This is a genomic window from Prevotella sp. P5-64, assembly GCF_002251285.1.
GTDB lineage: Bacteria > Bacteroidota > Bacteroidia > Bacteroidales > Bacteroidaceae > Prevotella.
In genome coordinates, this window is the sequence record NZ_NPJK01000005.1 from 1 (window position 1) to 56459 (window position 56459).

Consider the following 56459-nt stretch of genomic DNA (forward strand, 5'->3'; position numbering starts at 1 on the left):
CAACATCGAAGTTGTCTATAAGCACATCCGGAAGAATGGCGCGTAGTAGCTTGGTCTGTTCCATATGGCAAAGGTACGACTTTATTCCTAACATACGGTGTTACCAACCGGAAAAATCCGCAGACCCGATGTAGAGCGTACTTCTGAAAGCCCCAAGTGCATGATTAACAAAAAAAGAGGAGAACTTATCGTTCTCCTCTTCGTGACTCGCATGGGGCTCGAACCCATGACCCCAACATTAAAAGTGTTGTGCTCTACCAGCTGAGCTAGCGAGTCGCTCACAGCTATCATTTCTGAAAGCGAGTGCAAAGTTACTAATATTTATTTTACTGTGCAAATAATTTCCTTACTTTTTTACCCGTTTCGTATTGTGATGGGTAACAGGGAGTTTATGCCTATTCTTGTTCTGGTCATTTGGCTCGCTGTGGGTGGTAGCGGTGGTAGGGCGGTGTGCCTGACTGGAGCTGCCGGTGTTGTGGCATCGCTGGAGGGTGTCATGGCGGTAATGGCGGGGAGCCTATTGCTGCTGAGGCTGTTGACTCTCAGCCTGGCTGGCGGGCACGCCAGCCTTCTCCTTGGTCACATAGCGTTGCCAGTAGGCGATGATGAGGGTGGTGAGGGGCAGGGCGATAATCAGTCCGATGAAGCCCAGCAGCGCACCCCATACCGACAGCGACAGCAGCAGTATGGCTGGGTTGAGGCCCATGGCCTTGCCCATAATTTTGGGCGTCACTATCATGTCGGTAATCAGCTGTACCACAGCAAAGAGACCCACGGCCAGTCCGAAGATGAACCAGAAGTTCTGCCCCGTGTCGGCGGCTTTGAGCATGGCAAGGAATGCGGTGGGGATGAGGGCGAAGGTGTGGAGATAGGGTACCAGGTCCATGATGCCGATGAGGATGCCCAAGCCTATGGCCATGGGGAAGTCCATGATAGAGAAACCTATGCAGAACATCACGCCCATACACAGTGCCACGAGACCCTGCCCGCGGATATAGTTGTTGAGTTCGCGCTCCACGTCTTTGGCCAGCACGCTCCAGAAGGGGCGGTTCTTCTTCGGGAATATGCGTATCCAGTTGGTGGTGAGGTATTCGTAGTCGAGCAGGATGAAGAACATATAGAGCAGCGTAATCATCGAGGCGATGATGCTGATGATGACGTTGGCGGTCTGACCCACAAAGCTGAACAGCTTGGGCATGGCGCTCTTGACGGCATTGTTGAAGTCGTCGCTGCGGAAGAAGCGCTCCACCTCGGTATGGTTTTCCTCGACCCATGACGAGATATATGCCGTGAGGTCATTGGTGTGGGTGGTCTGTCTCACCCAGCGGGCGAGGATGTCGCCGAGCTTCTGAAACTGCTCAATCATAGGCGGGATGATAAGGTAGACCACTCCGCCGATGACCGCCAGCACCATGACCATGGTGATGACGATGGCGAGCGCACGTACCCTTACGCCCATCTTGTGCTGCACAAACTTGACGATGGGGTAGAGCAGATAGGCGAAGAGCCATGCCACACAGAAGGGCAGCAGCACTCCGCTGAGATAGTTGACCAGACAGAACACACCCAGGGTGAGTGCCACCAGTCCGGCGCGGCGTATAAACAGGTCAAAGGTTATCTCCTTGCTCATATTCTTGTCATTCTTCTTGGTTGTCTTGTCCTTCCTCCTTGACGGCTTGCTGATAGCAGGTGCGGCAGAGAGGCTCGTACTCCTGGGCCTCACCCAGCATTACCCGGCGGTCGTTCTTGACCAGTCGGTGACTCACGTAGGCCAGCGCGCCACACTTCACACAGATGGCATGCACCTTGGTCACCTCGTCGGCCACGGCACACAGCGCAGGGATTGGGCCGAAGGGTACTCCCTGGAAGTCCATGTCCAGTCCGGCGATGATGACGCGCACGCCGCGGTTGGCCAGCTGGTTGCACACATCGACCAGGCTCTCGTCGAGGAACTGGGCCTCGTCGATGCCCACCACGTCGATGTCTGACGACAGCAGCAGTATCGATGCCGAGGCGTCGATGGGCGTGCTGGGGATAGCGTTATGGTCATGGCTTACCACGTCTTCGTCTGAGTAGCGGGTGTCTATCGCCGGCTTGAAGATTTCCACCTTCTGCTTGGCAAACTTCGCGCGCTTCATTCTCCTTATCAGTTCTTCGGTCTTGCCCGAGAACATCGAACCGCAAATCACCTCGATTCTTCCGGGACGATGGGTTTCTCTGTATATATTCTCCATCATAATGCTACAAAATTACGAAGAGCTTTTTAGTGGAGCAAGAGAAACGCCGCTTTTTTGTCTCAATCACCACGTTTTAACGTTTTTTCCTTTTTCCTAATTATTTTTTTTGACCTAATGGTTATCGATACCGATATTTTTGTGTAAGTTTGCAACCATATATGGGTACATTATATATTATACCGACACCTGTGGGCAATATGGAGGATATGACGCTCCGCGCCATACGCATATTGAAAGAGGCCGATGTAGTGCTTGCCGAAGACACGCGCACATCGGGCAATCTGCTCCGCCACTTCGACATCAAGAACCATCTGCTGGCCCATCACAAGTTCAACGAGCACGGCACCACCGCCGGCATCGTCGAGCGGCTCAAGGCAGGCCAGACCGTGGCATTGGTGAGCGACGCCGGCACTCCCGGCATCAGCGACCCTGGATTCTATCTGGCGCGCGAGGCAGCCAACGCCGGTGTCGAGGTAGTGTGTCTGCCCGGCGCCACAGCCTGCATCCCCGCCATCGTAGCGTCAGGTCTGCCCTGCGACAGATTCTGTTTCGAAGGATTTCTGCCACAGAAGAAAGGACGGCAGACGATGCTCGAGTCGCTGCGCGAAGAGACACGCACGATGATATTCTACGAGTCGCCCTACCGAGTGCTCAAGACGCTCCAGCAGTTTGCCGAAGTCTTCGGCGAAGACCGCCAGGTGAGCGTGGCGCGCGAGATATCCAAGCTCCACGAGCAGCACGTGCGCGGTACTCTGGCCGAGGCCATCGCCCATTTCACCGAGAATTCGCCACGAGGAGAGTTTGTTATAGTAGTGGCTGGTAATAATAAGAAATCTAAAAAGGAAAAACTATGAAGCAATTGAAGTTATTCGCATGCCTGGCACTCCTGTTGCTTGGCGCTTGTACGGGCAAGAAGTCATCGCCTGACCTGGCAAATATGGAACAAAACGACTCGCTGCAGCGCATCATCGCCCAGCGCGACAGTGAAATCAATGACATGATGAGCACGCTCAATGAAATCCAGGAAGGGCTGAGCGCCATCAATCAGGCTGAAAACCGACTGAGCATAGCCCGCGAGGGCGAAGGCGCCAACAAGACGGCGCAGATTAAGGAGAACATCAAGTTTATAGCCAATACCATGGCCCGCAACCGTGAGCTCATGAAGCGCCTGCAGCAGCAGTTGCGCGAGAGCCGCTTCAACGGCGACGAGCTGCGCAAGACCATCAGCAACCTCACCCAGCAGCTCGACGACAAGGCGCAGGAGCTGCAGCGGCTCAAGGCCGAACTCGACGCCAAGGATATACACATCGCCGAGCTCGACGAGAAGATAGACAACCTCAACGACAATGTCGAGAACCTGCAGACCGATGCCCAGCAGAAGGCCCAGACCATCAGCAACCAGGATAAGCAGCTCAACACCGCATGGTTTGTCTTCGGCACCAAGAAGGAACTCAAGGAACAGCATATCATGGAGAATGGCAAGGTGCTGCAGTCTAACTTCAACAAGAACTACTTTGCCAAGATTGACATCCGCATCGACAAGGAAATCAAGTTCTACTCCAAGTCGGCACGCATCCTCACCATGCACCCCTCGGGCAGTTACACCCTCACTCCCGATGTCAACAAGCAGTATGTGCTGCGCATCACCAATCCACAACTCTTCTGGTCTACCAGCAAGTATCTGGTGGTGCTCGTCAAGTAACCCCATCCACCCACGCCCAGGCCCTCCCTCATCACGAGTGGAGGGCTTTTTTCGTCTACGAATATTTTCTGCAAGAATTATTGGAATCTTTGGAAATATCCGATTGTGCAGATAAAGCATGAGTATTTGCTGTCTAAAAGTATTGACTACATAAAACTACAAAACAATGATTGAAAAGATAATGGAACCCGTTGCCAAGGCAGGGGCTAAAGCCGCTGCTAAATGTGCAGAGGTGGTGTCTAAAGAATGTGTGAAAAAAGGTGCTGAAATTGCTGGTAAGATTATGGCTCTTATGATATCTTACCTCATTACAATATGGCTTACGTCAAGATATAAAGACAAAGTCCATAAAGAATTGTTAGACAAGCATGACGAAGAGACTGCCAATAGACTGACCGAACAATTCAACATAGAAGTAGAAAAGCTCAAAAAGGAAATAGTGGAGTTGAAGAAGGAGCTTAACATAACAAAAGAAGAGGCGGAGTCTCGTTTCAGAGAAGGGGTTATTGGTATTTGCAAGAAATTTGGCATATCGCCTGACAGCGTCCTTAAATAAGGCTGCCTGCAACTGAAGGATATATTGCCCTCCGAGCCCATCGGGGGGCTTTTGGTATACGCTCGCACGAGCATTGGCTGACGGGCAATGTCGCTTTTCCCTTGAGGATGATAGGGAGAGACTCTATAGTAGAGATGTCATCCTCGGCAGTGTCTCTTTCCCGCGCCAATGTCGTCGGAGATGCCATTGGTGGAGCGTCAGACATCACTGGCAACGCCGGGACCATCATTGTTGGTTCGTATCGGACGATACGCGCATCCGCATCGGACGGTACGTGCATCCGTATCGGACGGCACGTGCTTCCGTATCGGCCGATACGCGTCAGCAACAGTCATCTCCGCGCTGCTGAATGGCGTGAGCATGAGACTCTTTGGTGTCTCGTTGAGTGTGGGCGATATTGCGGTTCGCGTTGGCAGCGTTGTGGTTATCTACGCGTGTGGTTTCGCAAGGGGTCAACCCTGGTCAGAAATCTTCTGCAGGGCCTTTACTTGTTGGTCGTTCTTAGTAGGGTAGTGTCACGGGGCGTTCATCTCGTCGCGCGCCTTCTCCCACAGCTTTGCGAAAAGGAGGAACTGGTAGGCGTCGTCTCCCATATTCTTGCAGCAGGATGACTTGTGCGTTTTGAGTTCGTCAGCGGAGTAGGTGTAGACATAGTCCTCTATCTCGCGGTTGGAAATGGTCGTACGGGTCTGCGTCCGCCACAGTCTGATATCCTCCGTGCGGAAATACTCGTCGCTCACGGTGTTGCCGGCAGGGCTGAAGTAAAGTCAGACGTCAAACTGGTAATCCTGAATGGTTTAGGCGGTTGATATAAGGTTGACAAGATGATGGATGGAGGCATTGCCTTTGTCTTGGATTAAATCTTTGAGGCAATATGTTTGTAAGATTTAGGGAGAGGGAGATGTGGTCTCCTTCTCCCGTTTTATATTCTCATCAAATTTCAATAGTTCCACAATCTGTGACACAAATCAAAATAGAATTGTCCAACAACTTGTTGGGAGAGTGTTTCGCCCCAATTTGGGCAAAGTCAACTGCGTTTAAGGTGTAGCCTATGGAAATGTATTTACGCCACAGTCTTTTCCGTTCCGGGCTGTTTCTTGTAGCCGTATTCTATGAGAAGTTCATCGGTGAGGTAGATGTCGCTCATGGCCTGCATATCGGCGATGCCCTCATCCATAAGGATAAAGGTATTTGAGTTGTAGAACTTGTCAAGAGCCTCGTCAAGGGAAATTCCAGCTTCCTTGGCGAATGCCTTGACGATGCGTCCATATTTCATCTGGAGGATAGTCTTGTTTGTTTCCATAACATTATAGTATTATAGATTTGACATAATGCAGGTTTCTGTCAAGAAGTTCTTGGCTCGTAATGCATATTTGGTTGTTCGGTTTCTTGTAAATCAGCATGTCAAGAGCCTGCTCTTTGGTATATATACCCTGCATGTACAGGTCAACGGTGTTGTAAACCTTATCGTCGGCTATACCACCTTCGATTATGTCATACAGTGTATGGCCTTGAAGCCTCCGGCATGCAACAATGTAATCAATCCAGTCGCCGTCATACTTTTCAAAGACATGGGATGTAAAGCCTTCCAGGTTCTCGTCAAAATGATAAATGTTGAGAACGGCAGAATTATAGAGTCTTATGAATCTCTCGGCGTATTTGTCAGCCTGAGACCGTAAGCGAGTAAGGTAAAAGCCTTTTCCGAAGTCAAGGCTCTCACGGGAGTGAAGGATGTCGGGCTTATCGACAACTACCCGGGAGGAATGGTACAACGTAATCATGCGACAACCCCTTTCTCCTTCATCACGGATATGAGATCGTCGGTGATATACTGCTTCGAGAACGTGTGGAGCACGTCATAACATGGGATTATGTAATTGCTGATAATCCCCGATTCGCTCATCTTGCGATAAACATCGCGTGCGCTCATCTTCATCCTCTCCGCTACGCTTGAGACGCAGAATATTACAAAGTCCAATGTTTCTGAATTCATATCCAGTCTTTTGTGCAAAAATAAGGATATTCGTTGGGATTAGCAAGGGAAATCCTGAAAATCTTATTAATTTCCATCGTTTTCCCACATAAAGCAAAAGGAGTTACGATAGTCTTCGTAACTCCTTTTGCAGTAGCGGGGGTGGGACCCGAACCCACGACCTCCGGATTATGAATCCGACGCTCTAACCAGCTGAGCTATCCCGCCATTTGTGCGATTGCGGGTGCAAAGGTAGTGAAAATTTTCGTGCTTGCAAAATTTTCGGACACTTTTTGTCTCTTTTCCTATGTTTTTTTTGTTGCGACGCCTTCCGGCGCCTCCTCGGATGGACGCAAAAGCGGCGGCGGCAGTAATAAAAAGTGAAAAAATAAGGAGAATATGAATAATTTATGCTAACTTTGCACTCAAAATTATGTACACGCGTATATAGTCACCACGTACATTATGCTGCGAATAAAGAAATTAGATATATTCATCCTCAGGCAATTCAGCCTGCTCTTCTGCGGTACGTTCTGCATCAGCCTCTTTGTTCTGATGATGCAGTTTCTGTGGAAGTTTGTAGACGAACTGATAGGCAAGGGTCTGACTCTCGACATTATGGGTCAGCTGTTCTGGTATATGGGCCTGATGTTCGTACCCCAGGCGCTTCCGCTGGCACTGTTGCTTTCTTCGCTTATCACTTTTGGCAACTTGGGCGAGAGCAGTGAGCTCACGGCCATCAAGGCTGCGGGAATCTCGCTGATGCAGACCTTCAGGTCGCTCATCGTCTTTGCAGTGGTCACCACCGGCGTGAGCTTCATATTCCAGAACCAAATAGGCCCTATAGCCAACCAGAAGATGGCCCAGCTGTTTATCTCGGTAAAGCAGAAGAGCCCTGAACTGGAGATACCCGAAGGCATCTTCTATAGCGGCATCCCCAACTGCAACCTCTATGTGCAGAAGAAGGACATGAAGACCGGTAAGCTCTATGGCATCATGATTTACCGCATGACGGCCAGCTATGAAGACCATGCCATCATCCTGGCCGACTCGGGTATGCTGCAGTCAACGGCAGAGAAGAAACACCTGCTGCTCACGTTGTGGAGCGGTGAGTGGTTTGAGAATATGCAGACCCAGAGCTTCGGCGATGCCGCCTCGGTGCCTTACCGCCGCGAGACGTTTACCGCCAAGCGCATCGTGCTCGACTTTGACGGCGACTTCAGTCTGATGGATGCCTCCAGTCTGTCCAACAATGCCAAGGGCAAGAGTCTGGCCGAGCTTCAGCGCGGCAAGGACTCGCTCACGCTGCACTACGACAGTGTGGGCGCCGACTATATGGACTATGCCCGCATGACCTACTACCGCCAGGACAGCATCACACCCCACCAGCGGCTGGCTGTGGCAAAGATTATCAAGAGCCAGTCGGTGGACTTTGACTCCGTGTGTGCCAAACTCTCGCCCGACGCTCGCAAGAATATGGTGAACAGCGCTCTCTCTGATGTGCAGAGCGCCAAGGTGGACTTGGACTTCAAGAAACTGATAACCAATGACGGTGACCGACTGATACGCGAGCACAAGCTCGAGTCTATCAAGAAGTTTGCCCTCGCCCTGTCGTGTCTGATATTCTTCTTCATCGGTGCGCCGCTCGGCACCATCATCCGCAAGGGTGGTCTGGGTATCCCCATCATCGTGTCGGTGTTTGTGTATATCATCTACTACATCCTGGACAGCACGGGATATAAGATGGCACGTTCGGGAATATGGTCAATATGGTATGGCACGGCACTTGCGCCGGTGGTGCTCATCCCCACGGCGGCATTTGTCACCTACAAGGCTTCGCACGACTCAATGGTGTTCAACCTCGACCTGTGGCGCAGTCTGGCCATGCGCGTGCTGGGTCTGCGCCTGAAGCGCCATGTGCCCATGAAGGAGGTTATCGTAGACGAGCCCGACTATCGCGGCGATGCCGAGAAACTGGCGCAGATAAGCCGGGAGATACTGGAATACTCGCGTCGTCACCGTCTGCGCTCGGCGCCCAACGTGATAAAGGTGTTCTTCAAGTACTCGCCCGACCACGCCATAGAGAAAATCAATGCCCGACTGGAAGAGGTAATCGAAGACCTGTCCAACACGCGCGATGTGGTAATCATCAACGAGATGAACTTCTATCCCTACATCGCCACCAAGGCCCATACGCGCCCCTTCGAGCGCCGATGGCTCAACATTCTGGCTGCGCTGTGTCTGCCCCTGGGCCTGTTTCTGTACATTCGCATGTGGCAGTTCCGCATCCGTCTGTTCAATGATCTGCGCGACATCCAGCAGGCCAATGCCAACATCATATCGAGAATAGAGAAGATAGTATAATATATATAATAAGGTGTAATCACTCAGACAAGAACCAAGATTATGACTGATTTCAACATAGATAATATAGAGGCAGCCGTCAAGGACTTTGCCGAAGGTAAATTTGTGATTGTGGTCGACGATGAAGACCGCGAGAATGAAGGCGACCTGATTATCGCCGCCGAAAAGATAACACCCGAGAAGGTGAACTTCATGCTCAAGCATGCCCGCGGCGTGCTCTGTGCCCCCATCACCATCAGCCGTTGTGAAGAACTGGACCTGCCCCATCAGGTCTCTGACAATACCTCGATGCTTGGCACGCCGTTTACGGTAACGATAGACAAGCTGGAGGGCTGTAGCACAGGCGTGTCGGCACATGATCGAGCCGCCACCATACAGGCTCTGGCTGACCCCGCATCGACTCCGCAGACCTTTGGCCGTCCCGGCCATATCAATCCCCTCTACGCCCAGGACAACGGCGTGCTGCGCCGTAGTGGCCATACCGAAGCGGCCATCGATTTGTGCAAACTGGCAGGTCTCTATCCCGCCGGCGCACTCATGGAAATCATGAACGAAGACGGAACGATGGCTCGCATGCCCGAGTTGTGCAAGATGGCAGAAGAGTGGGGCATGCGCATCGTGTCTATCAAGGACCTTATCGCCTACAGACTCACCAAGGAGTCGATTATCGAGGTGGGCGACGAGGTGGAGATGCCTACCGAGTATGGCGACTTCAAACTCATCCCCTTCCGTCAGCAGAGTAACGGTCTGGAACACATGGCTCTCGTCAAGGGAGAGTGGCGTCCGGACGAGCCCATACTGGTGAGAGTGCACTCATCGTGCGCCACCGGCGATATCCTGGGCAGCAAGCGCTGCGACTGCGGCGAACAGCTGCACAAGGCCATGCAGATGATAGATCGTGAAGGTAAAGGCGTGCTCATCTACATGCAGCAGGAAGGTCGCGGTATCGGACTGATGAATAAGATAGCTGCCTACAAACTGCAGGAGGAGGGGTATGACACGGTGGATGCCAATGTGCATCTCGGTTTCAAGCCCGACGAGCGCGACTATGGTTGCGGCGCGCAGATGCTGCGTCATCTCAATGTCCACAAGATGCGTCTGCTCACCAACAATCCCGTGAAGCGTGTGGGTCTGGAGGCCTACGGACTCGAAATCGTGGAGAATGTGCCCATCGAGATTACCCCCAATATTTACAACGAGCGTTATCTCAAGACCAAGCGCGACCGCATGGGTCACACCCTGCATCTCAAATAATATAGGTTAAATCACCGTAGATGGGATAGGGTAGGCCGCGGCCGGGTTGTTTGCAATAATATAGAACAGCCTATATAAGAACGTTAAAAAGTATATTATGATTAATTTGTCAGATTGTATCAATCGCCTGGCTCCATCGGCTACGCTGGCGATGTCGCAGAAAAGTAGCGAGATGAAGGCCCAAGGCATTGATGTCATCAATCTCAGTGTCGGAGAACCAGACTTTAACACTCCCGACCACATCAAGGAAGCTGCCAAGAAGGCTATCGATGACAACTATTCGCGCTATTCGCCTGTGGCGGGCTATGCCTCGCTCAGGGAAGCCATTGTGCGAAAGCTCAAGCGCGAGAACGGACTTGACTACACGCCTGCCCAGATATCGGTGTCAAACGGCGCCAAGCAGGGTGTGTGCAATACGGTCATGGCGCTCGTCAACAAGGGAGACGAGGTCATCATCCCGGCTCCCTACTGGGTAAGTTATCCGCAGATGGTCAAGATGGCCGACGGCGAACCGGTCATCGTGAACACTGGATTTGAACAGGACTTCAAAATGACTGCCCAGCAACTCGAGCAGGCCATCACTCCCAAGACCCGCCTGCTCATACTCTGCTCGCCAAGCAATCCTACAGGAAGCGTCTATTCGCGTGAAGAACTGCGGGAATTGGCAGAAGTGATACTGCGCCACGACGGCGTCTATGTTCTGGCTGATGAAATCTACGAGCATATCAACTATACCGGACATCATGAGAGCATTGCTCAGTTTGAAGGCATGCAGGAGCGTTGCATCATCGTCAACGGCGTGTCCAAAGCCTATGCCATGACCGGCTGGCGTATCGGTTACATCGCTGCCCCCGAATGGATAGTCAAGGGATGCAACAAGTTGCAGGGCCAATACACCAGCGGCCCATGTTCGGTAAGCCAGAAAGCGGCTGAAGCTGCCTATGATTCGCCTCAGAGTTGCGTAGAGGAAATGCGGAAGGCGTTTGAGCGTCGTCGCAACCTTATCGTCGACCTGGCCAAAGATATCCCTGGCCTCGAGGTCAACTGTCCGCAAGGCGCTTTCTACCTCTTCCCCAAGTGCAGCAGCTTCTTCGGAAAGAGCGACGGCACGCGCGTCATCAACAGTTCTACCGACCTGGCCATGTATCTGCTCGAAGAAGCCCATGTAGCTACTGTCGGTGGCGATGCTTTCGGTGATTCCGATTGCTTCAGAATGAGTTACGCCACCAGCGATGAAAATATTCGCACGGCCATGGGACGCATTAAGGCTGCGCTTGGCAAACTCAAATGATATACGCCATCTAAAAAAGTCACAAATATCTTGTTAAAACTTCTTAATTAAGTGGCGGATATATATTAATTTGCTATCTTTGCTTGTCAAAAGATACAATCAGTTCAATTGTGCAAAACAAGGGAAAGAAAACAAGAAGAAATAGATTAACTTATAACATTTTATTAATAACCAAAAATTAATTGTAACATTATGGCAACTACAAAAAAAGCAGCCCCCAAGAAGGGCTTTCAGGGAGTTAGAGATGCAATTTGGATCATCGTTGTTTGTTTCGGTCTGGCCGTAGCTTTCTACGAGGGATTCCTCGGTAACGGAGCTAACTTCCATGGTGGAGACAACAGCGGTGAGCCCGCTAACCTGCTCGGTACAATCTACAAAGGTGGTATCGTAGTACCTGTAATCTTCACTTTGTTGTTCACCGTTATCGCACTCGGTGTTGAGCGTTTCTTCGCCCTCCGCTCTGCTTTCGGTAAGATGTCTCTCGCTAAGTTCACTGCTGAGGTTAAGGTAGCTATCAAGGCTGGCGATTTCGCTAAGGCTCACCAGCTCTGCGACAAGATGCAGGGTACTGTAGCTAACGTAGTTAACGCTTCTCTGAATACTTATGAGGAGATGGAGAAGACTACTGGCGTTAAGAAGAGCCAGAAGATCGCTAAGATTCAGCAGGCTCACGAGGAAGCAACTCAGCTTGAGATGCCTACTCTCCAGATGAACCTCCCCATCGTAGCAACTATCGTTACTCTCGGTACTCTTACCGCTCTGTTCGGTACCGTTGTTGGTATGATCCGTTCATTCGCCGCTCTGGCAGCAGGTGGTGGTGCTGACTCACAGGCACTTTCTACTGGTATTTCTGAGGCCTTGGTTAATACCGCATCAGGTATCTTGACATCTTGGTTCGCCGTTGTTATCTACAACTTCTTCACAAACAAGATTGATAAGCTGACTTACGCTCTTGATGAAGTTGGTTACACTATTGCTCAGACATACGAAGCCAACCACGGAGAAGAAGCTTAATTTTTGCTAACCCTTTAAAAATTTATCGCTATGGGTAAAGTAAAAATTGAGAAGAAAGATGTCTGGATCGACATGACTCCTATGTCCGATGTCATGGTGCTCCTGCTGACATTCTTCATGTTGACATCAACATTCGTGAAGAATGAGCCAGTAAAGGTGAACACCCCTGGATCGGTTTCGGAGATTAAAGTGCCCGAGAAGGACGTGCTGACCATCAGTGTAGCCAAGGATGGCAAGGTATTCATGAGCATCGAAAATGCCAACGACCTCGTTAGTGTTGTTGATGCCATGACCAGCCGATTTGGTGTGACTTTGAATGGAGCACAGCGTGAAGCTCTCAAGAAGCATTCAATGCTTGGTGTGAGCGTAGAAAAATTGCCCGCATATCTGAGTCTTCCCGAAGACCAGATGGCTGACGCCATACAGAAAGAAGGTATTCCTACCGACAGTATCGACAATGGCGATGGCAAGAAGGGTATGAGCGAGTTCCAGTTGTGGGTTGCTGAAGCTGTCTTAGTCAATGAGGATATGAAGATTGCCATCAAGGCAGACTCTGACACTCCTTACAAGACAGTGAAGACTGTAATGTCTGAGCTTCAGGATATGAACCAGAACCGCTATTATCTTATCACTTCTTTAAAGAAAGAGGAGGACTAAAGAATGGCAAAGCAGAAAGCAAGTAAACAAAAGAAAATGAATGTCCGCGTAGACTTTACGCCTATGGTGGATATGATGATGCTTCTTATCACGTTCTTTATGCTCTGTACGTCTTTGGCCAAACCTCAGACTATGGAATTGAGTATGCCAAGTAATGACAAGAACACGAAAGATGAAGACAAGTCTGTGACCAAGGCTTCTTACACCATTACAATATATGTAGGTGCCGATGACCAGATTTACTACATCGCTGGTTTGCCCAAATACGATGACCCTACCTGCCTGAAGAAGACAACTTGGGGTAAGGACGGTATTCGTAAGGTGCTCATTACCCACGTTACTGAAGATGGCACTCAGCCTGTACAGCAAGTGATGTTGGCCAAGGCTAAACTTGATGAAAAGAAGCTCAACGAGCCCAACTTCCCCGACACGCTCTACAACAGCGAGCTGTCTAAGATTAAGGCCGGTGACCTCGGTAATGGCCAGAAGATTTCGACCATGACCATCATCATCAAGGCTACTGACAAGGCCAGCTACAAGAACTTGATAGATGCTCTCGATGAAATGCAGTTGTGCAGCATCGGTAAGTATGTGATTGATAAAGTTAACCCAGACGACCAAAAGCTGCTTGATAAGGCAGGCGTTAAGTAGTCGTTATTGTTGAATTATTAAAATTAAGAAGACTATGTCAAAAATTGATTTGATTTCTTCAGACTGGGTTGATTTGGTATTTGAAGGGCGCAATAAGGCCTACGGTGCCTATAGACTCCGTAAGAGCACTACCAAGCGTAACATCCTCGCTATGGTTGCAGTTGTAATACTGTTGATTGTTGCCTTTATCATTCTCACAGTCAAGAATTTTGTAGACGAGCAGCGTGCCAAGGTCGCAATGACCCAGGTGGCTGAGCTTACTAACTATGACCAGCCCAAGAAGAAGGCTGAGGTTAAGCAGAAGAAAGTCGAGGTTGAACCCGAGCGTGTTGTAGAGCGCGTAAAGAGCTCTATCAAGTTTACCGCTCCTGTCATCAAGAAGGATGAAGAGGTGAAGCCCGATGAAGAGCTTAAGACTCAGGACGAATTGATGAGTACCAAGACCGCCATCGGTACCTTTGATGTAAAGGGTAACGATGATGCCAATGGTGAGATTCTCAAGGCCAAGGAAGTTATTGCCGAGCCCGAGCCACCTAAGCATGAGGAGGAAAACAAGGTATTCGATATCGTAGAGCAGCAGCCTTTGTTCCCCGGTGGTCCTGCGGCGCTTATGAAGTATCTCTCTGAGAATACTAAGTATCCCGTTGTAGCCCAGGAGAATGGTGTTCAGGGCCGTGTAACTGTACAGTTCGTGGTTGAGAAGGATGGTTCTATCTCAGACGTACACGTTTTGAGAGGTGTAGACCCATCACTCGACAAGGAAGCCGTACGCGTGGTTAAGTCAATGCCACGTTGGACTCCTGGTAAGCAGAATGGTATTACCGTTCGTGTGAACTACCGCGTTCCTGTATTGTTCAGATTGCAATAGTAAACGTTTGAATAATGAAGAAGACCGTATTCTACAGTATTGTAGGATTAACACTTTTCGCCTGCTTTTGTCTTTCTTGCTCCGGTAAGAAAAACAAAAGCGGACGAACAGATACATATTCGTCAGGGGTGGCCAGTTTCGCCTCTGACGAAAGTTTTAGCCCCATTATTGATGAGGAAGTTGAGCTCTTCCAATTCACTTACCCCCAGGCTACGCTCAAGCCTATCTACACCAACGAGTCAGACGCTATCACGATGTTGCTGCAAGGAAAGATTTGTCTTGCCGTGACAGCCCGCGATTATAGGGATATGGAGCGTCAGAGCTTGCGTGACAAGAGTTTCAATCCCCGTGCCATACCTATCGCTTACGATGGCTTGGCGCTTATTGTCAACAAGGCCAACAATGACACCTGTATATCTGTCAAGGATTTTGCTGCCATCATGTCGGGTAAGATTACCCAGTGGAAGCAACTCAATCCCAAGTCAGACAAAGGCGAGGTGCTCATAGTCTTTGACAATAAGAAATCCAGTACCGTCCACTTTGTGGAAGACAGTATCCTTGGCGGCAAGCCCATTACCAACCCCAATATGGCAGCCACCAACAACACCGCCGACGTCATCAAGTATGTTGAAGAGAATGTCAATGCCATTGGCATTATCGGCAGCAACTGGCTCAATGACAAGCGCGACACCACCAACCTCACATTCAAGAAGAATATCCGTACGATGTCGGTTTCCCGGCTTGACAAGGCTACGCCCGAGAACAGCTGGAAGCCCTATCAATACTATATTTATAATGGCAACTATCCCCTTTCGCGCACCATCTATGCGCTTCTCAACGACCCGTTGCGCGGTCTGCCGTGGGGCTTTGCCAACTTCATGCACTCCCCCAAGGGTCAGCTCATCATTTTCAAGTCCGGCCTGCTCCCTGTTCAGGGTAATATTACCATTCGTGATGTTAATATAACCAAATAGCCGTAACATTGAGAATTGGTAAAACGTCCTATAATTAAGTAACCCTAAAACTTAGAATTATGAAGTCGATTAAATATTTCTTTATCGGAGCTCTGCTGATGGGTTTCAGCGCTCCCGCAATGTCACAGGATATGAAGAGTGACATCGAGAACATTAGTAAACTGGTTAAGGAAAACAAGTCCAATCCTGCTGCTATCAAGGATGAGATTAAGGCTTTCCGCAAGAACTACAAGAAGAACGCTGAGGCACTGACAGCCCTCGGCCGCGCTTATCTTGATGTCAAGGATACCGCCAATGCCGTGGCTTTGGCCGAGAATGCCTTGAAGGTCAACAGCAAGTATGGTCCTGGCTACGTGCTCATGGGCGATATCGAAGTTGCCAAGGACAATGGTGGTAGCGCATCCGCTTGGTTTGAGCAGGCCACTATGATGGACCCCCAGAACATTGAGGGCTACCGTCGTTATGCCCAGGTCAACAGCAAGGCCAACCCCACTATGGCTGTGATGAAACTCGAGGAACTCCGCAAGGTTCGCCCCGACTATCCCGTTGACATCATTTCTGCCGAGATTTTCGACAAGGCTGGTCGCCTCGAGAAAGCTGTCGAGTATTATGACAAGGTTGACCGCAGCCAGATGGAAGACTATCAGCTGGCAGCCTATGCCACCGACTGCTTCCTGCTCGGCAAGTACGAGAAGAGTCTTGAGATAGCCCAGATGGGTGCTGGCAAATTCCCTTCCAACTCTGCCCTCAACCGTCTGTGCATGTTCAACAACACCGAGTTGAAGAAATTCCCCGAGGCAGTGGCTGCCGGCAAGGCTCTCTTCGCTTGCGAGGGTGCCAAGATTTCTGGCAACGACCACCTCTATTACGCTACTGCGCTTAAGGGTAACAAGGAGCTTGACAGCGCTATCGAGCAGTACATCAAGGCTGCAGAGGTGGCTCCCGAGGACAAGGACCTGCAGATTTCTGTTTACAGAGACCTCGCCGAGGTTTATGGCCAGAAGGGCGACATCGACAAGGCTGTTGAAAACTTCAACAAGTACATCGAAATCTCTTCCAAGCGCACCGCTTCTATGTATGGTCAGCTCGCTGCTCTCTACAAAAACCAGGCTGCCAAGGTAGAGGGAGCCGAAATGGAGAAGTATCTGCTCGAGGCCGACAAGGTATATGCTACCATCGCCGAGCAGTTCTCAACCTTTGCTGACTACGCTACTCTCCAGCGTGCTCACATCGGCTTCCAGCTCGACCCCGAGACCAAGACCGGTGCTGCCAAGCCCCACTACGAGAAGCTCGTAGAGATTATCAAGGGTCACGAGACCATGGATGACCACGACAAGGCCAACCTCCTCGAGGCTTACAGATACCTTGGCTACTATTACACTCTCGCCAAAGAGAACGACAAGGCAGCCGACTACTGGCACAAGGTGCTCGAGCTCGACCCGGAGAATGCTGCCGCCAAGGCCGCTCTCGGTATCAAGGAGTAAGACAACAATTCAACCATAATAGCAGAGCGGGAATAAGTTCACACTATTCCCGCTCTCTTTTTTTACCCGTTTCTTTATCCCCTTTATCCCATTCCTATCCCCAATGAGTGCAGAAGAACAGCAGAAGAAAGACCTCTTCTATATGTCAAAGGCCCTCGAGCAGGCCCGCATAGCCCTCGATGCCGACGAGATACCCATCGGAGCTGTCATCGTGTGTGGCGACCGCATCATCGCCCGCGCCTCCAACCTCACCGAAGCCCTCAACGATGTCACCGCCCATGCCGAGATGCAGGCCATCACCTCTGCCGCCAACCTTCTCGGTGGAAAATATCTCAAGGGCTGCACCCTCTATGTCACCGTCGAACCTTGCGTGATGTGCGCTGGAGCCCTCGGCTGGTCCCAGATAGACCGAGTCGTCTATGGCGCCCCCGATGCCAAGCGCGGCTATGCCCTCTATGCTCCCCATGCCTTCCATCCCAAGACCCGCGTCACTGCCGGAGTGATGGAAGATGAGTGTCGGCAGCTGATGCAAGATTTCTTTAAGTCCAAACGATGACCGCGCCCGCTTCGTCACAGTCGCACGGGCTGACGCCACTATTCATTTGGTTTCCTATGAGGCGTTACCTATTTCTTGTCTTCCTCGCCCTGTGCTGCGCAGCGTGCACCAGGCGCCGGTCTGCCTCCGAGCCTTCGCTCCCTGCCGACAAAAAGCCCTTTACCATCTACCTGCAGCCCTATGAAGATTTTCCTCAACGCGAGGCAGAGGCGCTGCGAGCCTCCATCACCCAGGCACTTGGCAGAGTCTATCGCGGCGACTGGTCGCATGTCGAGGTGCTGCCCAGCCGCCCCCAGCCGCCCCACGCCTATTACAAGCCACGCCAGCGCTATCTCGCCAGTGCCTTGCTTTGCGACCTCACCGTTGCCGGTCCCGACGCTTTTGTTATAGGACTCACCCACAAAGACATCTCCTTCAACATCCACAACACCAAGAACTACGGCATTATGGGCCTTACCACCCGTGGCCACTTCAAGACCATCGTGTCAGACTATCGTGCCAAGGGCGACAACTTCCTTGCCGTCATAGTCCACGAGTTTGGCCATGGCTACTACAAAGCCCCACACTGCACCGACTCCACTTGCATCATGTGCGATTACCAGGCGCATAAAGGCAAGCCTTTCGTCTACGGCCTGTGCCCCGCCCATCAGTACATGCATTAACCCCATCACCTTTATCCATTCCCCCCTTCTGCCCCTGGCGGTCGCTGCAGAAAGGGAGATTGCGTTTCCCCTCTCCGCCATTGCCTTTGTCCCCTCGTAGCAGCCCGTCGTCGGCTCGTAACGGAAGGAACGAGCCCTCGTACCTATTGCCACGTGCTTCCGTATCGTATGTCACGAGCCCACGTGTCAATTGATACGAGCTGCCAACATGCATCTCAGTGGCGACAGACGGCGTCTGCGTGGGGATGAAGGTTGGTATTGCCATTTTTGTCAGTGGTTGTCTGTGATATCTGTATGGGTTTTGTTGTCATAATGTTCCTGCCATAGTGGCCGATTGCCATTGACGCAAACACCCATATCTGTAAACGTAAATGATTGTGCCATTCGAGAACATTCGCGATGGTTGGATAGTGTCGCTGTACACCTTATACCTTGCTATCCAAGTGCTTGTTTCTTTTGTTTTTCATTAGATGTAATTTATATATAATCTGTGGAAATTCAATAAATAACCTTTCCGAAAGTTCTAACAACTTTTAACTTGTTATTCTTGGTTGGAAGCTCTGTCATGCCTTACCTTTGCATAGCAACTCGTAGATACATCATTATGATAATTACAGAAAATGAAAAAGAAAAGGTTGTCTTTTCTAACCTATTTGCCATAGATTATCCCAAGTTGTATGAAAAACTTGGCGAAATCTTATGTAAGTACCATAGTGGCTATGGGGCTCTCTGCCATACCCAAGACTATTGGGTCAGAGACTATATGCCTGTGCAAGTGGAAGAAGGACTCTTCGTCAAATTCATCTACACCCCAGACTACCTTCAGGCCGAGAAGAGGTATATTACCAATGTCGATGCCGTTATTGCCAAGAATCCTTTTGTCCGTGATTATACTTTCATCGACATCCCTCTCGTTGTAGACGGTGGCAATATGGTCTTCTGCAAAGGATTGGATAACAATGGGGAAGTGCATTATGTGGTAATGACAGAAAAGGTGCTTGTCGAGAACGCCAAGTTGGAGCGAAGCCAGATAGAATCGATAATCGTCAATGCTTTCCAAGAGCCGCGGCTGAATATAGTATGGCTGCCTTGGGATAAAGAAGACGTCTTCGGTCATACTGATGGCATTGTGAGGTATGTCGGTATCAATGGTGAAGGAAAACCCAAAGTACTGGTTAACCTCGAACTCTACGACGATGATATTGCAGATGCCATGTATATGGCTCTCTCCCGGCATTTTGAGGTCGTAGAGCTTCATCTGGACAGTTATGACGAGTTGAGCTGGGCTTATATCAATTCTCTGCAAACCAAAGATTTCATCATAATTCCCGGTATTGGGGATGCCATCACGGATGCTCAGGCTGTGGCCCAATACAACCAGCTTTACCCCAAGTATCGCGACCACATCCATCAGGTGCAGATGCGAGATTTCGTCCTCGCCAATGGAGGTGCGTTGAATTGCTGTACATGGACAGTCTGTGACCGTAGTAAAGTAGGTGCGCCCAGTGTGAGCGGTGGTGTTGAAAACGGAGAATCCCAACAACTTGAATGTATTAACCATTAGAATAAACGATAATATGAAAGAACTTAAACTAATGTTGGAGTCTGTGACTCGGCAGACCACCAAAGAGGAGATAGATGCCCGTTTCCCAATCATAGCGAGATACATTATGGACAACTATGGCATCAAGTCGGGCGATAGGCTGTATCTGCTGAATGAAATAGAGTTTTACTATTACAATCCTCTTTATGATGATTTGAGGGCGGGTAGTAGCAAGAGTCTTATCACTTATAAGCGTAATGCTGCTGCGGGCTGCTGGTTTTTCCATGATTATGGCGTAGACCTCACCTTCAACAGCAGTTCGGCAGAAGGGTTTGGGGGTGGCATCCTGATACGTTCTGTCGAGGATAGCATTACCCATGCTGCTACTGTGGGTCCCGTAAAGTGTGTCAACGAGATATGGGATGACGCAGTCGATGCTTTTAGCCCCACCGCTCCTAATCCGTTCGTTGTGAGGATAGGCGAGCGTGGCATCACTCTCAATGAGCCTGACACTCGGGTAACAGTCGATAAGGTTGACAGGTACAAGAGCCGTTGGAACTTTACGGTTTGTGGCAAAAAGACAAGTCGGTAAACCACCGGTTATATGGTTCAGTCTCACCGCGTATGCCAGTCTTGTCGTCATTTGAGATGTGAGCGCATTGGGGGTGGCTTCCCTGCCCACCCCCTGGCTGTGTTTCAATATCGAGGCTCGTGAGAAACCGCTGTCAGATACTCCGAAGAATGTATGTTGTCCTTTTCGGAATGTGGCATAACGCCAAACGAGCACGGCCTTTTGGGTCGTGCTCGTTTGGCTTATTGGTGGGGCGGTATGTGGGCTGCTGTCGGCTTGTCTTTGGCGGTGTGGCTATTGGGCCTTGTCGTCGTCTTCGTCCACATAGTCTACATATTCGCCTTCGTCGCTACCGAATATCTTCTGGTTTGACTGCTCCGGTGTGCGCTGGTCTATCACGCCGTCGCCTCTGCCGTTGTCGGTCTTGCGGTTGGTGCGCTGGGCGTTTCCGCCACGTAGCTGGTCTATGGCGCTTCTTACGCGCACCCACAGACCTACGCCCATCACGATGATGGCTATGATGCCTACGATGCCTACGATGAAGATGAAGGCTATGAGCTTGAAGAGTATCATTGCTGCTTGAGTTTGTCAGTGAAATTCTTGTACACCGAGACCAGTATGTACCACACGATGATGAGCGATATGCCAGCTACTCCACACACGAGCAGGATGGGAATGCAACAGAGGATGAAGATGTACTTCAGCTGGTTTTCGGCCCATCCCCAGTGCTTGAACTTGAGTGCAAACATGGGTATCTCGGCTATGAGCAGATAGCAGCTCAGCAGTATCAGCACCAGCAGCAGGGGGAGCGCCCAGGGCGAGCTCTCCAGCTGGTCGCGCCATCCGAGGATGAACGAGCCCCAGAAGAGGGCGTTGGCGGGGGTGGGTAGTCCGATGAAGCCCATGGACTGGCGCTCGTCGAGATTGAACTTGGCCAGACGCAGTGCTGAGAAGGCTGCCATGACAAAGGCTGCGAAGGGGATGTAATCGCTCACGGGCATGAGGATGGCGGGGTAGTGTACCATGGTGAGCTCGAAGCCCACGATGGCTGCGGGTGCCAGTCCGAAGGTGATGTCGTCGGCCAGCGAGTCAAGCTCCTTGCCTATGGGCGACGATACGTGGAGCAGTCGGGCGCTCATGCCGTCGAAGAAGTCGAAGGCTGCGCCTATGACAATCCACAGGAGTGCGATGTCTACATTGCCTGTGAAGGCATGGAATGTAGCAATACATCCTGCAATGAGATTGCAGGATGTCAGTGTGTTGGGGATAATTTTCTTGATGGTCTGTAACATGGTTGTATCAGTCCTTTAGTTTGGCTATCACTGTCTGGTCGCCCGTGGTGGTCTGTCCCATCTTGACACACACCTCGGTGCCTATGGGCAGATATACGTCTACGCGCGAACCGAACTTGATGAAGCCCAGATGTTCGTCGATGAAGCATTCCTCTCCGGGCTTGGCGTAGGTCACGATGCGGCGTGCCACGGCGCCGGCTATCTGTCGGCAGAGGATGTCGGTACCCTCGGGCGTGGTAATCATGATGTCGGCGTGCTCGTTCTCCTCGCTTGCCTTGGGCAGCCATGCCTTGTGGAAGTTGCCGTTGCGGTGGTTTACAAACTTCACCTTGCCGTCTACGGGGAACCAGTTGGCATGCACGTTGAAGAGGCTCATGAAGATTGATACCATGAGGCGGCGCTCATGGAAGTACTCGTTCTCCTCTACCTCTTCGATTACTACTATCTTGCCGTCGGCGGGCGCAACGACCAGCCGCTCGGTGTCTTCGCTGCCGAAGTAGCGTATAGGACATCTGAAGAAGTTGAGGATGATGGCATATATGGAGCCGAAAATGACAAGGAACGACCAGAAGGGAATCTTGGTCTCAAACGAACGGTGCAATATCAGCGCGACGGCGGCAATGAAAATGAAACCATAGATGATGGTGTCTGTGCCCTCGCGGTGGATACGTATCTTTTTTAGTTTTTTAATTCTATTGCCCATAAGGTTACTCTATATTCTATGCAAAGATACATTAATTAATGTGATGTCGCAAATATTGGCCGCGTTTTTTTTGTGGATGTCGGCAAATGTATGTAACTTTGAAACCCCAAACACAATTTTCGCCACCATTATGGAAGATTTTATACACCTGCACGTACACACCCACTACTCTATACTCGACGGTCAGTCCAAGATACCCCACCTGGTCGACAAGGCCATTGCCGACGGCATGCGCGGTATGGCGGTCACCGACCACGGCGTGATGTATGGCATCAAGGAACTGGCCGACTACTGCGCCGGAGTCAACAAGAAGCGCAAGGAGGAGGGGCTCGAGCCTTTCAAGCCCATCCTGGGTTGTGAGATGTATGTGGCGCGCCGCCGCAAGGAAGACAAGGTCAAGGAGATGGGCGACAACAGCGGTTACCACCTCATCGTGCTTGCCAAGAACTATAATGGTTACAAGAATCTCATCAAGCTCGTCTCCAATGCGTGGACAGATGGCTACTACTATCGTCCGCGTACCGACCGCGCCGATCTCGAGCGCTACCACGAAGACCTCATCGTCTGCTCGGCATGTATCGCCGGCGAGGTACCCTCCAAGATTCTGCATGGCGACATCGAGGGAGCCCGCGAGGCGTGTGAGTGGTATCATCGCGTGTTTGGCGACGACTATTATCTCGAGCTCCAGCGCCACGAGGTGACCGACCCCACCATCCTGGCCAACCGCGAAGCCTTCCCCCTGCAGCAGAAGGCCAACAAGGTGCTCATCGAGATGGCCCGCGAGTATGGCATCAAGCTCGTCTGCACCAACGACTGCCACTTTGAGGACAAGGAGACCGCCGAAGCCCACGACCATCTGCTCTGTATCTCTACGGGCAAGGACCTGGACGACCCCAACCGCATGCGCTACTCCAAGCAGGAGTGGTTTAAGACCCGCCAGGAGATGAACGACATCTTCAGCGATGTGCCCGAGGCGCTTGCCAACACCACCGAGATACTCGACAAGGTCGAGATATACAGCATCGACCACGGCCCCATCATGCCCTTCTTCCCCATCCCCGAAGACTTTGGCACCGAGGAAGAGTGGCGCCGCCGCTTCACCGAGGAGCAGCTCTTCCACGAGTTCACCTCCGACGAGAACGGTGAAAACCCGCTGCCTCCCGACGAGGCCCAGAAGGTGATAGACCGTCTGGGCGGCTACGACAAGATATACCGTATCAAGTTTGAGGCCGACTATCTGGCCCACCTCGCCTACGAGGGCGCCAAGGAGCTCTATGGCGACCCGCTGCCCGACAATGTGAAGGAGCATATCAACTTCGAGCTCCACGTCATGAAGACCATGGGTTTCCCCGGTTACTTCCTTATCGTGTCAGACTTCATCAATGCCGCCCGTCGCGACCTCGGCGTGTGGGTAGGTCCGGGCCGTGGCTCGGCTGCGGGTTCGGTTGTGGCCTACTGTCTGGGCATTACGCGCATAGATCCGCTCAAGTACGACCTGCTGTTCGAGCGTTTCCTCAACCCCGACCGTGTGAACCTCCCCGATATCGATACCGACTTCGACGACGACGGCCGAGGCAAGGTGCTGCGCTGGGTGATGGACAAGTACGGCCATGAGAACTGTGCCCACATCATTACCTATCAGGCTATGGCCACCAAGAACTCCATCAAGGATGTGGCGCGCGTGGAGCGTCTGCCCCTCGACAAGGCCAACGCCCTCTGCAAGGCCATCCCTGATCGTCTGCCCGACGGCATGAAGATGAATCTCACCAATGCCATCAAGGCCACGCCCGAACTGCGTGATGCCGAGGCGTCGTCCAATCCCCAGGAGCGCAACACCATCAAGTATGCCAAGATGCTCGAGGGCACCGTGCGCGGTGTGGGGCTCCATGCCTGCGGCTTCATCATCTGCCGCGACCCCATCAGCAACTGGGTACCCGTGTCTACTGCCGACGACCCCGACTTCCCTGAGTTCAAGACGGCTGTCACCCAGTACGACGGCCACGTCATCGAGTCTACCGGCCTTATCAAGATGGACTTCCTGGGACTGAAGACTCTCTCCGAGTTGAAAGAGGCGGTAAAGAACGTGAAGCTGACCAAGGGCATCGATGTCGACATCGACACCATACCCATCGACGACGAGCTCACCTACAAGCTCTACCAGGAGGGCCGCACCATCGGTACCTTCCAGTTTGAGTCGCCCGGCATGCAGAAGTATCTGCGTGAGCTCCATCCCACCGTGTTCGAGGACCTCATCGCCATGAACGCCCTCTATCGTCCGGGTCCTATGGACTACATTCCCGACTTCATCAAGCGCAAGCACGACCCCTCGCTGGTGACCTACGACATACCCTGCATGGAGAAATATCTCAAGGACACCTATGGCATCACCGTCTACCAGGAGCAGGTGATGCTCCTGTCGCGCCAGCTGGCCAGCTTCACCCGAGGCGAGAGCGACGCCCTGCGTAAGGCTATGGGTAAGAAGAAGAAAGCCATCGTAGACGCCATGAAACCCAAGTTTATCAAGCAGGGACAGGCCAACGGCCACGACCCCCAGGTGCTCGAGAAAATCTGGGGCGACTGGGAGAAGTTTGCTTCCTATGCCTTCAACAAGTCTCATGCCACCTGCTACTCCTGGGTGGCCTACCAGACCGCCTATATGAAGGCTCACTATCCGGCCGAGTTTATGGCTGCCATCATGACCCGCCGCAAGAGCGACATCAAGGAGATTACCAAGCTCATGGACGAATGTCGCACCTACGGCGTGCCCACCCTGGGCCCCGATGTCAATGAGAGTTACGAGAACTTCGGTGTAAACCACCATGGCGAGATACGCTTCGGACTGGCTGCCATCAAGGGTATGGGCGAGGCTGCCGCCACCGCCATCATCAACGAGCGCGAGGTCAACGGCCCCTTTGCCGATATCTATGACTTTGCCGAGCGCGTGGACTTCCGCAATGTCAACCGCAAAGCCTTTGAAAGCCTTGCCTACAGCGGAGGCTTCGACAGCTTCGGGCTCTATCGTGAGCAGTATTTTGCACCTTGTGGCAAGGAGGGCTCGTTCCTCGATGCCATCGTGCGTTATGGACAGCGCTTCCAGGCGTCCAAGGCCGAGGCTGCCACTTCGCTCTTCGGCGCCGACGATGTAGAGATAGCCCATCCACAACCATCCAAGCCAGAGCAGTGGAACACACTCGAACGACTCAACAAGGAGCGCGAACTGGTGGGCATCTATCTCTCAGCCCATCCGCTCGACGACTACGAGGTGGCGCTCAAGCACCTCTGCAATACCCAGTGTATCGACATCCGCGGTCGCGACACCGATATGGAGCCGCTGAGCAAACTGCAGGAGATAACCTTCGGCGGAATCATCACCGAGTCGACCGAGCGCTTCTCCAACTACAGTGGCAAGCCCTTCGGTATCATCCAGATAGAAGATTACAGCGGCACTGGCGAGTTGAGTATCTTTGATGCCGAATGGCCCAAGTGGAACGGCATGCTCAAGAAGGAATATCTCGTGCGCATCACCGCCAAGTGCGTGGAGCGCTACCGTGGTTCGGGCAAGTTCCAGCTCAATATCGTCAACGTAGAGTTCCTCGTCGATGTCAAGAACCGCGGCATCACCAGCATGACGATAGGCATAGACTGCGACAAGTTTGACGAGCAGCTTGAAGACAACCTCGCCACCAAGCTCAACGACAACCTCGGCCAGACCCCCCTGCTCATACGCTTCTACAACTGTATGGACCAGAGGGGCGAGATAGTGATGCGCTCGGCCAAGAGCGTCAATGTGACCAGGAAACTGCTCGACTTCCTCGACGAATATCACTTCAGCTATCAGTTCAATACCTGACGACTCCCTCCGCTGCGTGGCGGTGGTTGCAGATACGAGAAATGGTTCGACAGCAGCTCAATGCAAGCTCTATCGAACCATTTCTCGTATCTGTAGTAAGGGTGTTATCAGTTGTGAACCAGTGTGCCTATCTCTTCGCCGTCCATCACGCGCTTGAGGTTGCCCACCACATCCATGTTGAATACATAGATAGGCAGATTGTTCTCCTTGCACATCGTGGTGGCGGTGAGGTCCATCACGCGCAGGTTGCGGGTATAAATCTCGTCGAAGGTGATGTCGTGAAACTTGGTGGCAGTGGGGTCCTTCTCGGGGTCGGCGGTGTAGATGCCGTCTACGCGGGTGCCCTTGAGCATCACATCGGCCTCAATCTCTATGCCTCGCAGCGACGAGCCGGTGTCGGTGGTGAAGTAGGGGCTGCCCGTGCCGCCCGAGAAGATGCACACGCGGCCGTCTTCCATAGCCTCGATGGCCTTCCACTTGCTGTAGAACTCGCCGATGGGCTCCATGCGTATGGCGGTGAGCACCTTGGTCTTTACGCCCTCGGCCTCGAGAGCCGAACTCAGCGCCAGCGAGTTGATTACCGTGGCACACATGCCCATCTGGTCGCCCTTGACGCGGTCGAAGCCCTTCTGGCTGCCGCTCAGTCCGCGGAAGATGTTGCCACCGCCGATGACGATACCTATCTGCACACCCATCTCGTGTATCTCCTTGATTTGGCGGGCATAGTCACCCAGTCGCTCAGGGTCGATACCATAATTCTGATTGCCCATCAAGCTCTCGCCCGAGAGTTTGAGGAGGATTCTCTTAAATCTTGCCATAGTCTTATTTGTATTTTCAGATGATAAATTCCACTTCCTTGAACGCATAGCTGCGCTGTCGGCCCTCGCTGTCGCGCAGACTGAGCCTGCCGTCGTAGGCCACGCCCACCAACTCGGCGTCAAATTCGCCGTCGGCGTCGCGATAGCGGTAGAAACCCTTGCGGCGGTAGAGCGCCTCGTGATACTCGCGGCTTATGCCGGCATAGTCGCCCTCCAGCACCCGTCGGTAGTAGTCGCCAAAGGCTTGGAGGATGCGCTCGAGCAGATGGTCTATGCTCTCGTCGCTGCCCGTAATCTGGCTGAGTGACACGGGGTTGGGCACGTCGCTGGTGAAGCGTCGCTGGTTTACGTTGATGCCCGTGCCCAGTATCATGCGCTTCAGTCGGCCGCCGCTTACCGCCGTCTCGATGAGCGTTCCGCTGAGCTTGCGGTCGCGGTGGTAGATGTCGTTGGGCCACTTCAGCTCCATGCCGTCGGCATAGGCATCGAGCGCCCGCTTCAGGGCCAGCGCTTCGGCCATAGCCAGCACAAACTGGTGGCCTATCGCCACCTCCACGGGACGTATCTGTATCGAGAAGAGCAGGTTCTGTCCCTCAGCGTCCTCCCATCGGTTGCCTCCCTGTCCGCGTCCGGCGGTCTGGTGGCGTGCTGTGACCACCACCACATCCTCATCGCCCCGATAGGCGTGCAGATAGGTATTGGTCGAATCGACGGTGTCCAGTCTTATCACTCTCATATCACTCATCTACTCAGCAGCAATGGGTTGAAGGCATCCTCAGTGTGTATCACGTCGCAGTGGCGCGAGTCCATGCCCACCACGGTGATGATGTCAAACCTCACATCGGCGTCAATGCCCATCTGCTTGACATAGGCATTGGCGGCAATGGCGAGATTGCGCATCTTGGTCTCGTCGACGGCCAGGATAGGGTCTATCGTCAAGCCCTCCGAGCGCGTCTTCACCTCGACGATGACCAGCAGGTCCTGCGCCTCGGTAATGGCCACGATGTCCAGATCGCGCTTGCCCAGTCGCCAGTCGCGGTCCTTGATGATATATCCATGGTTCTCCAGGTAGCATGCCGCCACCTCTTCTCCCCATTTGCCTAAGTCGTTGTGTTCTGCCATAACTGTCTGCAAATGTAACACTTTTCCGCCACTCAGCCAACTAAAGGCAAGAGAAATAGGCTGCGCCCCACCAATATTGCCGCCATCGCCGCTCCCGGTTTACATCGCCGCCGCTTAAGGAGTAGCGGAGTTTCAAAGTCAGTGTAATTGCTAAATTCGAGTAGGGTGGTTATGCAAACTTCTCCTGGAAATGCGCTTTATTCAGCTAAATGTGTAAATTTTTGATAGATTTAGCTGAATATACGCCATGTTTTAGTATTTTTGCAACTGAAACATTGATACTTGAATATGTTTCCTGATACGAAAAGAAATATACTATAAGAGTTCATATCTCTCTACATGTTAAATTATTAATTGCTGATAACTATGAGATTGAAGCCAAAACTCCTCAATGCAATAATATTAGGATTGACAATGTTCCTTTCAATGCAAACAGCTTTTGCTGCTTGCAAACAGTCATTTGCCGCTCAACAAAAGAAGGTAGCGACCATTAGCAAAAAGAGAGTTGTCAAGAGCAAGAAGAGAACCTATCGCAAGGCTTCGGCGCGTAAATATTCGCATAGGGAACTGAACGCCATTATGCGGATACTTGAGCGGAAGTTCCTGTCGGAAGACAAGACCCCGGCCTTGCGAAATGTTGTTGGATTTGGAATGGGATCCAACTCCATTGATGTTGCGCTCCGTTGGAACACGAAGGAGAAGCAGCAGGAGTTTCGTAGGCTGATTTACAACTCGCCCGCCATCAGGTTTGAGGGCAAGTTGGACCCTATCATCGACAACAGGGAAGGCGTGAGCACCTACCAAGGCATCTTCCTCAAGGCGGAGAAGCCTTCCTATCCATTGGGCACCACGGAGATCAGATTCACGATTACCAACCATAGTGGCGAAGAATTTGTGTATGGCGATGCCTATAGCATCACGGCCCAAGGAGCGGATGGCAATTGGTTTGTTGTGCCCACCGATTGCTCGTTCACGGCCATCGGTCATGTTTTAAGCGATGGTCAAAGCGGCACCATCACGGCCCATCTTTTTCCCGATATTCTTCCAAACAATCCTGGCGTCTATCGCTTCTTCTATGAAGAAAACATAGATGGCAATAAGGTGCTGCTTATGGCAACCTTTGAGTTGAAGTAAATAAAAAAGAATTGTTGCTTATGAAAATACTCTTCAGTTTATTGGCATTACCTGTTGGCGGAATTAATTTAGTGCATACTTAATTCTGCCAATTGGCTTGTTGTTAATGAAGTTTACGTATTGCAGAATGGTAAGTGCACTAATTTTGCCAATGATTCTGGCAAACAATCCATTCGTTATTTTCGCGTAGTTCCTGATGACCAGGAACTGGTCTGTAAGTTGTGAGAATGTTGTCTCAATCCTCTTTCTTGCCTTTGCAAACGGAATGAATGTCGGTTTCCAATCCTTTTGGTTGAGCCGATATGGACACTCCAGTCTTATGTGTGCGGTTTCAAACAAGTCAAGCTGTACGTCAGCTCCAATATACCCTTTGTCACCATAGATGCTACAGTCGTGATAAGTATGTTTTACATCCTTCATATAATGGAGGTCAGCCACACTTGCCTTTGACAGATCATAGGAATGGATAACTCCACTTAACCCACAGAGAGCGTGTAACTTATAACCAAAATAATACGTGTTCTGCGAAGCACAGAAGCCGAAGTCGGGAGCTTGCGAGAAATTGCCGGCACGCCCCATCTTGCAACGTTTTCCTCTTGCAACCCTACAAACCTCTATCGGCTTGGAGTCAACAAAGAATTGTTCCTCTCCGCCATCCATTTCCATGGCAATCCTCTTGCGCAGTTCCTCACACAGGCCTGACGTTTTCTTCCTGCGGTCATTGAACTGTCTCCTTGATATGAGATTGGGAATACTGTCCTTGTGTTCTTGCAATTTATAGTCGAACAACCACTTCTCGCTATCAATGCTCTCGGTCTCTGCCGTCAGGGATAGCGCCACCACTTCCAAATCTGAAAACTTGGGAACAGGACCACGACGTGGAACATTACCAGATTCATTGACGAGATTTTCAGAGAATTGCTTGCATATCTCAAGTATTTTGACGAATTTTGTATAAAGGTTGTACATACGATGATTTGAACTTAATGTTTTGATCACCACTAAGTTACTAAAAATCAGCGACATGTACAACTTTTTACTCATATTTGTCAACTTAAATTAATTCCGCCAACTGGTAGAGATGGAAAATTCGTGCCTAATATGGTTACAGCTTATTGAGTTTACTCATGCTGTGGGCCTTTATTTTGTGTGCCAGGCTTATGAGGCTCTAAAAAGGATTTCATTCTCGTAAAACTTAAAAATATGATTAATAATTGGTAATGCGCTTTATTCAGCTAAATATGTGTTTTTTTGATAGATTTAGCAGAATATACACCATTTGGGGTTATTTTTGCGGCATACCCCAAGTCAATCAGCACGCCGCCAAGAGTATAAGTGCCAACAATTATCTTAATCTTCTTCTTGATAATCTGCTGATGGCATGCAATGTGCCAATATACCACAATAACGTGGAATGTTGCTGTTGTGAGAAGCAAATTGGGGGACAAGATAATCGTTAAATCTTCAAAGGTTAGTGTGAGGCTGCATATATAACATGGTAATTAAAGGACAATTTTCGATTCAGGGAAATGTATGGAATAGATTAATGGGATGTAAAAGAGAAAATATTGCAAGTCTAAAGGCAAATATCGCTAATTAATGGAGAGTGGTATCAGGTTTAATTACTAAATATTAATAGAAAACGGACAATTATTCGCTATTCTCGTTGCTTTTACATAACTTTGTGTTCAAGTTTAATCAAATAGATAATTACTTAACGAAGAATAAGGACAATGAAAGACCCCGATTGGCAGAAGTGCGTTTTATGTGCAGACAGTAAGAATGTAATAAAACGTATTCCTGATAATTCTATCGACTTCATTTTGACCGACCCTCCATATAATCTCGGTCAACATTCAACTGGCAATATACCATTGCCAGGCCGTTCGGCTATGAATAATGATGTTGCTGATTGGGATATGGTAGATTTCAATCCAGAAGAATGGGCTGATGAATTCATTCGTATATTAAAGCCTACAGGAAATTTGTTCATATTCACTTCATATAATCAACTTGGACGTTGGTACAATTGTCTTGATCAAAAGTTTGATACAACAAATTTCATGATTTGGCATAAAACCAACCCTGCTCCCAAAATTTTTAAGGTTGGCTTTCTGAATAGTTGTGAAATGATATTTGTATGCTGGAATAAAAAACACACATGGAATTTCCTATCGCAGAGAGAGATGCATAACTTCATAGAAAGTCCGATATGTATGCGTCCAGAACGCCTAAGCAACCCAAAACATCCAGCGCAAAAGCCTCTTGCCATATTAAAAAAAATGATAGAGGTGGCAACAAACGAGAATGATATAGTATTTGACCCGTTTATGGGAGTGGGATCAACAGGAGTAGCCGCAATAGAACTGAAAAGGCGTTTTATTGGAGTTGAATTAAATAATGAATATTTTGAAGCAGCAAAGAAACGAATAAATATGGCATTCAATAAGGGCAGTAAATTAAACACCACGGATTACTCTTTAGAAGAGGATTCATACATGGTACACGAACCATCAGTCGGGGTACATACTTCGCTTTTTATGCTTGATAGTTTTTTCAAAGCCAAAGCATCTACAACGCAATCTGTGTTTATAGATAGGAAAACGAGCTTATCTCCTATAATTAAGTGGCCTGGCGGTAAGGAGAAAGAATTGAAGTATATTATTCCTAATCTGCCACAGTTTGAAAGATATTTTGAACCTTTTGTAGGAGGAGGATCCGTGTTCATGGGAATCAATGCAAAAGAGTATTTCATTAATGATTTCTCTGAAGAATTGGTTCAACTTTACCGATACATATCTGAAAATGACAAGGATTTTTACAGATATGTAGAAGCTATGGATGCGTCATGGAACAATGCAGAGAATTTTTTCCATAACAACAAAAAGCTAGTTGATGTTTACTTAAACTTCAAGAGTGGGGAATTAGACAAGGAAGGCCTTAAAAAATACATTGTAAATTTTATTACAAGAAAGAAGGATGAAATTGAAAGTATTTTAGATAATGCTTTTCGTGGAGTACAATGTATTATGTGCAAGGAACTTGAAACAAACCTATTTCGCAAGATGGTGCGCATGTGCGAACTTGAATTGCAAAAGCAGGATTTGCCTCTTAAAGACTTAAACGACAACATCGAAACGGCTATCAAGAGTGCGCTATATATGAATTATCGCAACTTGTACAACGACAAAAGTATTGGCGGAGATAATCCGCATATGTATAGTGCATTGTTCTTTTTCATGCGCAACTATGCATATAGTGGCATGTTTAGATATAGTAGGAATGGCAAATTCAATGTTCCGTATGGAGGTATAGCCTATAATAGCAAAATGATGAAAAAGAAACTCAATTATTATCGATCAAGACTTTTGCAGGATCATTTTGAGAATGCTCATATCTACAATTTAGATTTTGAAGCATTCCTAAGAGAAGTTCAGCCAAACGAAAATGATTTTGTTTTTCTTGATCCTCCTTACGATAGTGAATTCAGTACCTATGCTCAAAATACATTCACAAAGGCAGACCAAGAAAGACTCGCAAATTTCATGATAAATGAGTGCAAAGCCAAGTGGATGATGATTATTAAGAATACCGATTTTATATATGAATTGTACAGTAAAAAAGGTATAAATATTCGAACATTCGATAAGGAATATCTTGTTAGCTTCATGAATAGAAACGACAAGAAAGTTACGCATCTTCTCATAACAAATTATTGATAGTATGAAACGTATAACGGAAAGTCAGTTGGTTTTGCCAGCTTTATACTTGATGTCAAAATCAGTAAATGGTTTTGTCTCCACAAGTGATTTAATCTCTGGGTTGACCGAAGTGTTGCACCCAACCGGTGTTGATGCAGAAATATTATCAGGCAGATCAGATACTTACTTCTCTCAGAAAGTTAGAAACTTGAAAAGCCATGATACATTTCAACGTGATAATTATGCAACTAATGTACCTGGTGGTTTTTGTATCACTTCTGTTGGAAAGGAGTATCTCGGCGCTCATAGTGAGGCATTATCTTACTTGTTCGAAGAAGATTTCAACTACGAAGATGTAAAAACTGCAATTGAAAGCATTGCCTCAAGTGGCAATAGGCGCGTGCTGCCTATAGAGGAAATTGTATCAGAAGGAAGAGTTGTTACAAGAAATGTTCAGACGCGAGAAAGGTCTTCACATTTAAGAAAGATAGCGATTGAACATTTTACCCGTAACAATATCATCTCTTGTGATTGTTGTGGTTTTAATTTCCCCAAATATTATGGTGATGTTTATGGCAAGGATTGTATAGAAATCCACCATAAGAGACCTATTTTCCAGTATCAAGGAGATACATTTGAACAGTTGGTGGATAGTGCATTAGAAAACTTATTGCCTGTATGTCCGAACTGTCATAGAGTGATACACAAAAACCACATTGGAAGTGATGGCATTGCTGCTTTCATTCATGATGTTCAACAAAGAAGAATAATTCTCTAAGTTGTTATATAGTATGTGTAATCGTTTGAGTTTAGACATAATCCAAAACTCAAACGATTGGCTAAATCTGAATCATCGGTAGTAACTAATCAAACTATTAACCGCAATTTCGGAAGTCATTTATAAGCCTTTTTAGAAAGGAACTTGGCAATCGGACGAGATGGCAATCATCATGCTCCTTGTCGCGTTTCAGGATCTTCCTTCTTGCTTAAGCATATTGATAATTATTGCTGCCCTCTAAACTAAAAATAGCACAATTACTCCGCCCGAAGTCCTCCAATCTGGGACTCCGGGCTTGTTTTTTCAAAAAGTAAGCTCCTCTCTAATCAGACAGACTTTGGATCCGGGTGGTATAGCCTCCTGAACCATTTTTGCCCAGTCTTTTTCTGGTCCATCAAGTTTAGCGGACAGCAATAATAAAAAAACAAAGATACAGCCATTGCTGGCTGTATCTTTATGGTTCTCTGGGGGATGTCGTTATGCTTTACTTGAACAGCTGGGGGATGAACAGGAGCGAGTACTGGCGCCAGTTGCACCAGAGGTGGCCGCGCGGACTCTCGTGGAATGTGTACTTCAGTCCGTCTTTGTCCATGCGCTCCATGAGCCGCTTGTTCGCTGGCAGCAGCCAGTCTTCGTTGCCGCATGCAATCCAGTAGAGTTTGGGGTTGCCTTGTGCCAGCTTGGTGAGCTTGGCATCGAGGTTGGCATAGGCTGGAACCTCCTCCATATTAAGATGGGAGAAGTCGACGCCGGCGGAGTAGAGGCCGATGTAATTGAACATGTCGGGATAGTTGGCTGTAATCATAAGCGTGTGCATACCACCCATTGACAGTCCGGCAATGGCGCGATGTGCCTTGTCGGGGATGGTGTTGAATGTGGCATCTACATAGTTTACGATTTCAGGGAACGCCAGTTCGAAGAGTCCGTCCTTGTAGTGTGGCAAGAGGTGGGTCGATACGGGTCTGAACGCGAGATTCTCTGCCGTCTCGCCGGCAGCAGCCTGCTTGCCGAAGTTGCCGTTGGGCATGACGACAATCATCGGCACACACTTACCTTCGGCAATGAGGTTGTCCATGATGCGCGCCATGTGGCCCAAGTCGAGCCATGCTGTCTCGTCGCCACCACTGCCATGGAGAAGATAGAATACAGGATATTTCTTGTCGGTCTTGCCATATCCGGCAGGCAGATACACATTCATACGGCGGTCGGCGTTGGCCGTGTTGGAGTGATACCATACCGTGCGCACCTGACCATGGTCCACATCCTTTACCAGATATTCGTCGGCAGCGCCGCCACCTACATAGAAGATGCTGAATATGTTGCCCACATCGCGGCGCGTAAACGGATTTACAGGGTCGATGCCCAGCACTCCGTCGATGTCAAAGCGATAGGTGAACATTTCGGATGCGAGCTGCGGAGTGGTATACTCCCATACTCCATCCTTGCCTTTCTTCATTGTAGCCTGGCCGTTGTTCTGCTCCCAGTCGGCCAATATCTTCACACTCTTGGCCTTGGGCGCTTTCACGCGGAAGGTTACGGTGTGGTCGTCGTTTACCTGTGGCGAAACGATGTCGCCCTCACGATACGAGATGTTCTGCTGTGCGCTCATGCCCATTGCGACGAGCATGGCTGCCATTGCTACGATAGTCTTCTTCATAGATTCTATTTTTAGTTGTTGATTCCTAATAGTATCTACAAAAGTAATAATAATTTGTCATAACCGGACACATCTTCCGTAGCTTTTTTCATTTATGTTATTCGGTTTCGACTCCGACTCTTTTCTTGTCGGTCAATGTAGAAACCTCAACGTGTCTTCGTTCAGGCTGTTTTAGAAGAGAAATGTCGTAAAGCGTTTGGTGTTTGCTTCTTTCTGCTTCAATTCTTCTTCCATCCTCTGTGTCGCCATCTTGAAAAAGAAACGAATGAGATGTTCATCGGTCGCTTCTGTACGAATCATGCGGAGCGCAGCAATGTATTCCTTGCGATTCTCTGACGGGATGATAAGGAGGGGATGCCCCATGCGCAACAGTATGTAGTTGCTGACCAGACGCCCGGTTCTCCCATTGCCATCGCGGAACGGATGGAGATATTCGTAGAAACCATGGAAACGGGCAGCAAGTATCATGGGGTGTACATTAGCGGCGACGATGGTTTCCTCTGTCGATTCCAATAGCTTTGGCACTCTTGCGATGAGTTCTTTATGGTTGCCGAAGACCGTGTCGCCAGCCGTCATATCCGTAGTGGTGTATTCTCCCGCGACGGCTTCGGGAGCGTGATAAGAAAGCGTGTGACGGGTAACTCGCCTGTTGATTTCCTTGAGCAGTTCTTCGTCGATAGGATGCTGCGTATTTTGCATCATATACTCGAATGCCTCGAAGTGGTCAAGCATTTCGAATGCCTCGAAAAGCGTCTTTCCCGCAGGAATCATTCCCAATCCTTTCTCCTTCAGCTCTCGGGTGTCATCTACGGAGAAAGAGTTGCCTTCAATGGCGCACGAATGAGTGGAAAAGAGCACCTCGTTGTATTTGATGTACTCTTCTCTATTCATTTGATTGATAATCGAGGTCTGGTATTGCTGCCTTGCCGCCTCGTATTCTTTTATTTCTGTGTCGAACGCCATTATTGCTTTCTTGTTGTTCTCTGCGGTGATTGGGGGATGCCTGTAGACACAGGCTTAGTTATTTATCATGGCAAAGATACAGTAAAAAAACTAAGCGCCAAACTTTTCTGACGGAAATCGTTCATTTTTGTTAGGCAATGATGCCACCCAACACCTGAAACGCCACAGAGAAGCATGCTTTCTTATGTATTGCGCTCGGTTTGCGTTACTTTACGGCATTGCCGTGAAGATAGGCTGCACTTCGCCAATAAAAATAAATATGATTTATTTTGTATTGCGCTCGGTTTGCGTTACTTTACGGCATAGCCGTGAAGATAGGCTGCACCTCGGCAATAAAAATAAATATAATTTATTTTGTATTGCGCTCGGTTTGCACTATCTTTGCAGAAGAATTTATAATAATCAAGATGGAAGTAACAATCACTAACGAGAATTTTAAGGACTATCTGAATGGCGAACTGCCATTGGTAGTGGATTTGTGGGCTACATGGTGCGGACCTTGCCGCGCGCTGGCTCCCATTGTATCTGAGTTGGCCGAAGAGTACGACGGCCGTCTTGTTGTGGGCAAGTGTGACATCGAGGAATACGATGACATCGCTACCGACTATGGCGTGCGCAATATACCTACCATCCTCTTCTTCAAGGGTGGCGAACTGGTAGACCGCTTCGTGGGCGCAGCCAAGAAGGCGGTAATCGAAGAGAAGTTCAAGGCACTGCTCTAATCCCACGTGCTTATTGGGGATTAACAGCCTGTACAGACCGAAAACAACGAGCCGGGTATGCTGACGATTGTCGCATATCCGGCTCGCTGTATATATAAATAAGGTGGAGCTAAAACTCCAGCAGGCGGCTGCCGTCGGCATCGACGCTGATTTTTACGCGCACGGTGTCATCGGGCAGGATGTCTTCTATCAGTTCGGGCCACTCCAGGAGACAGAGGTTGCCGCTGTAGAAGTAGTCTTCGTAGCCCATGTCATAGACTTCCTCGATGCGGCGGATGCGGTAGAAGTCAAAGTGGTAGATGGGGTCGCCATGCCCGTCGGTGTATTCATTGACGAGGGCGAAGGTGGGCGAGGTGATGACGTCGTCTACGCCCAGTTCCTGGCACAATGCCTTGATGAAGGTGGTCTTGCCGGCGCCCATGCCGCCATAGAATGCGATGACGCGGGCTTCGCCGATGCTGTTGACAAACTGCTGTGCCGCTGCGCGTATGGCGTCGAGCGACTCTATTCTGATCTGTGTCATATCTTTTTATCTTTTCTTGGGTTTCAGTGTGATGAGGGGGATGAGCATCTCTTCCATCGAGATGCCGCCGTGCTGGAACGTGTTCTTGTAATAAGACACGTAGTAATTGTAGTTGTTGGGGTAGGCGAAGAAGCTGTCGCCGGTGGCAAACACATAGCTGGTGCTCAGATTGGGCATAGGCAGCTGGGCCTGCTTGGGGTCGCGAATGACAAACACGTCCTTGGCGTTGTAGCTGAGGTTCTTGCCCAACTTGTAGCGCAGATTGGTGTTGGTGTTGCGGTCGCCTACTATCTTGATGGGGTTGGTGCAGCGTATGGAGCCGTGGTCGGTGGTCACCACCACGCGGTATCCAGTAGAGGCGAGTGCCTTGAAGAGGTCGGCGATGACCGAGTGGCGGAACCACCCGAGGGTGAGGTTGCGGTAGGCAGACTCGTCGTTGGCCAGCTCGCGTATCATCTTAGACTCGGTGCGGGCGTGCGAGAGCATGTCGATAAAGTTGATTACCACCACGTTGAGGTCGTTGCCCGTATACTCGTTGAGGCGCCCCAGGAACTTCTCTGCTGCAGCGCTGTCGTTGATTTTGTGATAGCTGAAGGTGTCGTGGCGGCGGTAGCGGTCTATCTGGGTCTGGATGAGCGGCGCCTCGTTGAGGTTCTTGCCCTCTTCCTCGTCTTCATCGACCCACAACTCGGGAAACATCTGTGCTATCTGCGTCGGCATGAGTCCGCTGAAGATGGCGTTGCGTGCATACTGGGTGGCTGTGGGCAGGATGCTGGTATACATGTCTTCGTCTATCTCGAAGAGGTCGCTGATTTCCTGAGCCAGCATGCGCCACTGGTCGTAGCGGAAGTTGTCGATGACCACGAGAAACACCTTCTCGCCGCTGTCGAGCATGGGGAAGATGCGACGGCTCATGATGTCGTTGCTCATCAGCGGACGGTTGCTGTTGCCGGGCTTCACCCAGTCCAGATAGTTCTTGCGTATATACTTGGCAAAACCTATATTGGCTTCCTCCTTCTGCATCTGCAGCATCTCGGTCATATTGCTGTCGGTGCTACTCAGCTCCAGCTCCCAGTGGGTGAGCTTGCGGTAGATGTTCTGCCAGTCTTCGAGCGTCTGGCAGTCCATAATCTGCATCATCAGGTTCTGGTAGTTCTGCTGGTAACCGCTCTGTGTCACCTCGGTCTCTATCTCGCGCCGATGTATGTTCTTTTTGAGGGTGAGGAGTATCTGGTGGGGGTTGACGGGCTTGATGAGATAGTCGGCTATCTTTGAGCCGATAGCCTGGTCCATGATGTCTTCTTCCTCGCTCTTGGTCACCATCACCACGGGAGTCGCCGGGTTGATCTCCTTGATGCGTTGCAGTGTCTCGAGACCGGTGAGGCCGGGCATCATTTCGTCGAGAAGCACCAGGTCGAAGGTGCGCTGCGCACACTGTTCTATGGCATCGGTACCATTGGTTACGGTAACCACCTCGTAGCCTTTCTTCTCAAGAAACAAGATGTGGGCACGCAGCAGTTCTATCTCGTCATCGACCCATAGTAATAATCCGTTTGTCATAATTGTTGTCTCTGTTAATGGGTTAAAATCCCTCCAAGTCGTAGTATTCGTCTTCGAGGTCAAACTTTTTCTTCTTTGCCGCAGCCTTGGGCTTCTTGGTCTTGGTGGTGTCGGCAGGCGCCTTGGTGACTTTGTCGCCGAAGTAGAAGCCTGTCTTGCTTACGGGCTTGGGCGTAGCGGGCTTTGCCGCTGGCTTGGTGGCAGGAGCCGTCGGCTTGGCTGTCGTAGCCGCTGGCTTGACGGCTGGGGTGGCGGTCTTTGTGGCAGGCTTGGCAGCCTTGGCCTTCTGAGTCTCTTCGGGCAGCGCGACGATGGTGCCGTTGGCCTTGGGCGCTTCCTCAGTCTGTGGCGCGCTGACGATGGTGCCGTTTGCCTTTGGCGTTTCCTCGGTCTGCGGCGCGCTGACGATGGTTCCGCCTGCCTTGGTCGTTTCCTCAGTCTGCGACTCGCTGATGATGGTGCCCGAGGTGGCTGCGCCCTCCTTGCCCTCGTCGGGCAGTACGTAGGTACCACCCTGCTGTTGAGGCCTCTGCTCGCCCTCGTCTATCACCATACCCTCGCCCAGGGCATTGTCGATATCCTCTACCGAAGGCTCATCGCCCTGGCGGGTCACTATCTCGGCGGGCTCGGCCAGCAGACGGAAGGTGCTCACCTTGAGCGGCACGAAGTGCTTGTCGTAGTACTGCGCATAGTCGTCGTAGCTGTAGGGATGGCCGATGAGCTCGAGGTTGGCCTCGCTGATTATCATCGTGCGCAGTCCGGCATGGCGTTGCAGAATGTGCTGGGCGTAGAGCTGCCGCGCATATTGCAGGGCTTCGTCGTAGTTGCGGAAACCGCTCACCTCCATGTGGCAGAGGCCGTGGGCGTCGTTGACTCCTATCTCAAAGTTGCGCACCAGGTAGTTGGTGAAGTTATAGCGCGCCAGCTCATACAGCAGTTGGTTGGCATTGATGGAGTCGGGCTGGTAGACGATGACAAACTTGAAGTCGATGTCGCGCTCGTTGGTAAACGTGGGTATCGAGTCTCCACCCTCGCTGTCGAGCAGTGCCGAGCGGCGGCTCCACACGTCGCCGATGTCAAACTTGCCGCCACGCAGCTGGCGACCCGCGTTGACGCCGTTGATTATCATGCCCGCCAGCGTGCTTATCTCGCTCTGCGGATATTGCTCGACCACGCGCTTGAGGTCTGCCAGACAGCTGTCGGGCTGGCCCATGTTGAGCTTGGTCAGTGCACCCACAAAGAGGAACTTGTCGCGGTTGTCGCCCATGGGGAAGCGCTGCTCCGACACCTTGAGATTGCGCATCACGTCGTCCATCCTGTCGTCCTTGAAGGCGGTGTAGGTGGCGGCGTAGAGCGAGTCTTCGAGATGGGTGCCCTCGCGGGCGTTGGCTTCAAAGTAGGGGTCGGTGAGGATGGTGGTCCACTGGCTCTCGGCATAGTGCTGGCGCATCAGGTCGAGATAGTGGCGCGCCGTCTCGCCGCGGTGGCTGCGCATATAGAGCAGGAAGAGGTGGTAATAGACCTCGTCCATGTTGGCGTTGCTCTCATACTGGTTGGCCAGACGCGTCAGGTATTTCTCGCTCAGCCTGAGGTTGTCGAGCTTGTCCTTGAATATCACGCCGGCATGGAAGAGGCCGTCCATAATCAGGGCGTTGCTCTGCTCCACCTGCTCGGGAGTGAAGGGTATCTGGGCGAGGTAGTACTCGCGCTTGTGCGGGTCGTTCTGCAGACTGTCGGTGGTCGATGCTAGCGAGTCTTGCAGCGCTTCCTCGCGGGCTATGGAGTCGCGCTGCTCGTCGGTGAGCTCGTCCTGCTGCCCCATGCCAGCCACCACGGTCTTGTTGACGCGCTGCCAGTTGTCCACATTCTCTCGCTTGCCCCACAACTTCTGGAAGGTGGCCTTGCCCTGGCTCACGGCGATGGGGTTGTAGAAGTACCACTGGCCGTTGCCTGTCGTGGCGGTGTTGTTGGGTCTCGACGGGGGGTTGTTGCGGTTGTTGCCCATATCGTCGCGGTCCATGTTCTCGTTCTGCTGCTGCATGGCGTCGGCTTCCTGCTGGGCGCGACGCTCTTCGCGTTCCTTCTTCTTGAGTGCGTCGATGACGCGGTCTATGGCGGCGTTGCGGTCTTTCTCGCTCATGCGGGCGAGCGACTGGAGCGAGTCCTGCAGCTCCACGGCGTCGGTGTGGGGCACCAGCTCGTCGAGTATCTTGGAGCGGTCGGAGAGCTGGCGGTAGTCGGGGCGGTCCTGGTCCAGCAGACCTATCGCCTCGCCATAGCAGCGGCGGGCGTCGCCAAACTTCTCCTTCTGCCAGTAGAGGTTGCCCAGACTCAGCAGCAGCACGCCCTTCTCTATACCGTTGCGCACCGACTCCTTGGCGCCCTTCTCATAGGCTCCGATAGCATGGGCGGTGTCGCGGTCGGCCAGATAGATGTTGCCGATGGCATAGTATACCTGGTCGAGATATTCCTTGTTGTTGTCCGATGCAGCCATACGGCGCAGACGGCTTATCATGCGGCGCGACTGGCCCTTGGCCATTACCTCGGTCTGGGCGATGCGGGCGTTGAACTCCAACTGGTAGGGCGGGTTGAGGCGCACCACGCGGCGGAAGGCGTGGTAGGCAGAGTCGGGCTTGCCCACGGCGGCATAGAGCTGCCCCAGCAGATACCACTCGCGGGCTCGCTGCTTGCGGCGCATCTCGTGGCGTATCACGCGGCGCAGATAGGGGATGGCGCGCTGATAGTCGGCCGTGTGTATGTAGTAGTCGGCATAGGTGTAGTCCCACTCCTTGACGGCGCGCCAGTCCATGGAGTCGCGCGCCATGTTGCGTATCACGTCTTCGGCGTCGTAGAGCCAGCCCTCCTGCACATAGCATTTGGCGAGCCAGGCGCGGGCCTTGCCATAGATGGCGGGCTGGGTGGCGTAGAGGCGGCTCATGTAGGAGAAGGTAGAGGCGGCTTCGTCAAACTGGCCCATGTGAAACTGCGAGCGCCCCATGAGCATCCAGGCTTTCCAGAGGAAGGGGTTATACTCGCGACGGCTGAGCCACTCGATGTCGCGCTCGGTCTTGCGCCGCTGCTTGTCCCACACGGGGCGCCGCTTGATGCTGTGCTGGTGTATGGCTTTCTCGGCCTTGGTCACCGCACGCTCAAAGTTGCTCTTGCCCAGCTCCTTGCTATTCTTGTTGCTGACGGTGTAGAGGGGTATCAGTTCGGTATAGTTGTCGCGGTTGCCCTCTTCCTTTTCGAGCGCGCCGTCTATGTATGCCATCGCACCGTTGTAGTAGGTGTTGTAGCGCGCGTTGAAGGCATGCCAGAACCTCGACGACGAGGTGTTCTTCTGCGTAGAGCACGAGCTGAGTGCCACCACCGCCACCGCTGTCAGCGCCATGGCGCCACGCAGTCGCCGGCGGCCCATCAGCGTCTTGGCGGTGCGTGCCAGGGCGTAGACGATGATGCCTACAAAGATGATGGTGGCTCCCGAGGGCACGTTGAGCCAGTAGGAGAGTGCCAGTCCCGTCATGCAGTCTATCCAGCCGATGACGATGCTCAGCGCTATCATGCGCTTGTAGCTGTAGGTGAAGATGTTGGCGGTCATCTGGGGGATGGTGAGCAGACTGATGGCAAGCACGATGCCCACCATGCGCAGGGTGGCCACGATGGTCATGGCTATCACCGCCATCAGCGTATATTCTATCATGTCGACGGGCAACTGCTGGGCGCGGGCGAAGATGGGGTCGAACGCCACGCTCACGATGCTGCGGAAGAACATCACCGTGAGTGCCGCCACTATCAGCGTGAGCCCGCCGAGCAGCACCAGGTCGCCATGGCCTATGGTGAGCAGACTGCCGAAGAGGTAGGAGTTGAGGTCGGGCATGAACTCGGGCGAAAGAAAGCAGCAGATGATGCCCACGCTCATGCCCAGGGTCCAGAAAAAGGCGATGGTGGAGTCTTCGCGCACGTCGCCGCGGTGCGACAGCCACTGCACGCCCAAGGCGCTGGCCACGGCAAAGGCCATGGCAGAGACTACAGGATTGATACCGAAATACACCCCCAGCCCGATGCCGCCAAAGGAGGCATGGGTGATGCCGCCGCTGATGAAGACCAGCCGCCGCGTCACGATATAGGTGCCCACGATGCCGCAGAGGATGCTGGCAAGGAGCGAGCCTATGATGGCGTTCTGAAAGAAGGTGTAAGTCAGCAGTTCCATGTCATCTTTCCATCAGCATGATTACTTCGTCTTTGAGGGCGTCGGGGAGATTGATGCCGCGCAGGATGAGGCTGCGGTTCCACCCTGCCACCTCGTCGGGGCGCATGGTGTAGAGCACGTCGGCAAACTCGTGTACCTCGTCGTCGGTATACTCGTCGGAGCGGCGGCCACGGTAGCGGTCCAGCTCTTCATCGTCGTAGTATTCTATCTCGCGGGTGGCGGCTTCCATCATGCACTCCTGCTCACATTTGGTGTTGGTGCCGTCGCAGGTGCCGCAGCTCGCGGCTGGCGGGGTAGCCTCGGCGCCGTCGTGCTGGCGCAGCGACAGGAGGGCTGCCACGATGCCCAGGACTATGAGGGAGGTAACGAGATATATCATGGGCGCTTGGTAATCTGGAAACCGGCACGACGCAGGTCGTCCCAGTAGTGGGGATAAGACTTGGACACCACTTCAGGGTCGTTGATGGTGATGCTGCCCAGGGCCAGGGCTGCAGGGGCAAAGGCCATGGCCATGCGGTGGTCTTGATAGGTGTCGATGGGCTCCATGGTGGGCTCGCAGCGCTCGAGGTTCCATATCAGTTCGCTGTCGTTGCGGTCGGTGAGCACCACGCCCAACTTGCGCAGCTCGCACTTCAGCGCCTCAATGCGGTCGGTCTCCTTGATGCGCAGACTGGCGAGACCGGTGAAGTGGAAGGGGATGCCGCGCATGGCACAAGCCACGACAAAGGTCTGGACAAGGTCGGGCGAACTGACGAAGTCGTAGTCCAACCGGGGCAGACGGCGGTGCTGGTGGCTGAGCACCACTTGGGGGGTGCCGTCGTCGCCGGTGCCGAAGGTGGTCTTCACTCCCATGAGCGAACCGATGTAGCGGCAGATGGTGTCGCCCTGGCGCGAACCGTCCATCAGGCCGGGCAGTACCACGCGGGGCTCGTTGTCGTCGCAGAGGGCAAGCATCTCATACCAGTAGGAGGCGGCACTCCAGTCGTTCTCCACAGCATAGTCGGCGGGCTGGTAGGGCACGGGCGCCACCGTGATGGTGTCTACATCGCTCCACTCGGCCTTGGCGCCAAACTCGGTCATGGTCCACAGCGTCAGGTCGATGTAGGGGCGCGACACGATGTCGCCCTCAAGACGCAGCTCGAGGCCGCGGCGGAGCATGGGGCCTATCATGAGCAGGGCAGAGATATACTGCGAACTGACATTGCCGGGCACCGACAAGCTGCCGCCCTCGATGGCGCGGCCGCAGATGGCGAGGGGAGGATAGCCCTCGTCGCCCAGATAGCTGATCTCGGCGCCCAGACGGCGCAGGGCATCGACCAGCACGCCGATGGGGCGGTGGCGCATGCGCTCGGTGCCGGTAATCGTGTGGCAGCCGTGGGTCACGCTGAGATAGGCGGTGAGAAAGCGCATCGCGGTGCCGGCAGCACCGATGTCGATGGTCTCGGGCATATCGCGCAGGGCGGCGGCGATGACGCGGGTGTCGTCGCAGTCGGAGAGGTTGGCGGGTAGTGAACTGCCGCCGGCAAGGGCCTGGATGACGAGCGCCCTGTTGCAGACGCTCTTTGAAGCCGGCAGCGTGATGGTGGTGTTGATATGTTGGGGTGGCTGGATGGTATATTGCATGTTGTCGATAATCTTCATTGTTATCCTACTTGACCACGCGGATGGGCAGGTCTATCACGCCCATGTCGTCTGCCGAGCCCGTGCCCACACGGCTCTTGGTGCGCAGACGCTGCTTGGGGCCGGGGATGAGCGGACTGTTGTAGAGCACACGGCGGATGCGGGCTTTCTGCTGGGCTGTAAGCTCGAAGGCATAGGTGTAGGCGTAGTCCATGATGTTGGTAGAGAAGAACTTGTCGCCCCGGCAAGAGGTGCGTTCGGCGAGCTCCTTGAAGGAGATAGACAGGACCTGGCTGCTGTTGAGCAGGGCGGTGACGCGACGCAGGTAGGCGGGACGGTTGTACGATGGGGTGTCGGTGCAGTAGTCGGTGTCGTCACAGGCATCTTCGAGGAGATTGCCGTTGGCATCTTCCTTCTCGGAGAAGGCGTGGAGCAGACCCAGATAGTGGCCCAGCTCGTGGGCAAGGGTGACATTGATGTCAAACTTGGCCTGGTTGAGGGTGCCCGAGGTGATGTTGTGCGACGCGTTGGTATAGCGGTCTACCTCGTAGTTGATGAAATCGCTGTTGATGGACGAACAGTAGGCAAAGGAGAGGTTCTTCTTGCTGATGTCGTTATACTTGGACTCGAGCGCAGAGAGGCCGTCGGTCTCGTTGACGCCCTTCAGCGTGAAAGGCAGATGGCTCACGCCCAGGGTGACCTCGGCAGAGTTGGCTTCGGGGGCAAAGGGATAGACCATCACATTGATATAGTCGTTGGGCTCCCACAGATAGCGGGCATATCCCTTCTTGTTGTTGTTCATGAAGTCGTTGGCGTCGATGGGGTAGGTGCCGTCCCACTTGACATATTCCACGCCGGGGGTGGCGAGGCGGTTGCCGCGCTCGTCGTGGGTGGCGAGATTGAAACGGATGTTGATATTCTCACTGGTACCGATGTCGGTGCTGTAGTAGCCGCCCTGGTAGATGCGGTTGACGTGGTCGAGAATATCGGCGAGACGCGAGGCGGTGACCTTCTGCTTCATCTCGGCCTCGTCCTTGTAGAATACGTGGAAGATAACGGGCAACTTGTAGGTGTAGCTCTCGTTGAGCTCGGCGGTGGTTTGGTCGTCGTCCAGGTCTATCTTGGGTGTGGGGTCTTGCTGCGGGCCGTCGTCACTCGAGCAGGCGCCGAAGGTGAGTGCGAGCACTGCCATCAGCATGTAGAGGAATGTCTGTTTCATATTGCATTGTCCGTTTGGCAAGGCGGAGCAAGACCACAAGGGCACCGGCGTCCACCTTATTATATATATAATAACACAAAGTTAATGCAAAATGGAGACAATACAAAAAAAAGGCCATCTTTTTTGATATTTTTAGGATTGGGCGACGGCGCTCATCATCGCCGTGTCGCTGGAGGTTATCTTCGCAACCGTGGAGGGTACCTCGGCGCCGCCCGGAGGTACCTCCAGCGCCGTGGAGACTATAAAAACAACAGACAAACATCAAAAATAGAGGAATTTTTGAAAAAAGTAGAGTGAAAGTTTGGTTATTTCGCAATAAGTATGTACCTTTGCACCCGCAAGTTCGGGATTTAGCGCAGTTGGTAGCGCACACGTCTGGGGGGCGCGAGGTCGCTGGTTCGAGTCCAGTAATCCCGACACGAGAAGGAAGATTGTGATGAGAGTCGCAATCTTCCTTTTTTTATGTCCCTGGGTAAGGTCGCCCAGTCCGTGATGCCGCCCACCCTTGCGGAGCATCCCTTAAAGTTAATTGCGCGTTGCGATACAGTTATTGCAAACCATGAAATTTCCGTTTCCAGTCATGAAACAGTCATTTCATGCCCCGCTTTCCCGATTATGGTCATCTCCATAATGAAAAACTCGCGCTCTGCACCACTCGGCACTAAAACGACAATCGCCGCCAGCACTCGCTATGGGCTTGTGCTGGCGGCGATTGGCCGTGTGGGGTACTGCGTGGTCGCGAAGGTTTGCAGGGAGTCCACCTCGTTTTGCTGCGTGGTCGCGGGGATTGGCTCGGTGCCCGCCCTGTCTTGTTGTGTGCCCGTTCCGTTTTGCTGTGTGGTCGCGGGGATTGGCTCGGGCGGCGTGGACGGGTCAGTCCATAATCTCGCGCAGAGGTTTCATGACGAAGTCGCGCTCGTGCATCAGCGGGTGGGGAATGTGCAGGTCGGGCTCGTCGATGTGCAGGTCGTCGTAGATGAGTATGTCGATGTCGATGGGACGGTCGTGATACTGCCCGTCGGTCGACTTGCTCTTGCGGCCCAACTGCCGCTCTATGTCCTGGGTGGCGGCAAGCACCTCGCGCGGTGTGAGCGTGGTGCGGCAACGCACGCAGGCGTTAAGGAACCGGTTGGGGGAGTCAAAGCCCCAAGGCTCGGTTTCCAAAAAGACTGACCGGCGCTCTACGACGCCAATCAGTCTTCCTATTTCGTCTATGGCACGGCTCATGATGGCATGGCGGTCGCCCATGTTGGAGCCCAGTGCCAGATATACGCAGTGATCAGTCATTCATGATAAGCATGGCGTCGCCATAGCATCCAAACATAAATCCATGTTTCAAGGCCAGATTGTAGGCTTCCATCACCAGGTCGTAGCCACCAAAGGCGGCGGTCTCCATCAGCAGGGTGGAGTAGGGGTGGTAGAAGTTGGCGATCATCGTGTCGGCGAGTCCGAAGTCGTAGGGAGGGAAGATAAACTTGTTGGTCCATCCGTCGTACTCCTTCAGCAGTCCGTCGGTGCCCACGGCGGTCTCGGTGGCTTTGACCACGCTGGTGCCCACGGCGCAGATATGGTGGCCGGCAGCCTTGGCAGAGTTGACTCTGTCGCAGGCCTCGCGGGTGATAATCATCTGCTCTGAGTCCATCTTGTGCTTGGTGAGGTCTTCCACCTCGATGTCGTGGAAGGCGCCCAGTCCGCAGTGCAGGGTGACAAAGGCGGTCTCGATGCCCTTAATCTCCATGCGCTTCATCAGCTCGCGGCTGAAGTGGAGGCCCGAGGCAGGCACGGTCACGCCACCCTCGTTCTTGGCGAAGATGCACTGGAAGTCTTCCAGGTCTTCGGCGGTGCCGTGGTGGTTTTCGCGACGGTCTATGATGTAGCGGGGCAGTGGGGCTTCGCCCAGGGCGAAGAGCTCGCGCTTGAACTCCTCGTGGGGACAATCGTAGAGGAACCGCAGGGTGCGGCCGCGGCTGGTGGTGTTGTCGATGACCTCGGCTACCATGGTGCCCGAGTCGTCGAAGAAGAGCTTGTTGCCGATACGTATCTTGCGGGCAGGCTCTACCAGCACATCCCAAAGCCGCATCTCCTGGTTGAGCTCGCGCAGCAGGAAGACCTCAATCTTGGCGTCGGTCTTCTCCTTGGTACCGTAGAGGCGGGCAGGGAAAATCTTGGTATCGTTGAAGACGAAGGTATCGCCCTCATCGAAATAGTCGAGCACGTTACGGAAATCGAGGTACTCGCCTTCGATAGGATTGCCATCGGCATCCTTCTTATAGAGTTCTATAGTCTGTGATTTGCTGTGCAGTACCATCAACTTACACTCATCGCGTCGGGTGATGCGCGATGTAACCTTGTTGCCATTATCATCGACGAAGTCGTGATAGATGCTATGGGGGTAGAGGGCAATCTGCTCCTCGGGCAATTTGAACTTAAACTGTGACAGTTTCATTGCTTGTTTCTATTTCTTGGTTATCCAACCATTCCTGGAAATGGTCATACACTATACATTTATCTATATCGTATTCGCCCACACGCGTACGCCGCAGCTGGGTAAGGTAGGCTCCGCTGCCGAGGGCTCTGCCCAGGTCGCGCGCCAAGGCACGGATGTAGGTGCCCTTGCCGCAGACGATGCGCAGGTCGAGCTGCATGGTGTCGGGGTCGAAACGGGTAATCTCGATGCTGTCGATGTGGATGTTCTTGGGCTTGAGCACCACGTCCTGCCCCTCGCGTCGCATGGAGTAGGCGCGCTTTCCGTCTATCTTGCAGGCGCTGAAGGTGGGTGGGGTCTGCTGGATGTCGCCGACAAACTGGGGCAGCGCCTCGCGTATGGCGTCCTCGGTGATGTGGGCGGTGGCAAAGGTCTCGTTGACCTCGTGCTCCATATCATAGCTCGGCGTGGTGGCGCCCAGCTGCAGCGTGGCTTCATACTCCTTGGTATGGGCCTGCAGCGTCTCTATCTGCTTGGTACACTTGCCGGTGCAGAGTATCAGCACGCCGGTAGCCAGCGGGTCGAGGGTGCCGGCATGGCCTATCTTGACTCTATGTCCGAGGGTGTGGGACAGCACGTAGCGCACGTGGGCCAGCGCCTTGAAGCTGGTAATGCCATAGGGCTTGTCGATGGCAAATATCTCACCTGTCTTGAAGTTCATGTCTGTGGCTTAGCAGAATGAACAGATGAGGGTGACGATACCGGCGATGGCACAGTAGATGGCGAAGTATATCAGCTTGCCACGCTTTACGATGTTAATCATCCACTTGCAGGCTACGCAGCCCGACACGAAGGCAGCCACGAAACCTACGGCCAACACGCCCAGTGAGATGTCGCCCATCACGGAGGCTGCACCGTACTTCACCATCTTCATGGTGTCGAGCAGAGCCTCGCCCAGAATGGGGGGAATGACCATGAGGAAGGAGAACTGGGCGAGCTTGTCCTTGTTGTTGCCCAGGATGAGTCCTGTGGCAATGGTGGAGCCCGAGCGCGACAGACCTGGCATCACAGCCACGGCCTGGGCCAGACCTATGATGAAGGCGTCCTTGAGGCTGATGTTCTCCTTCTGGCGGGGCTTGGCGTAGTAGGAGAAGGTGAGCAGCAGCGCGGTGACGAGCAGCATCGAGCCTACGATGGCGAGGCCTGAGCCGAAGATTTGCTCCACATTTTCTTTGAAGAACAGGCCCACGATGCCCACGGGAATCATCGAGATGAGGATGTTGAACACATAGCGCGTCTCGTCGTTGACCTTGAATTGGAAGAGTCCCTTGAATATCCAGGCAATCTCCTTCCAGAGGATGACGAGGGTACTCAGTACTGTAGCCACGTGTACGGCGATGGTGAACGCCAGGTTCTCCTCGGCCTCGATGCCAAAGAGGGTTGAGGCAATCGTGAGGTGTCCGCTACTGCTGACGGGCAGATATTCGGTAAGGCCCTGTATAATGCCCAACCATAATGCTTCAAACCAGTTCATTGTTATCGTTTGTTGTCTTGGGTTATGGTGTGGTCCTCGCAACCGTTGGCTGCGGCGACGTTCTTGTTCTCGGTTTCCTTGGTGTCATCGCTTCCGGCCTCGTCCTTAGGCTTGCGGATGACGGCATAAATCATGGATATGAAGCCCACAAAGCATACCACGGGGGCTACCTTGATGCGCATGGTGCTGAAGATGTCAGCGTTGTAGTGGGTCTCCGTAGAGCCGGGGCCCGACATGAGGATAAAGCCCAGCACGACTATCAGCATACTGATGGCCATGAGGATAAAGTTGACTTTATCAAAAGCAAAATTTCTCTTTTCCATATTGTTGTTGTTTTCTTCTTATATCTTGTAGAGGTCGCCAGCCTTCATCTTCAGAAACTTATTGACCGAGATGGTGGCGCTGAAGACGGTGATGAGGATGCCGAAGAGCAGCACGGTGGCAGCCGTGATGGCGATGACCTGCCAGGTGATGACGGCCATCATGTCGGGGGCGTAATAGTAGACGGCATAGATGCCGCTACCCAGCACGGCACAGGCCATCAGGGCAGCGATGACGCCGATGAGGGCAGCCTGGCCCAGGAACGGGCGGCGTATAAACCCCCATGAGGCTCCCACGAGCTTCATGGTGTGGATGGAGAAGCGGCGGGCATAGACTCCCAGCCGCACGGTGTTGCTGATGAGCGAGAACGATACAAAGGTAAGCAGACTGGCAATCACCAGCAGCACAATGCTTACCTTGGCGAGATTGCGGTTGACGCTCTCCACCAGGTCTTTCTGGTAGGTGATGTCGCTCACCTTGGGATATTTCTTCAGCTCGGCGGCAATCCAGCGCAGTGAGTCGTTGTTGGCATAGTCGGCCTTGAGCGTGATGTCGGCAGAGGGGAGATAGGGGTTCTCACCATTGGTAAACTCGGTGGGGTCGGTGCCCAGCACCTTGGTCTGCTCTTTCAGCGCGCGCTCCTTGCTGATGAAGTCGAGGTGGTTGATATAAGGGCGGGTCTTCAGGCGGGCGCAGAGCTGGCTGCCTTCGGGGGTGGTCATGTCTTGCTCGAACATGACGGTCACTACCAGATTTTCCTTAACAAATTCAGAGGTGTTGCGGGCCACCAGTACTGAGAATATCACCAAGCCTAACAAAACGAGCACCATTGCGGTGCTTATGCAGAGGGTCACGGCTTGCAGTCCCTGACGATTCCGCGATTTAGTATGTCTTTTAGCCATTTGCCTTGTGGATATAATATGCCAATTTTGGTGCAAAGAAACAAAAAAAAACGCGAATATACGACATTTTAACCACCATTAACGCGTATTGCCTGAAAATACGAGTACCTTTGCAGCTGTTAATGCTAAAGATATGAGTACACAGCTACATAATTCGCCCATTTACGGCCCTGTTCACAGTCGCCGTCTGGGCCTCTCGGTGGGCATTAACCTCATGCCCGCCGACGGCAAATACTGTACCTTCGACTGCATCTACTGTGAGTGTGGATACAACCACGAGCGACAGACCCGCACACCGCGTCCGACGGTCGCCGAAGTGACGGCGGCGCTCGAGCGGCAGCTGCAGACGATGGCAGACGATGGCTCGCGTCCCGACGTGCTTACCTTTGCCGGCAACGGCGAACCCACCGCCCATCCCCATTTCGCCGAAATCGTCGACGCCACCATTGCCTTGCGCAACCGCTATTGCCCCGACGCGCGCATATCGGTGCTGAGCAACGCCACGCAGCTGCATCGTGCCGAGGTGCGTGAGGCGCTGATGAAGGTAGACAACAATATCCAGAAACTCGATACGGTCGACGATGCCTACATACGCCTCGTCAACCGCCCCGCCAGTCGCGCCTATCGTGCCGCCGACATCATCGACCAACTGCGCCTCTTCGACGGTCACGTCATCATCCAGACCATGTTCATGCATGGCTCTATCGACGGCGAGGATGTGGGCAATACCGCCGAGCGTTATGTCGCGCCGTGGCTGGAGGCGGTAAGACTCATCCAGCCCGCCGAGGTGATGATTTACACCATAGACCGCCCTACGCCCGACACCTGTCTGCAGAAGGCGACGCCCCTCGAGCTCGACGCCATACGTCGCAGGGTCGAGAACATGGGCATCGCCTGCACGGCGTCATACTAAGTTGACAATGAAACAATAATAGAGAATATGAATTTTGAACAGAGAGTGAGAGAAGACCTGCTTACCTATCTGGCAGGCAGACAAGAGATAGACGTGCCCATGCCCGAGTGTCCCGATGTAGAGGAGGCATGGCGCAAGGTGGGCGAGGACTATATGCCCGACGGCATCCGCGAGTTCAACGCCTATCCCACCGTTTCCCTGGGTTGGATTATGTTTGTCGGCATGGCCATGGCGCAGCTGTGGGACACTGACTGGCAGCGTGCCGACGCCGATGCACATATATATAATACCTTGCGCGACGTGCGCGGCTTCGACCATACCGACGACTATATCCTCGACGAGGTGCTCGGTCTCGATGCCGAAGCCCATGGCGCTGTGAGCCGGCTGGTCAACGAGTGTGCCAACCGTGCGCTGTCTCTGCTGCGCCACGAGGGGCTTACTCCTGGCAGCGCCGAGGCTTTCCGCGCCTATATCGCCTGTCTCCACCAGCTCTATCTGGCTGGCATGGCGGTACAGTTGCGCCGTATGGGGTATCACATGACCAAGATAGGATGACGGCAGTGGAGACTGCCTGCGCAGACCATTGGGCAGCCCGGCTTGCCCGGTCTCACGGAGCCGCCGAGATAGATGCCCTCTGCGTCGAGTACACTGGCAATGAGGGGCTGATGAACATGGTTTACCAGTTGATGGACAGCGACGACAGCCGCACCGCGACCAACGCCCTGTGGCTTCTCAACCACCTGCCCAAGAGCGAGGACGTATGGCTGGAGACCCACCGCGCCGACCTGATTGCCAGAACTGTGGCAGAAGAGGTGAGCGGCAGAAGGCGTATGCTGCTCTGCCTCGTCAGCCGATTGCCGTTTGGCGCCGATGATGTCCGCATCGACCTGCTCAACTTCTGTTTCGACCACGCCCTGCAGCCACGCGAGACGGCTGCCTGCCGTGCCCTGTGTGTCAAACTGGCTTATGAGCTGTGCCGCCATTATCCCGAGCTGCTGCGCGAACTCCATATCACGCTGCGCGAGATGATGCTCGACCCGCTTCCGCCATCTGTGGCATCGGCAGTCAGGAGCGTAAAGCGCCATCTGCCTAAGACTTGGAAAGTATAAATGGCCACACGGCCAGTCTGAAGGGATGTCTGCGGGCATCCTTTTCGCTTTTCCGCTCCTCGCGGCTGTTTCCCTGATGACAGGGCCTCCCGTAGGCGCCGCCCCGTCTTCGCTCTTCGTCGATATATCCACCGCAGCGTGACTCTGTTGGCAGCCCCGCATGTTTGTTCTTGCAGGAGGAACAATAAAAACCGATGATACCATCCGTCATGGTATCATCGGTTTCGCATGAATGTCTGTTACTGGCAAAGTGGCTCGTTACGAGTCATCCGATAGGGTAGCCTTCTTCCTTAATGATTTGTTTGAGCACATTGACCTTTGCCGTTGCAGCATCCTCTTTGTCATAGATGAGCAGCAGCACTATTTCTCCATCCATCTCCTTTGTGATGAAGTTATAAGTGATGACCCTTGCTCCGCCGGCTTTCCCTTTGCTTTTGGACTTGATGGCCATTCTTATCTTACGGATGCCAGGAGCCAGTTCTGCACCTTGTAACGGGTTCTCGAGGAGCGACTTTCCAAAGTTGGTCAGGTCATCCTTGAATGAAGGATATTGCTTTGCAAGCCTCTTCGCTGTCACATTGAAATAACTTGATGTTGTGATTCTATAGTTCATCAATCAACTTGTCAAGTGTGTTCAGCTCTTTCTTGCCTGCAATGACATCCTTCAGTTCTCTGAGAGCTCCCCTTAGGTCGGCCGCAATATCTTGTGTACTCTCCGCAACGGAGTCGGAAGAAGTAACTGGAAGCAGACGGAAACTGCCTTCACGTGATTTCAATATCACTTGTTCACCGGAGTTCACCATGGAGAAGTATTTGCCCTGGTTGGCTCTAAAGTCTCTTGCACTAACTATCGTCATGACAATTGTTTATTTTGTTTACGCTACAAAGATAGTTATAATATTCCAATTGGCAACCATTTTGGTACCAAAATTAATACCAAATATGCAAAAAGAGTTGCTCAAGAAATGTAATAAGCACTTTTCCAGCAACGATATCCATGTCGCAGAGCAGTCTGAGCCTGTTGTCTTGAGCCCCGAACCTGTTGGCGGTCGAATTGTAGTTGTAGACGTTTGGGATGAGGATGAACGTGGCTGATGTGACAGTGTGGGTATCAATCTGTATGGGCTCCTAAATGTCATAACCAAGAAGTCTGCATATACCCTGGTGGGCGATATGCAGACTTCCGCTTTATGGGGTAGCAGGCTCGAGCCTTACAGGAAGGCGATGGTGAGGCCTGCCATGACGATACTTACCATCGACATGAGCTTGATGAGGATGTTGAGCGACGGGCCGGATGTGTCCTTGAACGGGTCACCCACGGTGTCGCCTACGATGGTGGCCTTGTGGTCTTCGCTACCCTTGCCTCCGAAGTTGCCTTCTTCTATCATCTTCTTGGCATTGTCCCATGCGCCGCCAGAGTTGGACATGAACACAGCGAGGGTGAAACCTGCAGCAAGTCCACCGGTTAGCAGACCCAGTACGCCGGCTACGCCAAGCACCAGACCGATGACGATGGGGATGATGATGGCCAGCAGCGACGGCAGAATCATCTCGCGCTGGGCACTGCGTGTGCTTATCTCTACGCAGCGGCCGTAGTCGGGAGTAGCCTTGCCCTCAAGGATGCCCTTGATGACGCGGAACTGGCGGCGAACCTCCTGTACCATCGACCCGGCAGCGCGGCCTACGGCTCCCATGGTGAGTCCGCAGAAGAGGAAGGCTGCCATGGCGCCGAGGAATGCACCTACGAGCACCTTGGGGTTGATGAGATTGACCTGGAAGAACTCGATGAAGTCTATCGTGGTGGCGTTGACGGGGTCAAACACCTCACCAGCGGCGTCGAAATACTGTTTGCCGTTTTCCACGGCACGTACCATGGCAATCTTGATTTCCTCAATATAAGAGGCAAGCAGTGCGAGGGCGGTGAGGGCAGCCGAACCGATGGCAAAGCCCTTGCCGGTGGCAGCGGTGGTATTGCCGAGGGCGTCGAGGGCGTCGGTGCGCTCACGCACTTCCTTACCCAGACCGCTCATTTCGGCGTTGCCTCCGGCATTGTCGGCGATAGGACCATAGGCGTCGGTGGCAAGTGTGATACCCAGTGTGGAGAGCATACCCACAGCGGCGATACCGATACCGTAGAGACCGGTGCTGATAGAGTGGGCAGACAGAGACATATCAAAGCCATTGGCGCAGAGATAGCTGAGCATGATGGCCACTGAGATGGTGAGCACGGGAATCATGGTCGATATCATACCCGTTCCTATACCCTTGATGATGACGGTGGCAGGACCTGTCTGCGAAGCCTCGGCTATCTGCTGTGTCGGCGTGTAGCTGTGAGAGGTGTAGTACTCGGTAGCCTGACCGATGATGACACCGGCTACAAGACCGCTGATGACAGAGAAGGAGAGGCCGAGCCAGTTGTCGATACCCAGGAGATAGAGTATGGCGAAGGTAGCCACGGCTATCAGACCTGCGCTGACGTTGGTACCCAAGCCCAGCGAGTGGAGCAGTTCCTTCATGGTGGCTCCCTCCTTGGTGCGCACCAGGAAGATGCCGATGAGGGAGAGGAAGATGCCGATGGCGGCGATAATCATAGGAGCGATGACGGCGCGGAGCTGCATGTCATCGTTCATGGCAAAGGCTGTGGCACCCAGAGCGGCGGTAGAGAGTATCGAACCGCAGTAGCTCTCGTAGAGGTCGGCGCCCATACCGGCAACGTCGCCCACATTGTCGCCCACATTGTCGGCGATGGTAGCGGGGTTGCGGGGGTCGTCTTCAGGGATATTGGCCTCGACCTTACCCACAAGGTCGGCACCCACGTCGGCAGCCTTGGTATAGATACCTCCGCCTACACGGGCAAAGAGCGCCTGGGTAGAGGCACCCATTCCGAAGGTAAGCATGGTCGTGGTTATGGTGATGAGAGCGGTGCCCTCTCCTTCATAGACGGCGTTGAGAACAATAAACCATATAGCGATATCGAGCAGGCCGAGACCTACAACGACGAGACCCATCACGGCACCGCTGCGGAAG

The 56459-nt window shown here is 52.4% G+C and carries 54 protein-coding genes, 3 tRNA genes and 1 pseudogene (1 of these 58 running past the window's edge); 26 read left to right on the forward strand and 32 right to left on the reverse strand.

Going from position 1 to position 56459, the window contains the following annotated elements; all coding sequences use genetic code 11:
• Positions 1–203 precede the first annotated feature (203 nt).
• The 3 genes from CIK87_RS00980 to CIK87_RS00990 all read right to left on the reverse strand — a co-directional run bounded on the left by CIK87_RS00980 (position 204) and on the right by CIK87_RS00990 (position 2237).
• A tRNA-Lys gene (locus CIK87_RS00980) sits at positions 204–276 on the reverse strand.
• 241 nt (positions 277–517) lie between these two features.
• The gene (locus CIK87_RS00985) at positions 518–1630 is read right to left on the reverse strand and encodes an AI-2E family transporter (protein ID WP_094384711.1); all 1113 of its coding nucleotides are present in this window, start codon (positions 1628–1630) and stop codon (positions 518–520) included.
• A gap of 7 nt (positions 1631–1637) precedes the next feature.
• Positions 1638–2237, reverse strand: a complete 600-nt coding sequence (locus CIK87_RS00990; protein ID WP_094384713.1) for a thymidine kinase — start codon at positions 2235–2237, stop codon at positions 1638–1640.
• Positions 2238–2395: 158 nt separating this feature from the next.
• On the opposite strand from CIK87_RS00990, the gene rsmI reads away from it, so the two are divergent.
• The 3 genes from rsmI (at position 2396) to CIK87_RS01005 (ending at position 4495) form a co-directional block, all read left to right on the forward strand.
• Positions 2396–3091, forward strand: coding sequence for a 16S rRNA (cytidine(1402)-2'-O)-methyltransferase (gene rsmI, locus CIK87_RS00995; protein ID WP_094384715.1), 696 nt, complete (start codon positions 2396–2398; stop codon positions 3089–3091).
• Complete coding sequence (locus CIK87_RS01000) at positions 3088–3939, forward strand: hypothetical protein (RefSeq protein WP_094384717.1); 852 nt, start codon at positions 3088–3090, stop codon at positions 3937–3939. Before rsmI ends, CIK87_RS01000 begins: the two co-directional genes overlap by 4 nt.
• Before the next feature lie 166 nt (positions 3940–4105).
• A complete protein-coding gene (locus CIK87_RS01005; protein ID WP_094384719.1) occupies positions 4106–4495 on the forward strand; it encodes a hypothetical protein in 390 nt (129 codons plus the stop codon).
• Positions 4496–5010: 515 nt separating this feature from the next.
• On the opposite strand, the gene CIK87_RS01010 is transcribed toward CIK87_RS01005, so the two are convergent.
• From CIK87_RS01010 to CIK87_RS01030, 5 genes are all read right to left on the reverse strand, one after another.
• Positions 5011–5235, reverse strand: coding sequence for a hypothetical protein (locus CIK87_RS01010; protein ID WP_022309562.1), 225 nt, complete (start codon positions 5233–5235; stop codon positions 5011–5013).
• A gap of 323 nt (positions 5236–5558) precedes the next feature.
• A complete protein-coding gene (locus CIK87_RS01015; protein WP_094384721.1) occupies positions 5559–5798 on the reverse strand; it encodes a DUF3791 domain-containing protein in 240 nt (79 codons plus the stop codon).
• Positions 5799–5802: 4 nt separating this feature from the next.
• Positions 5803–6276 carry a DUF3990 domain-containing protein gene (locus CIK87_RS01020; RefSeq protein WP_022309560.1) on the reverse strand — a complete coding sequence of 158 codons (474 nt, stop codon included), beginning with the start codon at positions 6274–6276 and terminating at the stop codon, positions 5803–5805.
• Positions 6273–6488: a DUF3791 domain-containing protein gene (locus tag CIK87_RS01025; protein WP_022309559.1), complete on the reverse strand. Its 216-nt coding sequence runs from the start codon at positions 6486–6488 to the stop codon at positions 6273–6275. Before CIK87_RS01025 ends, CIK87_RS01020 begins: the two co-directional genes overlap by 4 nt.
• Positions 6489–6621: 133 nt before the next feature.
• A tRNA-Met gene (locus tag CIK87_RS01030) sits at positions 6622–6695 on the reverse strand.
• 237 nt (positions 6696–6932) lie between these two features.
• Here CIK87_RS01030 and CIK87_RS01035 point away from each other — a divergent pair.
• The 13 genes from CIK87_RS01035 (at position 6933) to CIK87_RS01095 (ending at position 20377) form a co-directional block, all read left to right on the forward strand.
• Positions 6933–8831: an LptF/LptG family permease gene (locus CIK87_RS01035; RefSeq protein WP_094384723.1), complete on the forward strand. Its 1899-nt coding sequence runs from the start codon at positions 6933–6935 to the stop codon at positions 8829–8831.
• A gap of 42 nt (positions 8832–8873) precedes the next feature.
• Positions 8874–10085: a bifunctional 3,4-dihydroxy-2-butanone-4-phosphate synthase/GTP cyclohydrolase II gene (locus CIK87_RS01040; RefSeq protein ID WP_094384725.1), complete on the forward strand. Its 1212-nt coding sequence runs from the start codon at positions 8874–8876 to the stop codon at positions 10083–10085.
• A 97-nt stretch (positions 10086–10182) separates the two neighbouring features.
• Positions 10183–11376, forward strand: coding sequence for a pyridoxal phosphate-dependent aminotransferase (locus CIK87_RS01045; protein ID WP_094384728.1), 1194 nt, complete (start codon positions 10183–10185; stop codon positions 11374–11376).
• 192 nt (positions 11377–11568) lie between these two features.
• Positions 11569–12390: a MotA/TolQ/ExbB proton channel family protein gene (locus tag CIK87_RS01050; protein ID WP_022309555.1), complete on the forward strand. Its 822-nt coding sequence runs from the start codon at positions 11569–11571 to the stop codon at positions 12388–12390.
• Positions 12391–12420: 30 nt separating this feature from the next.
• Positions 12421–13047, forward strand: coding sequence for a biopolymer transporter ExbD (locus CIK87_RS01055; protein ID WP_094384730.1), 627 nt, complete (start codon positions 12421–12423; stop codon positions 13045–13047).
• Between the two features lie 3 nt (positions 13048–13050).
• Positions 13051–13698, forward strand: coding sequence for a biopolymer transporter ExbD (locus CIK87_RS01060; protein WP_094384732.1), 648 nt, complete (start codon positions 13051–13053; stop codon positions 13696–13698).
• A 34-nt stretch (positions 13699–13732) separates the two neighbouring features.
• Positions 13733–14566: an energy transducer TonB gene (locus CIK87_RS01065; protein WP_094384735.1), complete on the forward strand. Its 834-nt coding sequence runs from the start codon at positions 13733–13735 to the stop codon at positions 14564–14566.
• 14 nt (positions 14567–14580) lie between these two features.
• The gene (locus CIK87_RS01070) at positions 14581–15540 is read left to right on the forward strand and encodes a PstS family phosphate ABC transporter substrate-binding protein (protein WP_022309551.1); all 960 of its coding nucleotides are present in this window, start codon (positions 14581–14583) and stop codon (positions 15538–15540) included.
• Positions 15541–15599: 59 nt separating this feature from the next.
• Positions 15600–17024, forward strand: coding sequence for a lipopolysaccharide assembly protein LapB (locus tag CIK87_RS01075; RefSeq protein WP_094384737.1), 1425 nt, complete (start codon positions 15600–15602; stop codon positions 17022–17024).
• 103 nt (positions 17025–17127) lie between these two features.
• The gene (locus CIK87_RS01080; protein ID WP_022309549.1) at positions 17128–17580 is read left to right on the forward strand and encodes a nucleoside deaminase; all 453 of its coding nucleotides are present in this window, start codon (positions 17128–17130) and stop codon (positions 17578–17580) included.
• Between the two features lie 56 nt (positions 17581–17636).
• A complete protein-coding gene (locus CIK87_RS01085) occupies positions 17637–18242 on the forward strand; it encodes a hypothetical protein (RefSeq protein WP_094384739.1) in 606 nt (201 codons plus the stop codon).
• Between the two features lie 604 nt (positions 18243–18846).
• Positions 18847–19806 (forward strand): agmatine deiminase family protein, encoded by a 960-nt coding sequence (locus tag CIK87_RS01090; RefSeq protein WP_158216168.1) that lies wholly within the window; start codon positions 18847–18849, stop codon positions 19804–19806.
• Positions 19807–19819: 13 nt separating this feature from the next.
• Positions 19820–20377 (forward strand): hypothetical protein, encoded by a 558-nt coding sequence (locus CIK87_RS01095; RefSeq protein ID WP_094384743.1) that lies wholly within the window; start codon positions 19820–19822, stop codon positions 20375–20377.
• Between the two features lie 273 nt (positions 20378–20650).
• Here CIK87_RS01095 and CIK87_RS01100 read toward each other — a convergent pair whose 3' ends face one another.
• Genes CIK87_RS01100 through CIK87_RS01110 form a run of 3 tightly spaced genes read right to left on the reverse strand, consistent with a single transcriptional unit; the run spans position 20651 to position 22351 of the window.
• Positions 20651–20929, reverse strand: coding sequence for a DUF4834 family protein (locus CIK87_RS01100; RefSeq protein WP_094384745.1), 279 nt, complete (start codon positions 20927–20929; stop codon positions 20651–20653).
• Positions 20926–21648: a phosphatidylcholine/phosphatidylserine synthase gene (locus CIK87_RS01105; protein ID WP_094384747.1), complete on the reverse strand. Its 723-nt coding sequence runs from the start codon at positions 21646–21648 to the stop codon at positions 20926–20928. Before CIK87_RS01105 ends, CIK87_RS01100 begins: the two co-directional genes overlap by 4 nt.
• 7 nt (positions 21649–21655) lie before the next feature.
• Positions 21656–22351, reverse strand: a complete 696-nt coding sequence (locus CIK87_RS01110) for a phosphatidylserine decarboxylase family protein (RefSeq protein ID WP_022309543.1) — start codon at positions 22349–22351, stop codon at positions 21656–21658.
• A gap of 130 nt (positions 22352–22481) precedes the next feature.
• Between CIK87_RS01110 and dnaE the strand changes: the two genes are divergently transcribed.
• On the forward strand, positions 22482–26201 hold the full coding sequence (gene dnaE, locus CIK87_RS01115) for a DNA polymerase III subunit alpha (RefSeq protein ID WP_094384749.1): 3720 nt from the start codon (positions 22482–22484) through the stop codon (positions 26199–26201).
• A gap of 107 nt (positions 26202–26308) precedes the next feature.
• On the opposite strand, the gene pyrH is transcribed toward dnaE, so the two are convergent.
• The 3 genes from pyrH to CIK87_RS01130 are packed head-to-tail and all read right to left on the reverse strand — an operon-like array spanning position 26309 to position 28141.
• Positions 26309–27019, reverse strand: coding sequence for a UMP kinase (gene pyrH, locus CIK87_RS01120; RefSeq protein ID WP_022309541.1), 711 nt, complete (start codon positions 27017–27019; stop codon positions 26309–26311).
• Between the two features lie 16 nt (positions 27020–27035).
• On the reverse strand, positions 27036–27755 hold the full coding sequence (locus CIK87_RS01125) for a biotin--[acetyl-CoA-carboxylase] ligase (protein WP_254046486.1): 720 nt from the start codon (positions 27753–27755) through the stop codon (positions 27036–27038).
• A 5-nt stretch (positions 27756–27760) separates the two neighbouring features.
• On the reverse strand, positions 27761–28141 hold the full coding sequence (locus tag CIK87_RS01130) for a YraN family protein (RefSeq protein ID WP_022309539.1): 381 nt from the start codon (positions 28139–28141) through the stop codon (positions 27761–27763).
• 366 nt (positions 28142–28507) lie between these two features.
• On the opposite strand from CIK87_RS01130, the gene CIK87_RS01135 reads away from it, so the two are divergent.
• Positions 28508–29275, forward strand: a complete 768-nt coding sequence (locus CIK87_RS01135) for an immunoglobulin-like domain-containing protein (RefSeq protein ID WP_094384753.1) — start codon at positions 28508–28510, stop codon at positions 29273–29275.
• A gap of 63 nt (positions 29276–29338) precedes the next feature.
• Here the strand turns inward: CIK87_RS01135 and CIK87_RS01140 are convergent, their stop codons facing one another.
• Entirely contained in the window at positions 29339–30319 is a 981-nt protein-coding gene (locus tag CIK87_RS01140) for an IS982-like element IS1187 family transposase (protein ID WP_094384755.1), read from the reverse strand.
• A gap of 689 nt (positions 30320–31008) precedes the next feature.
• Between CIK87_RS01140 and CIK87_RS14525 the strand changes: the two genes are divergently transcribed.
• Positions 31009–32994: a DNA methyltransferase gene (locus CIK87_RS14525; RefSeq protein WP_216822751.1), complete on the forward strand. Its 1986-nt coding sequence runs from the start codon at positions 31009–31011 to the stop codon at positions 32992–32994.
• Between the two features lie 4 nt (positions 32995–32998).
• On the forward strand, positions 32999–33754 hold the full coding sequence (locus CIK87_RS01155) for an HNH endonuclease (protein WP_094384758.1): 756 nt from the start codon (positions 32999–33001) through the stop codon (positions 33752–33754).
• A 484-nt stretch (positions 33755–34238) separates the two neighbouring features.
• On the opposite strand, the gene CIK87_RS01160 is transcribed toward CIK87_RS01155, so the two are convergent.
• Both CIK87_RS01160 and CIK87_RS01165 read right to left on the reverse strand, forming a co-directional pair.
• Positions 34239–35411: an esterase gene (locus tag CIK87_RS01160; RefSeq protein ID WP_094384760.1), complete on the reverse strand. Its 1173-nt coding sequence runs from the start codon at positions 35409–35411 to the stop codon at positions 34239–34241.
• Between the two features lie 171 nt (positions 35412–35582).
• Positions 35583–36374: a Fic family protein gene (locus CIK87_RS01165; RefSeq protein ID WP_094384763.1), complete on the reverse strand. Its 792-nt coding sequence runs from the start codon at positions 36372–36374 to the stop codon at positions 35583–35585.
• A gap of 407 nt (positions 36375–36781) precedes the next feature.
• On the opposite strand from CIK87_RS01165, the gene trxA reads away from it, so the two are divergent.
• Positions 36782–37096, forward strand: a complete 315-nt coding sequence (gene trxA, locus CIK87_RS01170; protein WP_094384765.1) for a thioredoxin — start codon at positions 36782–36784, stop codon at positions 37094–37096.
• Positions 37097–37205: 109 nt separating this feature from the next.
• Here the strand turns inward: trxA and tsaE are convergent, their stop codons facing one another.
• From tsaE to CIK87_RS01200, 6 genes are read right to left on the reverse strand one after another with little or no spacing between them, the layout of a single operon-like run.
• Positions 37206–37619: a tRNA (adenosine(37)-N6)-threonylcarbamoyltransferase complex ATPase subunit type 1 TsaE gene (tsaE, locus tag CIK87_RS01175; protein WP_022311753.1), complete on the reverse strand. Its 414-nt coding sequence runs from the start codon at positions 37617–37619 to the stop codon at positions 37206–37208.
• A 6-nt stretch (positions 37620–37625) separates the two neighbouring features.
• The gene (locus tag CIK87_RS01180) at positions 37626–39179 is read right to left on the reverse strand and encodes a bifunctional response regulator/alkaline phosphatase family protein (protein ID WP_094384767.1); all 1554 of its coding nucleotides are present in this window, start codon (positions 39177–39179) and stop codon (positions 37626–37628) included.
• Positions 39180–39201: 22 nt separating this feature from the next.
• On the reverse strand, positions 39202–43389 hold the full coding sequence (locus CIK87_RS01185; protein ID WP_094384769.1) for a metal ABC transporter permease: 4188 nt from the start codon (positions 43387–43389) through the stop codon (positions 39202–39204).
• A gap of 1 nt (position 43390) precedes the next feature.
• Entirely contained in the window at positions 43391–43768 is a 378-nt protein-coding gene (locus CIK87_RS01190) for a hypothetical protein (protein WP_022311750.1), read from the reverse strand.
• Positions 43765–45012, reverse strand: coding sequence for a 3-phosphoshikimate 1-carboxyvinyltransferase (locus tag CIK87_RS01195; RefSeq protein ID WP_094384956.1), 1248 nt, complete (start codon positions 45010–45012; stop codon positions 43765–43767). The genes CIK87_RS01190 and CIK87_RS01195 overlap by 4 nt, the downstream gene beginning before the upstream one ends.
• Positions 45013–45037: 25 nt before the next feature.
• On the reverse strand, positions 45038–46228 hold the full coding sequence (locus CIK87_RS01200) for a zinc-dependent metalloproteinase lipoprotein (RefSeq protein ID WP_094384771.1): 1191 nt from the start codon (positions 46226–46228) through the stop codon (positions 45038–45040).
• A 344-nt stretch (positions 46229–46572) separates the two neighbouring features.
• On the opposite strand from CIK87_RS01200, the gene CIK87_RS01205 reads away from it, so the two are divergent.
• Positions 46573–46645, forward strand: a tRNA-Pro gene (locus tag CIK87_RS01205).
• Positions 46646–47101: 456 nt separating this feature from the next.
• Here the strand turns inward: CIK87_RS01205 and folK are convergent.
• The 6 genes and pseudogenes from folK to CIK87_RS01235 form a co-directional block, all read right to left on the reverse strand.
• Positions 47102–47515 carry a 2-amino-4-hydroxy-6-hydroxymethyldihydropteridine diphosphokinase gene (folK, locus tag CIK87_RS01210; protein WP_022311745.1) on the reverse strand — a complete coding sequence of 138 codons (414 nt, stop codon included), beginning with the start codon at positions 47513–47515 and terminating at the stop codon, positions 47102–47104.
• Positions 47508–48674, reverse strand: coding sequence for a tRNA preQ1(34) S-adenosylmethionine ribosyltransferase-isomerase QueA (gene queA, locus CIK87_RS01215; RefSeq protein ID WP_094384773.1), 1167 nt, complete (start codon positions 48672–48674; stop codon positions 47508–47510). Before queA ends, folK begins: the two co-directional genes overlap by 8 nt.
• Positions 48655–49374, reverse strand: a complete 720-nt coding sequence (truB, locus tag CIK87_RS01220; RefSeq protein ID WP_094384775.1) for a tRNA pseudouridine(55) synthase TruB — start codon at positions 49372–49374, stop codon at positions 48655–48657. Before truB ends, queA begins: the two co-directional genes overlap by 20 nt.
• 9 nt (positions 49375–49383) lie before the next feature.
• Complete coding sequence (locus CIK87_RS01225; RefSeq protein ID WP_094384777.1) at positions 49384–50187, reverse strand: undecaprenyl-diphosphate phosphatase; 804 nt, start codon at positions 50185–50187, stop codon at positions 49384–49386.
• Positions 50188–50285: 98 nt separating this feature from the next.
• Positions 50286–50510: pseudogene (locus tag CIK87_RS01230) on the reverse strand (DUF3098 domain-containing protein); the annotation flags it as partial.
• A gap of 18 nt (positions 50511–50528) precedes the next feature.
• A complete protein-coding gene (locus tag CIK87_RS01235; protein WP_022311740.1) occupies positions 50529–51410 on the reverse strand; it encodes an ABC transporter permease in 882 nt (293 codons plus the stop codon).
• Between the two features lie 133 nt (positions 51411–51543).
• On the opposite strand from CIK87_RS01235, the gene CIK87_RS01240 reads away from it, so the two are divergent.
• From CIK87_RS01240 to CIK87_RS01250, 3 genes are read left to right on the forward strand one after another with little or no spacing between them, the layout of a single operon-like run.
• Complete coding sequence (locus tag CIK87_RS01240) at positions 51544–52323, forward strand: radical SAM protein (protein WP_094384781.1); 780 nt, start codon at positions 51544–51546, stop codon at positions 52321–52323.
• Between the two features lie 27 nt (positions 52324–52350).
• Entirely contained in the window at positions 52351–52878 is a 528-nt protein-coding gene (locus tag CIK87_RS01245) for a hypothetical protein (RefSeq protein WP_022311738.1), read from the forward strand.
• Positions 52879–52883: 5 nt separating this feature from the next.
• The gene (locus CIK87_RS01250; RefSeq protein ID WP_144008060.1) at positions 52884–53432 is read left to right on the forward strand and encodes a hypothetical protein; all 549 of its coding nucleotides are present in this window, start codon (positions 52884–52886) and stop codon (positions 53430–53432) included.
• 265 nt (positions 53433–53697) lie between these two features.
• Here CIK87_RS01250 and CIK87_RS01255 read toward each other — a convergent pair whose 3' ends face one another.
• Positions 53698–54045, reverse strand: coding sequence for a hypothetical protein (locus tag CIK87_RS01255; protein WP_022311735.1), 348 nt, complete (start codon positions 54043–54045; stop codon positions 53698–53700).
• Positions 54035–54289: a type II toxin-antitoxin system Phd/YefM family antitoxin gene (locus tag CIK87_RS01260; RefSeq protein ID WP_094384785.1), complete on the reverse strand. Its 255-nt coding sequence runs from the start codon at positions 54287–54289 to the stop codon at positions 54035–54037. The genes CIK87_RS01255 and CIK87_RS01260 overlap by 11 nt, the downstream gene beginning before the upstream one ends.
• Here CIK87_RS01260 and CIK87_RS01265 point away from each other — a divergent pair.
• The gene (locus CIK87_RS01265) at positions 54288–54527 is read left to right on the forward strand and encodes a hypothetical protein (protein ID WP_094384787.1); all 240 of its coding nucleotides are present in this window, start codon (positions 54288–54290) and stop codon (positions 54525–54527) included. The two genes, CIK87_RS01260 and CIK87_RS01265, sit on opposite strands and share 2 nt — an antisense overlap.
• A gap of 116 nt (positions 54528–54643) precedes the next feature.
• On the opposite strand, the gene CIK87_RS01270 is transcribed toward CIK87_RS01265, so the two are convergent.
• Positions 54644–56459: the 3' portion of a sodium-translocating pyrophosphatase gene (locus CIK87_RS01270; protein ID WP_022311732.1), read on the reverse strand. Its footprint extends 389 nt past the window's final position; the window shows 1816 of its 2205 coding nt (coding positions 390–2205); the start codon falls outside the window, past its right edge; its stop codon occupies positions 54644–54646.

What these genes read in the sequence shown, in the direction of transcription:
- CIK87_RS01260 (WP_094384785.1), bottom strand. Translation starts at nt 54,289, where the DNA reads ATGACGATAGTTAGTGCAAGAGACTTTAGAGCCAACCAGGGCAAATAC.
- CIK87_RS01060 (WP_094384732.1), top strand. Translation starts at nt 13,051, where the DNA reads ATGGCAAAGCAGAAAGCAAGTAAACAAAAGAAAATGAATGTCCGCGTA.
- CIK87_RS01035 (WP_094384723.1), top strand. Translation starts at nt 6,933, where the DNA reads ATGCTGCGAATAAAGAAATTAGATATATTCATCCTCAGGCAATTCAGC.
- CIK87_RS01195 (WP_094384956.1), bottom strand. Translation starts at nt 45,012, where the DNA reads ATGCAATATACCATCCAGCCACCCCAACATATCAACACCACCATCACG.
- CIK87_RS01085 (WP_094384739.1), top strand. Translation starts at nt 17,637, where the DNA reads ATGAGGCGTTACCTATTTCTTGTCTTCCTCGCCCTGTGCTGCGCAGCG.
- CIK87_RS01130 (WP_022309539.1), bottom strand. Translation starts at nt 28,141, where the DNA reads ATGGCAGAACACAACGACTTAGGCAAATGGGGAGAAGAGGTGGCGGCA.
- CIK87_RS01015 (WP_094384721.1), bottom strand. Translation starts at nt 5,798, where the DNA reads ATGGAAACAAACAAGACTATCCTCCAGATGAAATATGGACGCATCGTC.
- CIK87_RS01200 (WP_094384771.1), bottom strand. Translation starts at nt 46,228, where the DNA reads ATGAAACAGACATTCCTCTACATGCTGATGGCAGTGCTCGCACTCACC.
- CIK87_RS01235 (WP_022311740.1), bottom strand. Translation starts at nt 51,410, where the DNA reads ATGGCTAAAAGACATACTAAATCGCGGAATCGTCAGGGACTGCAAGCC.
- CIK87_RS01000 (WP_094384717.1), top strand. Translation starts at nt 3,088, where the DNA reads ATGAAGCAATTGAAGTTATTCGCATGCCTGGCACTCCTGTTGCTTGGC.
- CIK87_RS01160 (WP_094384760.1), bottom strand. Translation starts at nt 35,411, where the DNA reads ATGAAGAAGACTATCGTAGCAATGGCAGCCATGCTCGTCGCAATGGGC.
- trxA (WP_094384765.1), top strand. Translation starts at nt 36,782, where the DNA reads ATGGAAGTAACAATCACTAACGAGAATTTTAAGGACTATCTGAATGGC.
- CIK87_RS01190 (WP_022311750.1), bottom strand. Translation starts at nt 43,768, where the DNA reads ATGATATATCTCGTTACCTCCCTCATAGTCCTGGGCATCGTGGCAGCC.
- CIK87_RS01180 (WP_094384767.1), bottom strand. Translation starts at nt 39,179, where the DNA reads ATGACAAACGGATTATTACTATGGGTCGATGACGAGATAGAACTGCTG.
- rsmI (WP_094384715.1), top strand. Translation starts at nt 2,396, where the DNA reads ATGGGTACATTATATATTATACCGACACCTGTGGGCAATATGGAGGAT.
- CIK87_RS01185 (WP_094384769.1), bottom strand. Translation starts at nt 43,389, where the DNA reads ATGGAACTGCTGACTTACACCTTCTTTCAGAACGCCATCATAGGCTCG.
- CIK87_RS01070 (WP_022309551.1), top strand. Translation starts at nt 14,581, where the DNA reads ATGAAGAAGACCGTATTCTACAGTATTGTAGGATTAACACTTTTCGCC.
- CIK87_RS00985 (WP_094384711.1), bottom strand. Translation starts at nt 1,630, where the DNA reads ATGAGCAAGGAGATAACCTTTGACCTGTTTATACGCCGCGCCGGACTG.
- CIK87_RS01025 (WP_022309559.1), bottom strand. Translation starts at nt 6,488, where the DNA reads ATGAATTCAGAAACATTGGACTTTGTAATATTCTGCGTCTCAAGCGTA.
- CIK87_RS01095 (WP_094384743.1), top strand. Translation starts at nt 19,820, where the DNA reads ATGAAAGAACTTAAACTAATGTTGGAGTCTGTGACTCGGCAGACCACC.
- CIK87_RS01065 (WP_094384735.1), top strand. Translation starts at nt 13,733, where the DNA reads ATGTCAAAAATTGATTTGATTTCTTCAGACTGGGTTGATTTGGTATTT.
- truB (WP_094384775.1), bottom strand. Translation starts at nt 49,374, where the DNA reads ATGAACTTCAAGACAGGTGAGATATTTGCCATCGACAAGCCCTATGGC.
- CIK87_RS01055 (WP_094384730.1), top strand. Translation starts at nt 12,421, where the DNA reads ATGGGTAAAGTAAAAATTGAGAAGAAAGATGTCTGGATCGACATGACT.
- CIK87_RS01135 (WP_094384753.1), top strand. Translation starts at nt 28,508, where the DNA reads ATGAGATTGAAGCCAAAACTCCTCAATGCAATAATATTAGGATTGACA.
- CIK87_RS01020 (WP_022309560.1), bottom strand. Translation starts at nt 6,276, where the DNA reads ATGATTACGTTGTACCATTCCTCCCGGGTAGTTGTCGATAAGCCCGAC.
- CIK87_RS01240 (WP_094384781.1), top strand. Translation starts at nt 51,544, where the DNA reads ATGAGTACACAGCTACATAATTCGCCCATTTACGGCCCTGTTCACAGT.
- CIK87_RS01225 (WP_094384777.1), bottom strand. Translation starts at nt 50,187, where the DNA reads ATGAACTGGTTTGAAGCATTATGGTTGGGCATTATACAGGGCCTTACC.
- CIK87_RS01105 (WP_094384747.1), bottom strand. Translation starts at nt 21,648, where the DNA reads ATGTTACAGACCATCAAGAAAATTATCCCCAACACACTGACATCCTGC.
- CIK87_RS01245 (WP_022311738.1), top strand. Translation starts at nt 52,351, where the DNA reads ATGAATTTTGAACAGAGAGTGAGAGAAGACCTGCTTACCTATCTGGCA.
- CIK87_RS01155 (WP_094384758.1), top strand. Translation starts at nt 32,999, where the DNA reads ATGAAACGTATAACGGAAAGTCAGTTGGTTTTGCCAGCTTTATACTTG.
- tsaE (WP_022311753.1), bottom strand. Translation starts at nt 37,619, where the DNA reads ATGACACAGATCAGAATAGAGTCGCTCGACGCCATACGCGCAGCGGCA.
- CIK87_RS01125 (WP_254046486.1), bottom strand. Translation starts at nt 27,755, where the DNA reads ATGAGAGTGATAAGACTGGACACCGTCGATTCGACCAATACCTATCTG.
- folK (WP_022311745.1), bottom strand. Translation starts at nt 47,515, where the DNA reads ATGACTGATCACTGCGTATATCTGGCACTGGGCTCCAACATGGGCGAC.
- CIK87_RS01045 (WP_094384728.1), top strand. Translation starts at nt 10,183, where the DNA reads ATGATTAATTTGTCAGATTGTATCAATCGCCTGGCTCCATCGGCTACG.
- CIK87_RS01075 (WP_094384737.1), top strand. Translation starts at nt 15,600, where the DNA reads ATGAAGTCGATTAAATATTTCTTTATCGGAGCTCTGCTGATGGGTTTC.
- CIK87_RS01110 (WP_022309543.1), bottom strand. Translation starts at nt 22,351, where the DNA reads ATGGGCAATAGAATTAAAAAACTAAAAAAGATACGTATCCACCGCGAG.
- pyrH (WP_022309541.1), bottom strand. Translation starts at nt 27,019, where the DNA reads ATGGCAAGATTTAAGAGAATCCTCCTCAAACTCTCGGGCGAGAGCTTG.
- CIK87_RS01100 (WP_094384745.1), bottom strand. Translation starts at nt 20,929, where the DNA reads ATGATACTCTTCAAGCTCATAGCCTTCATCTTCATCGTAGGCATCGTA.
- CIK87_RS01005 (WP_094384719.1), top strand. Translation starts at nt 4,106, where the DNA reads ATGATTGAAAAGATAATGGAACCCGTTGCCAAGGCAGGGGCTAAAGCC.
- CIK87_RS14525 (WP_216822751.1), top strand. Translation starts at nt 31,009, where the DNA reads ATGAAAGACCCCGATTGGCAGAAGTGCGTTTTATGTGCAGACAGTAAG.
- CIK87_RS01265 (WP_094384787.1), top strand. Translation starts at nt 54,288, where the DNA reads ATGACAATTGTTTATTTTGTTTACGCTACAAAGATAGTTATAATATTC.
- CIK87_RS01165 (WP_094384763.1), bottom strand. Translation starts at nt 36,374, where the DNA reads ATGGCGTTCGACACAGAAATAAAAGAATACGAGGCGGCAAGGCAGCAA.
- CIK87_RS01040 (WP_094384725.1), top strand. Translation starts at nt 8,874, where the DNA reads ATGACTGATTTCAACATAGATAATATAGAGGCAGCCGTCAAGGACTTT.
- CIK87_RS01140 (WP_094384755.1), bottom strand. Translation starts at nt 30,319, where the DNA reads ATGAGTAAAAAGTTGTACATGTCGCTGATTTTTAGTAACTTAGTGGTG.
- CIK87_RS01090 (WP_158216168.1), top strand. Translation starts at nt 18,847, where the DNA reads ATGATAATTACAGAAAATGAAAAAGAAAAGGTTGTCTTTTCTAACCTA.
- dnaE (WP_094384749.1), top strand. Translation starts at nt 22,482, where the DNA reads ATGGAAGATTTTATACACCTGCACGTACACACCCACTACTCTATACTC.
- queA (WP_094384773.1), bottom strand. Translation starts at nt 48,674, where the DNA reads ATGAAACTGTCACAGTTTAAGTTCAAATTGCCCGAGGAGCAGATTGCC.
- CIK87_RS01255 (WP_022311735.1), bottom strand. Translation starts at nt 54,045, where the DNA reads ATGAACTATAGAATCACAACATCAAGTTATTTCAATGTGACAGCGAAG.
- CIK87_RS01080 (WP_022309549.1), top strand. Translation starts at nt 17,128, where the DNA reads ATGAGTGCAGAAGAACAGCAGAAGAAAGACCTCTTCTATATGTCAAAG.
- CIK87_RS01050 (WP_022309555.1), top strand. Translation starts at nt 11,569, where the DNA reads ATGGCAACTACAAAAAAAGCAGCCCCCAAGAAGGGCTTTCAGGGAGTT.
- CIK87_RS00990 (WP_094384713.1), bottom strand. Translation starts at nt 2,237, where the DNA reads ATGATGGAGAATATATACAGAGAAACCCATCGTCCCGGAAGAATCGAG.